Here is a 57671-nt window from a genome sequence, read left to right on the forward strand (position 1 = left end):
ATGACGGCCACCGTGTCACCACATCGCGCGGAGGCGAGCAACACCTCCCCCCGGCCGGACCGTCGCCTTGCCTGAGCACATGTCAATGAAGGCGGTCAAGGCGCCGGCCCGCTCCCGCCGCAGCGTCTGGCCGGCAGCATCCTGGTCGCCGGTGGAAACCCGCGCATAGCCCAAGATGTCGCCCATGCCCGTCCTCCAACCGGCCGTTCCGTGGATGATCACGCCGAACGTGACCAAGCAGTCGCGCCGCCGTCCACAAAGATACGTCCCGTCATTCTCGGCTGTCCACACTCCCCACCGACCTATTCTGGACAGGGAAAGTCCACGTGGCGCGATTCCGACACCCGAAGCAGAGCCTGAGGTTCAGCTCAGTTGGTGAGCCGGGATAACTGGCAGCGGGCCTATCGCCTTGAAAGGTTGGCACGAATCCTCAAAACGAACCACGAACGCAGCCGCTCTGACGCTCCGCGCTTTCCATGACCTGTTCGCCAATGAGGACACCGCGCAAGCGTGGTTTGAGCGCGTCCGCTGGTCGGACGGTCCGGCCTGCCCAGCCTGCGGACTGCGTGGATCACGCCTGCTGGCTCACGTGCGGCGTTGAGACTGGACCGCCTCTCACCGTCAGGTCTCGGTCACGGCGGGCACCCCAATGCACCGCCCCCACCTGCCGCTGCTCACCTGGGCGCAAGCCATCCCCTGATCGTTGCGTCGATCAGGCCATCTCCGCCGTGAAACTGTCGGAGATGGTGGGCGTCTCCTATAAGATGACGTGGCACCTCATGCGCGGGGTCGGTGAGCGACGGGTGCGGGCCTTCGACCCGTACCAATCCGGGAGCCGGGGTGCCCCCGCCGACCCACGTCTGACGATCCCCTATTTCAAGGGCAAGATGTTGGCCGTGGTGAGGTCAGCCGACCGCCGGAAAGCGTCCGTGAAGCCGCCTGATACTCAAGCCCTTCTGGCTGCCTGAGTTCAGGCGATCGTACCCACTGGCAGGGCGGTCTCCTCAAGACGCGGTGTCACAGCTCATGTTGCGCGAGCGGCCGCGTTTAAAACCTGCTACCAGCGCCCCTATCCTGCCCCCCCTCTCCTCCTTTCCTCCACTCCTGTGTCTTGCCCGCTTGCCACCTCACGCCCAACAGGCATCACCCAACAGCCAAGATGCGCAGCGTGGTGACATCGACTTCTCGCACTCCATCGGCATAGGCCACCAACGCCGCACCAGAGCGCCCAGCCCGTTGGTCGACCACCAGACGGCCGGACACGCCATCATCCGCCACCACGAGAAAGACGGGAGCGGTCGCGGTATCGGCCGGAGCGGAACAGGACTGCCGCGGGGCAGCAGGCTCCCGCACCATTGGCTTTGCCCGCTGTCGGCTGGCATCGGCCGCGAGCCCCCGGCTGTCCGGGTTGCCACGCAGGGCTGCAGCCCCGTGGCCGTCATCTCCTGTGGCAAGCGCTGGTGGCTTTGATGGCATGGGCGGCGGTTGATCGGGTCTTGGGCTGTTGGTCGACCGACCGGTGATCCTTGCAATGATCCGGCGGGCCTCTGTCACGGTCAGCGGGCTGTCCTCATCCGGGAGGGCGGCAAGCAGGGGTTCGGGGGTCTTGCACCATTGGCGATAGAGCTCATAGAGCGCGCGGATGTCGGCCTCATCCAGACGCTGGCGCAGCGCCGGTGGAAAATGCTCGACCTGTCGAAAGGCGGCGACCTGATACTCCTTTAGAGCACAAATGATGCCAATGTCGGCGCTGCGCTTTCCCTCCCCAGCCAGCCGGGAGACGGCAGCGGCCAGGTCGGAATTGGACAGGCGGATGCGCTGCTGGTTCTCGATCAGTTGGACGGCGAATCCGTCATCGCTGACCGGCCGCAACAGCGCTGGAATGTCGATCATGTCGGCCAGTTTGCTGGCACGCAGCCGCCGCGCGCCAACGACCAACCGGTAGCGCCCCGCCACCGACGGGCGCACGATGATCGGCTGCACCACGCCATAGGCTTTGATCGAGGCAGCGAGGCTGGCCAGCTCCTCGCTGTCGAAATGGCTGCGCGGCTGGTCGGGGTCTTCATCGATGTCGGCGATGAGCAGGCGCAAGGCCTCACCCTGCCCCTCGCCGGCCGCAGCCCGCAGATTGCTGAAGGCGGCCGCGGCGAAGGCGGCACGCACGGTGGTGGACGGGGTGGATTTGCTCATGGGTCGATCTCCATACGCCGGGCCACCTCATCGAAGACGTGGCGGATTTCCTGTCCGGCCTCACGGGCTGCACTGCTGGGAAGTGCCCACACCGGCTGGCCTTCACTGACGGCCCGGGCATAGAGATCCCGCTTGGCAACGATGCCAGGGAACAGCAGCTTGCCAGCCTGGGCGGCCAAACTTTCAAACAACGCACGCTCGCGCCGGCTCTTGCGATCAAACACGGAGGGCAGCAGACCGAGAAATGTCGGTTCAGGGCGGCGGTAGTGGTGTGCCACCCCCTTGATGGCGCGCAGCAGCTCCGCCACCCCTTGGATGGAATAGTCGTTGATGCCGATGGGGGCCAGCACAGCGTCGGCGGCCAACAGCGCGCCAAAGCTGCGGACAGTCAGCGCAGGCGGGGTGTCGATCACACAGATGGCATAGTCACCGGCCATGGCAGCGAGGCTGTCACGGAAGGTCTCAATGCAGGCATGATTGACCCCCTCAACCCCAAGCAAGGCTCGGGTGGAACGGGCAACGGTGAGCCGGCCGACGGCGGGTACGCGGGTGGGGGCGGCGAACAGCGCCACACTGTCCACAGAACTGACATGGCTCCCCAATGTGGTGGTAAGATTGCCCTGCTGATCGAGGTCGATGACCAGGGTGGCCACGCGCTCGGCGAAGTACCAGCCGGCATGGGCAACAATGGTGGTTTTCCCCACGCCCCCCTTCTCGTTCATCACAACGAGCGTTTTCACGCGCACCGCCTCCCAAGGTCCGAGAAAGACCCGCCGAACCTCTCCACCACTGGGAGGACTGGCGCCCGATCTTTCCACTGTGACCGCGGATTGCACGCCTCGTCAACCGATCCTAGCAACTTTTAATTTTAGATTGTTTGGCGGCTTTGCACTGTGCAAAGCTCGCCCCCTTGCCAGCGAGAGCAAGGCTGCCGCTTGTCCCTCTCTATCCTATCCAATCGCACCAAAGGATGTTCGCAGATATGAACCACCGCCCCCATTCTGCGCATGGAGGTGATTTCGCGGTCATGACTCCGCATCGGGCCGTTCCGACCCGTTCGCCTTGAGGACGCCAACATGATTTCGTGGCGGGGACTGCCGGCTTAAGCCGGCAGCGGAAGCCGCGCCTCCTTTGCTGTTGCGTTAGGTTTCTGGCGGAAGCAGACTCTCTTGCAGGACGATGCGCTCTGCGAAGAACGCCGGGGCGGTATTTTCGCTGACGTACCACATCGTATGGTGCCCGAAACACCGGCGCCCCGTCCTGACGCCTCCGATTGACCGCCGGCTTAGGCAAGTTCTTGGCGAAGTGGCGTCCGCGTACGATATGACGGTCCACGCGCTGGACGTCATGCCCGATCATGGTCACGTCTTTGTTGAAGCCGATCCTACGCTCGGCGTTGCTGAAATCGTCAATCGCCTGAAGGGAAAGTCCAGCCGGGGTCTTCGTGACGAGTTCCCGGCGCTGCGCTCCAGGCTTCCGACGCTCTGGTCCCGCAGCTATTTTGCCGCAACGGTCGGCAGCGTCTCGGAAGAGACGATCCACCGCTCCATCGAAAACCAGAAGGGCAAGTGACCGATGCCGGTCCTGAGCACCAAGGATCGCACGGGCCGTGATGCTCCTGCCGAGTCGCACCGCGTTGCCGGACGCGTCCGCACTGCACATCGAAAAGCGGTCGCGCGGCTGTTACTGGGACAGTCGCTGCGACCGAACGTTGACCGGTGGCGGCGATGTGTCGCTCAGGTCAACGCACAAAGGATTTCAGAGGCTACGGAGCGCATTCGGGTCGCATTGGCACAGCACCAACCCCCAACACCAACGGTGGGCTTTCTGGTCGCCGCTTGCTTGACCTCGGCGGGCAGCTGTAGACTTTTAGCAATGCAATAGGACAAATTTATTGTCTATTACTTTCGCTTGGGGGGAGGTTATCTGTGGTGAAAACAACTGTTGCCGCATTTGTCTTGGGCGCGGTAGCGCCCGCGCTGTTGACCCTTAGCCCATCGGCTGAGGCTGTGGCCCAGGCCCTTCCCGGCCCTGCCGACCCCGGGCGGGTGGAGCAGCGGTTCCAGCCCGTGCCCACACCACAGTCCGCTCCCGAGATCGTCGTACCCATGCCGGAGCAGCTGCCGCCGCCAGACCGGGCCAAGTCCATCCGGCTCACGCTGTCCTCGGTCGGCTTTGACGGCAACACGGTCTACAGCGATGCCGATCTGAGACCGCTGTACGAGCCCCTGATCGGTCGCGAGATCACGCTGCTCGACCTCTACGGACTGCGTGACGCCGTCACGGCAAAGCTTCGTGCTGATGGCTACATCCTGTCCCAGGCGGTGCTGCCACCCCAGCGCATCCAGGGCGGCGCGGTGCGCCTCCAGGTCGTAGAAGGCTACATCAACGATGTTCGGTTTGAGGGCGCGCCCTTTGCCGACCGGCTCGGTCTGCTGGCCGGCTATGGCGACAAGATCAAGGCGTCGCGCCCGCTGCGCCTGAAGGACCTAGAGCGCTACGTGCTGCTCGTCGACGACCTCTCGGGGGTAACGGCGCGCACCGTGCTCCAACCGGCACCGGGGACGAACGGCGGCTCCGACCTGATTTTCGTCTTAGAGCGCCGGCCGATCGGCGCCTCCATCACGCTCGACAACCGCGGCTCGCGCGCCATCGGGCCACTCCAACTCGACGGTACCGTCGAGATCACCGACCAGACCGGTCTTTTCGAGCGCACCATCGTGCGCGGCGTCGTTACGCCGGCGAATATAAACGAACTGCGCTATATCGACGTAACTGAGGAGTTGCCGGTTGGAAACGAGGGCGCGACCGTTTACCTCGGTGCCCGCCGCACCTGGTCCGAGCCGGGTGGCTCGGTCAGCGCATTCCAACTCGACAGCCGGAACAGCGGCCTTCGCCTCGGTGGCAGCTATCCGGTGATCCGCAGCCGTTCGGAGACCTTGCGGCTTAACGCCGAATTCTCAATCCGCAATTACACCACCAGGGCGCAAAGCAACCCGCTGTCGGAGGACCGGCTGCGCGTGTTCACCCTCGGCTCGACGTACGATTTTGCTGACGCGTTCGGTGGCGCCAACCTGCTGCACGCGGAGATCTCGAAAGGGTTGGATGTGCTCAACGCCAGCCGCACTGGCTCCGCCAATCTGAGCCGGGCCGGCGGGCGCAGCGACTTCTTCAAAGTGACAGCGGGGGTCACGCACGACCACCCGCTGACTGACGAAATCCGGCTAATGGCGGCGGTAGAGGCGCAATGGACGCCGCATCAGCTGCTGTCTTCGGAGGAGTTCGGCTTCGGCGGTGGCGTCTGGGGGCGCGGCTACGACCCGTCCGAGGTGTCCGGCGACAAGGGCGTCGCCGGCCGCCTGGAGCTCCAATACGCGCCGCCGCTGGAGATCGATGCACTGCGTCGGTCGCACCTTTACCTGTTCGTTGATCACGGCTCCGTCTGGAATTACGAGGACGGGCCGCGCCACGGCCAGCAGTCGCTGTCCTCCGCCGGCGCCGGCGTGCGCCTAGCCATCAACGAGACCCTCGGCGCGACTTTCGAACTTGCCAAGCCCCTGCAGCGCCCGATCAGCAGTGATCGCGGTCGGGGCTTGCGAGGATTCTTCACCATCAGCGCGAGCTATTAACCCGGATCATTCATAAAGGTGGTGACGGGGCCGTGTGGAGGCGTGCCAACGGGTGGCGTCGTGGGCGCGCTCTGCGGGGTTTGCCGGGATGGGGTCATTCGGGGGGATGTCGCTCCGACGGTCAAGGCGGCAGCTTGACGGTGCGGGGCACCCAGCACTGTGAGGCTTTTCTGGTGGAGACGCTGGTCGGCAGCGACACCTTGATGCGCGTCACCATCTCGGTGACCTACGCCGCCATTTTGATGAGGCCGAGACGCAGCTTGTCAAACTGCGTCTTGCGCCAGAACGATGTCTTGGGCGCCAAGCCGCGCAAGGTGTGCATCAGCCAATAGGCGATGGTGTGGATGAGCAGCCGGAACTGATTGGCGGTTACCTTGCTGCACGAATAACCTTGTCGCAGGACTATGGAGCTGACCGTCATTTTTCCGCTTGAGGTCAAACCTGATACGAGTCCGGCATAGAGGCTGTGGTGACAGGTGATGAGATCAAAGACGAGCTCGATTACGCCACGTTCATCTTGAATATTGCCTGCTCCACGATATGGTTGATCCGCGTTTCATTGAGCATTATTTCGCGATTGAGCTTAGAAACCTGCCATCTGAGTTGGCGCTGGGCCTCGATAGTCTGGTTGCGGGTGTCCTGCGCATTGCGCTGGAACTCGATAATTGACATTGTATCATAATACATGCCGACGAAGACATTCACCGCTGGAATGAATTCTGACTTGTTTGAGGACTTGAGAGCGTCGATGGCGGCATTCTTGGCGATCTCAATGGCCGTCTTCTCGCTACCGGAATAGTGCGTGCCACTTTTGGCAAGCTTGTCGTATACCTGCTTGACCAAGAAGGCGAAGGATCCTGTCGCCAGCTTGAGGCCCGGCGTGATCGCGTTCATGATGATGTTTGCTGGCAGCAGGCAGGCGAGCGCGAAGACGCCACGCACTTCCAGCAACCGCTCCTCGGACAGATCGCCCTCAAGATCAGCCGCAATGTGCTCAAGGAGCGCTTTGTGTTCCACACAGTATCTTCTTCTGATCAATGAGTCGACTGTAGTTTGTGATTAGGTATTCGTGCGACGGCATGCTTTCTCCTATTTTGTGTGTTTGTGCAGATACGCTCAGAGGACGTTTATCACACCCACCCACACTCGTCGGCCTGCCCCTGGTGCGAGGCTGCGTGCCAGTCGTCAGCATCCGGCGCGGGGAAGGCGGACAACGTGCTCTCCCCAGGCACGCGGACGTTCATCGACGCGTTCAACGACGGCTGAGCTCGAAAATTGGTGAACGAGCGCGTGACCACGCGCGGGAGTGCCGGCCCAGGCCTTCTGCCGGTTCAAGGCCTCTGGGGTCTGACGACTGACCGATTTGTTGAGGCTTCCCGATTGGTTCCGCATCATGCCCGTAGCGGCCGCCCCCTGGCTGAGGGTGGCGGTGGGAACCACAAGGGTGACAGGCAACGACAGGACAGCGACGATGGGGTTTCTCATGATCGGTGCCACTCCTCGATAGTCCCTGCGACGCGGCAGACGGTGCCGAAAAGCGTCACCGGACACCGATGCTCAGGGCAGACAAGGCTCAAGGGATCTGTGTGGTCATCTGCCCAGGATTGACGATGGAAAGCACCCCGCCCCAGTTGCACATGCATTTCGAGCTGTTGTTCAACGCCGGTTGAGTGCCGAGGATCACCGTCGGACTGCCGGGAACCCAAGGCGCCATGGTCGCCGGGATGCAAGGCATCGGCGTCAACGCCCCCATCGCCGCGGCAGTGGCCGAGGCGACGGTAGGGTTGGCAAGGCTGGTGCACATGCCGAATGAACCAATGTTCACCAGCGGTTTGTGGTCCATGATGTTGGCCGCTGGCTGGTTACCGCACAGCTCACGCCACTGCGCAAGCACGGTGAGGACGGCCGGTGCCAGCCCGAAGCTGCACTGAAGCGTGGCCGTGTTGACGACCTGGAACGGCATGATCAGCCACCAAGATTGATGATCTCGACGCGGCGGTTGATCTGACTGGTCGGGTCGGACGGGTCGGCGAGCTGCTGCGAGCCACGCCCGGCGGTCTTCAGGCGGTCCCGGCGGATGCCGAACTCCTTGGCCAGATAGTCACGGACCGCCTGGGCGCGGCGCTGCGACAGGGCGAGGTTGTACTCCGCCTTGCCCACCGCGTCGGTGTGGCCGGTGAGCTGAAAGCGATAACCGGACAGCTCCGAGGAAGTGAGCGCTTGGCCCAACTCGTTCAGCTGCGCAGTCGCCTTCGGCGACAGGGTGGCCGAGTTGAAGTTGAATTCCACCTGAAGACTGATCTTTGGCAGTACAGCGCGCGCCGGCGCCGGAGCGGCAACGCCGGTGCCGAGCGCGAGGCCGCGCATCTTGCCACTGCTCCGCGGCTTTGGCGTCAGGCTCCGGATGATGTCGCTGTACAGCATGGTGTCGCCGTCGGCAGCACGCGCCGGCCGTTCCGCCGCGAACACCAGCGCACCGACCGCAAGAACCGTGATCAAGACCCTTTTCATGGTGTTCGTCCTCCCTCTCATGTCGATGCACTCATCAGGCGCCCAGTGGAAGGTGCGCCACCAAGACGCCGGCAGGCCCCTGGACCATGCGCAGCAGCGACGTGGCCTCCTCAGCCTCGGCCAGAATGGTCTGCACGGGTCCAAAAAACTGCCGAGCCTCCTCGGGCGTGCAGGTCGGCAGGTGGGTGCGCAGGACGCGCGGGTCGTAGAAGCGGAAATAGACCACCTGGTGGTCCGGCAGACGCACCAAGATCAGACGGCGCAGGTGGCGCCGGATCTCGCTCAGTGTGGCGTCCGCCAGCAGGAAGATGCCCCAATGCCTGCCCCAGCCCTCGCTGAGAAACCATTGGGTGAATGGAGAATCAGGATCAAGCCTCGCCAGATGGGGGGCCGCCTCCATCAGCTCCGGTTCCAGCTCGCCGCGGTAAAGGCAGGCGAACTCAAGGCCATGGCGCTCCAGCATCGGCAGCAGCGCTGGGCAGCCGGCGCCGTCGATCACGGCGAACACCGGCAGCGCCTGACCATACAGAGCCGCTTTGAGCGCGCGGGATGCGGTTTCGGCGATCATGCCCCCTCCCCGTTCCCGTCGGCGCTTGTGGCCTTGGGCGCCGCCTCGCGCTGGGCACAGAACGGCGCAGCGTCCTTGTAGGCCTCCTTCAGCTGCCTGGCGGCAGGATGTGAGCTGAGGGGCTGAACCGGCGTCGTGTATTTCGGCTTCTCGTCAATTGTGGTGGCGCTGCCGGGTGTGGCGCCGGCAGCCTCCTTCGGCGGCTTCGGCGCGTCGGGATTGGCGCCGCTGCCCGATCCGGCGGAGCCGCCGCTGTTGATCAACACCATAGGACCGCTGATGGTGACGCCGCTCGGTCCGATGGTGATGAAGCTGCCGGCGACCTTGAGGGTGACCATCACCCCGGCTTCCAGCACAAGGTTCATGCCGGCCTTCAGGTGGATGTCCATACCGGCCTGGAGGGCGGCGTTCTGCCCAACCCTCTCATGCAGTTCCTCGCCAACGGTGAGCGACGCCGTGCCGCCGATCTTCTCATTGTGGTCGCCGTCCACGGTCTGGTGTTTGTCGGCCTTGACCTTCTCAAGTTGGTCCTTGACCACGACGAGATGCCGCTCGTTGCCAATCCACTCCAGCAGATCGTTCTTAACCCGGTTATCCTGGTTGCGTTGGGCGTGGATGAAGATCTGTTCCTTGCCGCTCTTGTCCTCGAAGCGCAGCTCATTGGCACCGGCCCCCTTGACCGTATTGGTCCGCAATCCGGACTGGGTGGCGTTCTCCGGCAGGTCGAAGGCCGGCATGGCGTCGCCGTTGTACAGGCTGCCCGTCACGACCGGGCGGTTGGGGTCGCCGTCGAGGAAATCGACGATCACCTCTTGGCCTATGCGAGGCAGGAACTGAGCGCCCCAGCGCTTTCCGGCCCAGGACTGGGCGACGCGGATCCAGCACGAACTGGTTTCGTCCGCCTTGCCATTGCGGTCCCAGTGGAAGCGCACCTTGATGCGACCGTACTTGTCGGTCCAGATCTCCTCGCCGGGCTTGCCGCTGACGATGGCGGTCTGCGGACCACGCATCACGGGCAGCGGCGTCAGCCGCGGCGGTCGGTACTGCTCCTGACTGCTCAGCACGGTGAAGTGACACGCATAGGGTTCGCCGCCGCTGCCGCTATTCGCCTCGAATTCGTCAGACACCACCTCGGTCACGGCCGAGAGCACAAGATATTCCCGGTTCTGCTCGGCGTTGGGATGATGGGTGAGCGAGAAGAGCTGACCGCAGGCCAGCTCGCGCACGGTGGTCGCTGCCTCGATGTGCTCGTGTCGGCTCTTGAGTTCCTCCATGCGGTGGCGGACCGTGGCCTGGCCGATGCTGCTGCGCGACCCCGCCTTCATGTAGGCCATATCGCCGGGATACTCGAACACCTCCATGCCGGACAGCGCGTGCGGGCGCGGCGCCGACAGGGTGGTGCGAAGCTGCGCCTTCGGCCGCTCGAAGTCGAAGTCGTCCAACGTGTAGGCGCCGCCCGTCACTTCGCGGCTGACCGTCCAGGCCTCAACCCCGCCAAGCTTGCCGCGTTGCCCCTGCTCAGGGTTGAAGCGCAGTCTGTGGCTCGGCTTCAGATGGTCGTGAGCCCCGACACCGTCGCCCAGCACCAGCGCGTGCGCGCCGTTGCGGTGGGTGAAATAATAATAGATGCCTTCATGCTCCAACAGGCGGCTGAGGAACGCAAAATCGCTCTCTTGATACTGGACGCAATATTCCCAAGGCTCGTAGCTGCCGGACAGGCGGTCGACGATGTCGGTGAAGCCATGTTCGCGCAGCAGCGCCTTGACGATGTCAGGCACCGTCATGTCCTGGAAAATGCGGCAGTCACGGTTGCGGGTGAGGAACCACAGCCACGGCCTCAAAGTGGCCTTGTACAGACCGTAGCGCCCTTGCGAGCCGGCATGGCCGAATGACGCGACAAAGCCGTTGAAGTGCCGCTCGCCGGAATCAGTGGCAACACGGACGGTCATGTCCTGGCCGAGCACGGCGTAGAAATCGACTTTCGGACGTGCGGTCAGGAGCTCGACCTCGAAGGAGAAGAGCTGGCTGACCTGCTCCACCGCCACCATGCGCCGGAACACGAGGGCATCCTCGCCGAGCGGCGAGGACACGGCAACGTCACGCTGGGCCTGTTTCAGCATACTGCCTCACACTCTGGATGCAGCATCAGACTGGGGTGTTGCCCTGGCTTGGCCTCAATCGAAATCATACCAGAAGTCCTTGTCACGGACACTGACGTGAACGCGCGCCACACTGCTCCCTTCGAGCAGTCGGCCGAGCATGGCGTTGGAGATGGCCGGCAGCATGGTGTTGGTCAGAATAGCATCGATCATGCGGCCGCCGCTTTCCAGCTCACGGCACCGGCTGGCGATAAGCGTCACCACCTCATCATCGTAGGTAAAGGGTATACGGTGGGTCTGCCGGACGCGCTTCTGGATGCGGTCAAGCTGCAGGCGGATGATGTTGCCGATCATCTCGTCGGTCAGCGGATGGTAGGGGATGGTGACGATGCGGCCGAGCAGTGCGGCCGGGAACACCGTCAGGAGCGGCTGCCGCAACGCCTTGGCGATTGCATCCGGGTCCGGCATCAGCTCGGGGTCGCGGCACAGGTTCATGATGAGGTCGCTGCCGACGTTGGAGGTCAGCAGGATCAGCGTGTTCTTAAAATCGATCAGCCGGCCCTCGCCGTCCTCCATGACGCCCTTGTCAAACACTTGGAAGAAGATTTCGTGGACGTCGGAGTGGGCCTTCTCCACCTCGTCCAACAGCACGACCGAATAGGGTTTGCGGCGCACTGCCTCGGTCAGAATGCCGCCCTCGCCATAGCCGACATAGCCCGGAGGCGCCCCCTTGAGCGTGGAGACGGTGTGCGCCTCCTGGAACTCGCTCATGTTGATGGTGATGACGTTGTGCTCGCCACCGTATAAGGTCTCGGCCAGCGCCAGCGCGGTCTCGGTCTTGCCGACGCCGCTGGGGCCGCATAGCAGGAAGACGCCGACCGGCTTGTTCGGGTTGTCGAGTTTGGCGCGCGACGTCTGGATACGCTTGGCAATCATCTCCAGCCCATGGCTTTGGCCGATGACGCGCTGGTTCAGCGTGTCGGCCAGCTTCAGCACGGTCTCGATTTCATTCTTCACCATGCGACCGACCGGAATGCCGGTCCAATCGCCGACGACCGAGGCGATGGCCTGCTCGTCCACCGTCGGCAGGATCAGCGGCGTCTCGCCCTGCAGCGCGGCCAACTCAGCCTGACGCTGCTTCAGCTCGGCCAGCAAGGCGTCACGCTCCTGTTCGGTCTGTCCCGCCGGCTGGGTGGCGTCCACGCGGGCCTCCAGCTCGGATCCGGTTCCCTCCACCGCGCCACCACCGCTGCGCAGCCGGGTGCGCAGCCCCAGGATATGGTCCACCAGCGCCTTTTCCGCCTGCCAGCGGGCCTCCAGCTCGGCCAGCCGGTCAGTTTCGGCGGTGAGCTTCTCCTCGGCCTCGGCGCCGCGGTGGCTGGTGTCGATGCCCACGGCAGCCTCGCGGGCGATGATTTCCAGCTCGGTGCGCAGTGCCTCGATGTGACGGCGGCTGTCATCGACCTCGGCCGGCACGGCATGCTGGCTGATGGCGACACGCGCTGCGGCCGTATCGAGGAGGCTGACCGCCTTGTCAGGAAGCTGGCGGGCCGGAATGTAGCGGTGCGACAAGCGGACCGCCGCCTCCAGGGCCTCGTCGAGAATTTGCACCTTGTGATGCGTCTCCAGGGCGGAGGTCAGGCCCCGCATCATTAAGATGGCCTTTTCCTCACCCGGCTCCTCGACCTGGATGGCCTGGAAGCGGCGGACCAGCGCCGGATCCTTTTCAAAATACTTCTTGTACTCCGCCCAGGTGGTGGCGGCGATGGTGCGCAGGGTGCCGCGGGCCAGCGCCGGCTTCAGCAGGTTGGCGGCGTCGCCGGTGCCGACGGCGCCGCCGGCGCCGATCAGGGTGTGCGCCTCATCGATGAACAGGATGATCGGCTTGGGCGATGCCTGAACCTCCTCGATGACCTGGCGCAAGCGGTTCTCGAACTCGCCCTTCATGCTGGCGCCGGCTTGAAGGAGGCCGACGTCCAGCGTGCGCAGCATCACGTTTTTCAGCGGTGGTGGCACGTCGCCGGCAACGATGCGCCGCGCGAAGCCCTCGACCACCGCGGTTTTGCCGACGCCGGCCTCGCCGGTCAGAATCGGGTTGTTTTGGCGGCGGCGCATCAGGATGTCGACGATCTGGCGGATCTCGTCGTCGCGCCCGACGATGGGGTCGATCTCGCCCTTGCGCGCCTTGTCGGTAAGATCGACTGAGAATTTGGCCAGCGCCTCCTGCTTGCCCATAGCGGCCGGCGCCATGGCGCCGCTGGCTTGACCAGGCGCGGCACCGCCGCAGTCCACACTGTCGGCTGGCATCGCCTCCGGTGAGCCATCGACAAGCGTGACGAACTCGTCCGTCAGCGTATCGAGCGTGATCTTGGCAAACTCGCGCGACAGCGCTGGCAGCGCATTGCGCAGGCCCGGGGATTGGAGGATGCCGATGATCAGGTGCCCGGTGGAGACCCGCGGCGCCTTGTACATCAGCGAGGCGACGATCCAGCCGCGCTCCGTCGCGTCCTCGATCTGCGGCGAGAAGTCGCTGATCGAGGACGCGCCCCGCGGGAGTCTGTCGAGGTTCTCCAAGAAATCGTGGGCCAGCCGGCCCGGGTCGAGGTCGAAGCGCCGAACGATGCGGTGCAGGTCACTGTCTTGCAACTGCAAGACCTGATGGAGCCAGTGCACCAGCTCGACGTACGGGTTGCCCCGCAACTTGCAGAAGACGGTCGCGCTTTCAATGGCGCGGTACGCCGGCGGGGTGAGCTTGCCAAACAGAGAAACGCGGCTAATCCCGGCCATGGTCAGTCTCCTGCGATCATCGGAAGCGGTCCGTGCCAATCATGGTCAGACGCAGTGTCATCGGTTGGAAAAGCGTCCTATCCGGATGCGGCGGCGCGCGGCGCGACAGGGGCGAGGACGAGATCGTCGGCGTCGGGCACGACCGGGCTGCGGTTCAGCCAGGACGTCCAGCCCAACCGGTTCGATCCGTCGAGCCGCAGGGGCGGCACCGCGCGGGCCGTCAGAACGAGCTGGACGTCCCAGGCGAACTCATCACCGACATAGCCGCGCACCATGGCCACCAGCCGCTCCAGGCTGCGCCCGCCGGGCAGCATGCGCTGGTAATCCGCCATGCCCATCGGCCCGAGCTGGATGCGGAAACGGTGCTGCGCGTCGCGCACCCGACTTCCGACGGGCATGCCGTCGCCCAGCCGCCCCAGCCGCGGGTCACCGAGCCGCCAACGGATGTCCGCAGGCAAGGCCATCCAGGCGCAGACGAACTCCTGGACCGCGGCGGTCATGCCGAAATAGGCGGAAATCATCGCCTGCAGCCCTTCCGGGTTGCGCGACTGGGGGGTAAGGCGACCGGCGAAGTGCAGCCGCACGGCGTCGGGAAGCGCATCACGGTCGCGCAGCGACGGCATGCCGAACCCGATCAACGAGGCGATGTACGTGCCGAAAAGGTCCGCGTCCGGCCGGTCATGGCTGACCGTCGGCTCTGCATTGGCCCAGGCTCGGTAGAACAGCGAGATCAGGCGGTGATGGAACATATCGGCGAAGCGGGCGACGGTGTCGTCGCCGTGGAAGCGGCGCCGCTCCAGCACGTGCTCGGTCAGGTGCAGCGGCAATGGGCCGTTCGGGCCAAACACGCCAAAGCCATACACCAGCAGCCAGGACCGCAGGGCGCCCTCGTCATGTTTGATGCGGGCCAATGTCGATGGGGCGAAGTCAAGCGACGGCTCCTGCCCCAGCCGTACCGGCTCGTCCACCACGCGCGTTTCCGGCCGGCCAAGCCGGGGCCGGTCACGGTTGGCGCACTCCAGCAGCCGCAGCGCGTGGAAGAGGCCGAACCGATGAGGCTCGGCCGCCACCGCGGCCAGCAGGCTCACAACAGATTGCGGCGGCCGATCCGCGCTGGCCATCGCATCACCTCCCCACGTTCGGTGCTGTGGATCACTGTCTCGGTAAAGCTGTTCAGCGAGACATGCTTGGCGAAGAACTCCTCCAGGACGGCGCCGAGCAGGAAGATGCCGCTGCCATCGAAGGCGTGCTCGTCAAACGAAACCGTCATCTCCAGGCCGCGCGCGTGGAGCAGCGCGCCGGGATGTGGGACGCGACGCACGATGGCGCGGGAGGCAACACGGCGTACGCCCTCGATCTGCTTGCGCCACACCGCGTCACCCATGTCGGCGTACAGCGACAGCAGCTCCCGCAGGGCGCCTGCACCGCGCTGCTCATCGGTATTGATCAGCGAGAGATAATTGAGCGACAGGTGACTTATCAGCCGCCAGGCCGTCTCTCCCTCGGCGGTGGAGGGACGCGGCTTGGTCGGTCCAGCAAGGCAGCGGATGGTGTCGACAGGCGCGCCCTGGTCCATGGAGAAATCGGTGTTGAGCTTGCCCACCGGCATGTGCAGGGGCAGGTCGCGGTTGGTGCACAGCGTCGTCACGCCGAGTTGGCGCAGGCTGTGGCTATACGGCGCCTGCTCGGCATCCACCAGGGAAACGAACACCTCCGAGCCGATATAGCTGGACCGCGGGCCAACACGCCGCTGCCGGGCCGACAGCACGCGCGGCTGGCGCGACAGCGCGTAGAAGGCGTGCCCGACGGAATCGGCGTGGCGGTCATGCGTGGCGTAGAATGACCGGAATTCCTGCTCGCCCTCCGCCCCGACACCATAGCCCATCACCGACAGCACAGAATGCACCTCGAAATCGAGCGGACGCGTGCGGTCAGGGACGATGTGGTGCTCAGTGTCGCGGGTGTTCAGATGGATGCGATCGGCGCGGCGCGGGAACAGGTTGATCGCCGGCGCGCAGAACGGGGCGACGTTCTGCTTGTCGACCACGCCCTCCAGCCGCCGGTTCGCGCGGTCGAAGAGGATGATGATCTCCAGTTCATCCACTGTGCAGCGCCGCACCGACCGGGCCAGGTCGAGCAGCTCGACGAACAGGAAGCGCTCGGGAAAGGCGAAATATTCGTGAAGCAGTCGGTACCCGTCGAACGATTGCGGCACTCTCGGCAGCAGCGCCTGCTCCCCCGCAAAGCCAACGCGGGCCAGCGCCGAGGGGCGCAGAACGTCCTGCCATGGTGCCGGACGCTTGGCCGGACGGACCACCATGGCGACGGCGTTGCCGAGAAGCTGTTCGTACATCGCCACCGCCACCGCACCGCCACCGGACAAAAACAGCGGCAGCCGGTCAAGCGCCATCTGGTCGAACGTCAGTCCGGCAGTCGCCTTCAGCCGCAGCCGAAGGCCGGCGCGCACGCCGCGGCTGTCCGGCACATCGAGCGCGGTCACCGCTCCGGCGGTTGGCAGATACTCGGCGTGGGTCACCTCCAGTGGCCACAGCGTCACATCATGCGCTGTGCGGTACTCGCATGCGGTGCCCTGACCCTTGCCGATGACGCTGCGCAGCACCGTCTCGCGGGCCGGAATGGTGAAGCCGGTGGCCAGTGCCCCTTCGGACAGGTCGGGGCGGAATTGCACCACCGTCATGGACGGCGTCGGCGTCAGATAGTGGGGATAGACCGCTTCCAACAGATGATTGGTGAAGCGAGGGAACTGCGCGTCAAGCTTGAGCTGAACCCGGGCGGTGAGGAAGGCGAAGGCCTCCATCAGCCGCTCGACGTAAGGGTCCGCGCATTCAAACGTCTCCAGGGACAGACGGCCGGCGACCTTGGGATATTCCTCAGCGAATTCCGCTCCCATCTCGCGCAGGTGACGGAGTTCATCCTCGTAATAACGCAACAGGCGGGGGTGCATCAGCGCAATCCCGCATTGTCAGAAACCCGCACGACCCTCACCTCCAAATCCACCTCAGTGCGCAGGAAGATGCGAATGGGGACCGGCTGTGCCCACATCTCACCTTCAATGTCGAAGACCAGGGCGCGGCTGTTGTGCGCCTCGCTCTGCAGCGTCAGCCGGACGGTCAGAGACTGCGCCAGGATGCGCGGTTCGAATGCCAGGATGGCGTCGTGCAAGATCGCTTCCAGCCGGGCAACATCAGTCCCCACGCCCGAGGTTCCGGCGAGCGGCGGCATGCCGAAGTTGAGGACGGACGCGGCAATGTTGGGATAGAGGTCGGTGTCCAGCGCGCAACCGAGGTTGCTGGCGTTGAGCAGCCAAGCCAGGTCGCGCACCACGCAGTCGCGCAGCCGCTGCAACGAAAGGACACGCCGGTCGCGCGATTCCCGTTTTTCCCCCGGTTCGTCGTCACGAAGGCGGTCGAGCAGGGAGGGCTGGAGCCGTTCTTGGACAGTCAGCTCAGCCATGGCCGGGTTCAGCAGGCTCGGTGACGGGGTGGGCACGGGTCTCCGCGACATCCAGCTCGATGCGGCGGACATCCATCAGCGCATAGTCACCGGCATCGGTCACGAGCATGCGCTGTCCCAACCCAACCACCAAATTGCCGGGCCGCTCCACCCACTCCGTCTTGCGGGCGAGTTTGAGCAGAGGGTCGGCTGCGTCGGTGGTGCTGGGATAACGGGTCGGGATCAGCGCAGCGGCCTCGCCGCCATTGACGAAGGTGACGGTGGCGCCGGTCCACACGCAGTCGCGCAGATCGGTCGGCGGCTCGACGTCGATGGCGCGAACGCGGTGGAGCGGGATCCAGAGATATCGACCGTTGACCACCGCCTCCAGAATCGGGCCGAGGCGCTGGTCGCCGTCGGCGATCCAGGCAAAGGGAGAGCCGTCGATGGTGCCGGCGGTGGCCGGGGCGTCGTCGAAGGCCTGGGCGCGCAAGCGCGCCGCATCATCGGCATGGCCCTGGGCGTCGAGCCGCAGTGCCATCATCAAAAGTGCGATCCAGCCCTCGGGCTTGCCGAACACCACAGGTGTTTGGTGGCCGGTGAAGACACGGGCACGCACCGCCTCGCTGGGCAGCACCTCGCGGTAGGTGCAGAGCATCGGCAGCGCGTCGGCGGTGAGATCGCCGACCATTTTGAGTTGGGTCAGCGCGCGGTCCCAATCACCGAGAACGCAAAAAAGCTGGAACAGCAGGATGCGGGGCTTGGCGCAGGCCGGGTCTTTGCGCACCAGATCCTTGGCGTGCTCGAACGCAGCGGTGAGATCGCCCTCCTTCAGGCTCTGCTGGATGTTGGCGCCGATGTCCATGCTGCAACTCCCGCTTGGGGCCAGGCCCGCTTGCCGGCGCCGGGTTATGGTCGAAGGGTCGGGCTGGCGCGGCCCCGGCGTCGGAACGGGGGCCGCGCCGCTTGGGCTCAGAGTTTCTTGTTTTCCTTGAGGCTCCAGCCGGCGTCCTTGAACGCCTCCATGCTGCCGTCCTGCTTCTGCTTGGCGTAGGAAATCTTGATTGATGAGTAGTTGAAGGTGACTTCCTCCAGCGGCTGGCTCTCGGGGCCCTGAGGATCGCCGACCGCGTTGAAGCTCTGGACCAGCAAGTCGCTCAGCAGGATCTTGAAGAAGTCGCGCTGCTCGCCGCCCGCCTTGCGGACGATGACGGTGGCCTGCTTGATGTGCGTGCCGCTCGCGCAATGCAAGAACAGCAGGTGCGAAGCGCTGTCGGTGTGCTTCAGGATCTTCAGGGCCGAGAAGTCGGCCTTGCCGGCACCGCCGCCGCTGTTGTGCGAAAAGGTGCCCGCCTGCGCCACCCCGAAGGAGAAGCTGCGCACGGCGATCTTGTCCTTGTATTTCGAGTCCATGGACTCGCCCTGAATGCCATCAATATCAATAAATACGTCGTAAGCCATGGGTGCGATCTCCGTTTCGTCAGCGATTGCGGCGCAGGATTGGGGAATGCGCACGGCGCGCCGCCCGCCAAGGGCGGAGCGCCGTCAGAGCGTCAGGCGCCTTTGCCGGACGGCAGCTTGGAGACGAGCCGCAGCGACACGGTCAGGCCTTCGAGCTGATAGTGCGGGCGCAAGAAGAACTTGGACGTGTAGTAGCCGGGGTTGCCCTCGACCTCCTCCACGACGACCTCGGCCGCAGCGAGCGGCTTCTGCGCCTTGGTGGTTTCGCTGGAGTTGGCGGGATCGCCATCCACATATTGGAGGATCCAGTCGCCCAGCCAGCGCTCCATCTCCGCGCGCTCCTTGAAGGAACCGACCTTGTCGCGGACGATGCACTTCAGGTAATGAGCAAAGCGGCAGGTTGCAAAGAGATACGGCAGCCGCGCTGCCAGATTGGCGTTGGCTGTCGCGTCCGGGTCCTCGTACTCGGTCGGCTTTTGCAACGACTGCGCGCCGATGAAGGCTGCGAAGTCAGTGTTCTTCTTGTGGATCAGCGGCATGAAGCCGCACTTGGCCAACTCGGCCTCGCGACGGTCGCTGATGGCGATCTCGGTTGGGCACTTCATGTCCACGCCGCCGTCGTCGGTCGGGAAGCTGTGGACCGGCAGGCCCTCCACCGCGCCACCGGATTCGATGCCGCGGATGCGCGACACCCAACCATACTCCTTGAAGGAGCGGTTGATGTTGGTTGCCATCGCATAGGCCGAGTTCGACCACACATAATTGCGGTGATCGGCGCCCTCGACCTCCTCTTCGAAGTCGAACGCCTCGACCGGGTTGGTCTTCGCGCCATAGGGCAGGCGAGACAGGAAGCGCGGCATCGCGAGGCCGATGTAACGCGAATCCTCGCTTTCGCGCAGTGAGCGCCAGGACGCGTATTCCGGCGTCTGGAAGATTTTGGTCAGGTCGCGCGGATTGCTCAGCTCCTGCCAGCTGTCCATCTGCAACGTGGTGGGTGACACGCCGGCGATGAATGGCGAGTGCGACGCCGCCGCGACCTGCGCGATCTGGCCCAGCATCTCGACATCGGGCGGGCTGTGGTCGAAGTGATAGTCACCGACCAGGCAGCCGTAAGGCTGACCGCCGAGCTGGCCGAACTCCTCCTCGTACAGCTTCTTGAAGACCGGGCTCTGGTCCCAGGCCGTGCCCTTAAAGCGTTTCAGCGTCTTGCCCAGCTCCTTTTTGGAGATGTTCATGACGCGAATCTTCAGCATCTCGTCGGTTTCGGTGTTGTTGACGAGATGGTGCAGGCCACGCCAGGAGCCTTCCAGGGTCTGGAACGCCTCATGGTGCAGGATGTGGTTGATCTGTTCGCTCAGCGTCCTGTCGATCTCGGCGATGATCGACTGGATCGTCTTGACCGCTTCACCAGATACCACGCTGGCGGAACGCAGGGCCTCCTCGGCGAGAGTCCGCACCGCTTTTTCGACCTCCGAACGGGCGTGGTCGCTGCGGGGCTTGAACTCCTTCTGGAGCAGTGCGGAGAACTCGTCGCGTTCGCCGATGGCGGCGACAGTGCCTTGGGCGGCGATGCTGGTCTCGGTCATGGCGGTCAGCCCTCGGCCGGGGTTTCGGAGGAGCCGGCGTCGCCGGGCTTCGGCGCGGACGCCAGCGATTTCAGCAGCGCCGGGTCGCCCAGCGCCTTCTGGATCAGCTCCTCGGCGCCGGACTTGCCGTCCATGTAGGTCAGCAGGTTGGCGAGCTGGCTGCGTGCCTCCAGAAGCTTGCGCAGCGGCTCGACCTTGCGGGCGACCGCGTCCGGGGAGAAGTCGTCCATGCTCTCGAACGTGATGTCGACGCTGAGATTGCCCTCGCCCGACAGGGTGTTCGGCACCTGGAAGGCGACACGCGGCTTCATCGCCTTCAGGCGGTCGTTGAAGTTATCGATGTCGATGTCGAGGAACTTGCGGTCGTTCACCCCAGGCAGCGGTTCGGCCGGGTTCCCGCTCAGATCGGCCATCACCCCCATGACAAACGGGAGCTGCACCTTCTTGTGTGCGCCATAAAGCTCGACGTCGTACTCGATCTGCACGCGCGGAGCCCGATTCCGGGCGATGAACTTCTGACTGCTTTGTGTCGCCATAGCTCTGTTCCTCTTCCCAGTCTGCTGGCCGTCGTGCGGGGACGCGGCGCGTCGGGCCCCGCGGGGCGTCAATCATCCCGGCGGCGCCCACTGATGGTTTCGAACTGGCTCACCCCGTCGGGAGTGAGGTCCAGGAGAAGGTCCATGAAGGTCATGCCGATCAGGCGCTTGGCGCGCTGCAGCAGCAGCGGAACCGGACTGGACGGCTCATTCTTGCTGAAGTACTCGGCAATCCTGTCGAGCGCCTGCACACAGTCCGCACGCGAGCCCAGCGTCCCGAAGCCGACCATCTGAACAGTGTGCGCCTGCCGCGCCATGGTGACTGCCGTTGCCATCGGGACGGCGCCGGTGACGCCCGCTGCTCCAGCGCGGCCATCTGCATCGGCACCAGCACCAGACTCCCGCGCTGCCAAACGCGGCTCCAGCACCGTGTTTGCATCGCTCAGCACAGCAACCAGGGCGGACAGGTCCGGTGCGTTGGAGACGCCGACCTGGTCGCTCACCGCCGCTTCGATGCGGCGGGCGAGATCCAACGCCCGCTTTGCCGCCTCTGCCGTGGTGCGCAGCTCGTCCACATCGCACTCCAGGAAGGCGGCATTGATGAGAGCAAGATCAGGAGCGCCCTCGGGCGGGTTCGCCGCGCCGGCTGCAACAATTTGCCGCAATGTGAAACGGCCGACGGCGCGGGCCGATACCAGGTGGGTGTCCCGGAGCGGCCGGAGCATGGTGTCGGTGTCGGCCAGCCCCGCCACGATGTTCACGCGCTCGATGGGGTCGTCGTCGTCAGGGTCGAGCTGCGGGTAAAGCGTCGGCCAATGACGCTCTACGAGCCCGAGGAACACCTCGAGGCCGGACGCAAGCCCCGGCAGGCCATGCAGACCGAGCAGTGCACGGCACAGGTACAAGGCGATGCGGATGTCCCTGGTGCGTTCGAAGAGATCGAGGCAAAGCCGCAGGACTTCACGCCAATCCGGCGGCGTGGCCGGCTGGATCACCGCGCCGATCTGGCGTTCCGGCTGTCCGTCTGCCTTCCGCTCAAGATCAATGAATGTCGCATCGTAGCCGCAATCCTCACCGGATGGGTGCTCGGCGCTGATTTGCTGCAACAGTTTGCCTAAATCGACGATATCTCCGGTCAACGCACCCCTCCCAAAACATTTGATTTCGACATCAATGCTATGGTTACTCAGCGCGCTCGTCCTTATGGCGATGCTTTACATGCAGCTCATCTTCATTTTGACAGACAACCTATTCAAGCAAACAATGCCCAACATGTCTTACTGTTCTTCCGCAGATATGGCTTTGGTTTTCTGCGTATATTTGGGCTACCCCTTATGTATAGAAACAACTCCACCTGATTTGGGTGTAGCAGCATGATCTCATGCTCCAACACATTCACCTTTTACCGGAATAATCCCTCTGGCGCTCCGGTGTCAATATAGACTATACAATCTGTTGATTGATAAGTCAGCGGTGCCAAAGAAAAATAAGCGATGCCTTGACTTTGCAGCGTCAGCAGAGAGCGGGTCGGCATGAAATGTTAACTCTACGGATAACAAAAGGGCGGCTGCTCGGAGTGTCGCGCACGCTCTATCATACCGGACTGCTGGTGGGACGGGGAAATTCCTGCGACTGGGTATTGCCGGATACAGAATGCATTCTGTCGAAACAGCATTTCCGCATCGCATGGGCGGACAGTCTCTATCTCCTGACCGACACCAGCTCGAATGGGGTTTTCCATAACCATGACAGTCAGCCGATCGGGCGGGACCGCTCGGTTGTGCTTGCGGACGGAGACGTGATCGTCCTTGGGGATTACGAGATGTCGGTCGAGCTGCAACAGGCGGCTCGATCTCCGGGTGTGGAGCCGTGGGATGACGGCGGATTTCAAGACGCCGGCTCCTCTCCCTTCGACGCCAATGAAGCCGTCTTTCCTGCCCTTTCCGGCGCGCGCGCGCCCTCCCCTGCACCGGCGACCGAACCGGACCACGTTCCACTGGAGACTGCGTATTTCCGCCCGCCGGACCCGATCGACGCGCTGCCGGATGACTGGTTCTTGAGGCTGAACGAGTCGACACCGGAGCCGACCCCAGCGGCTGTGCAGGGTCAGGCCGCACAAGCGGCCGTCAGAGCGTCGGACCCACCGCCGCCACCGGACCCGCGGTCTGCCGGGCCGGCTGCGCCCGGCGAGAGCGGCGACGCGGTCCTGCTCGCAGCGTTTTTGGCGGGGGCAGGGCTCAATCCCTCCATGCTGTCAGGCGAGGACCCCGCTGCGGTGTTGCGCGCGACCGGAGCGACCTATCGCCTGATGGTCGAGGGATTGCGCAATCTGCTGGCCGTGCGTGCCAGTCTGAAGAACGAGTTCCGGATCGACCGCACGGTCATCGCCGCCACGAACAACAATCCTTTGAAATTCTCGGTGGACGCCGACCAGGCAATGCAACAGCTCCTCCGCGCGGTCCGGCCTGGCTATCTCTCGGCCGAAGCAGCGGTGCGGCAGGCATTTGAGGACATTCAGCGGCACGAGCTGGCGGCGTCCATTGGAATGCGGGCCGCGTTGGGCACCCTGCTGCGCCGCTTCGACCCTCAGATGCTTAAGGAGCGTCTGGAGAGGCAGTCGCTCCTGGCAACCATCCTGCCGACGGCGCGCCGTTCGCGCTATTGGGAGCTCTATGAGGAGCTGTACGGCCAGATCGCCGCCGAGGCGGAGGACGACTTCCAGTCGCTGTTCGGGCGCGGGTTCTCCCAGGCTTACGAGCAGCAAATCCACCTCCTGTCCGACTCCCCGCCCGCTCCTGCGCCCGGCGGGGCGCCGTCCGCGCGGCCGGGCGACGGGAACAGATAAACCGCCGCCGTCAGTCGCTCCGGCCGGCCGTAGCAGCATCCGTTGAGGGGAGCGTTTGTGAATGTCCGGGGATAACAAGGTGGTCTGGTCTGAGGGCATGTTCATTCTGCCCCAGCATTTTCAGCAGGCCGATCGCTATGTGGAGCATCTGGTCCGCGCCCGCGTCGGCAATCTGCGGCCTTTCCCATGGGGGGTCAGCCGCCTGGAGATCAACCGCGATTTGCTGACCACCGGACGCTTCGCGCTGATCCGGTGCAGCGGCGTGCTGGAGGATGGCACTCCCTTCTCCATTCCCGAGGACGCGCCGCCGCCGCCGGCCATCGAACTGCCGGAGAACATCCGCGACTGCATGGTCTTCCTGACGCTGCCGGTCGCGCACCCCGGCGCCGCCGAGGTGGAGATGGGGGAGACCGCAGAGAGCGTCACCCGCTACTGCGCCAGCGAGGTGGAGGTGGCGGACGGGGTGGCTGGAACCGGCGGACGGGCTCGCCTGCATGTCGGGCGCCTGCGCCTGCGCTTGGCGCTGGAAACCGACCCGCGCGACGACATGATCTGCATCGGGTTGGCCCGCATCGTCGAGGTGCGGCCCGACCGCTCGGTCGTGCTCGACGACCGCTACATTCCGCCCTGCCTGAACACCGCAGCGTCGTCCATCCTCATCGGTTTCCTCGACGAGCTGCAGGGGCTGATGCACCAGCGTGCCGACATGCTGGCCGGCCGCGTCTCGGAAGCTGGCGTCAAAGGTGTGGCGGAGTTCGGCGACTACCTTTTGCTGCTGGCGTTGAACCGCTATGAGCCGCTGATGGCGCACCTCGCCCGCCTTGCTGCGTTGCACCCGGTGGACTTCTACGCCGCCGCCGTGCAGATCGCCGGGGAATTGGCGACCTTTACCGCACGCAGCCGGCGCCCGCTGGCCTTCGGCGTCTACCGGCACGACGATCTGCAAGCGACCTTCGCACCGGTGATGACCGAGCTGCGGCACGCGCTGACCACCATGATCGAATCCTCGGCCATTCCGCTCGTGCTCCAGCAGACCAAGTTCGGTCTTTGGTACGCGGCCATGACAGACCGCACGCTGCTGTCCACTTGCAATTTCGTGCTGGCCGTGCGCGCCGACGTGCCGGCGGAGACGCTGCGCCGCACCTTCCCCGGACAGGTCAAGATCGGTCCGGGCGAGCAGATCCGGGATCTCATCACCTCGGCATCGCGCGGCATCCAGCTTCGGCCGCTCCAGGTGGCGCCGCGCCAGATCCCCTATCATGCCGGCAAGGTCTATTTCGAGTTCGAGCGACACGGCCCGCAGTGGGAGGCCATGCGGTCCTCCAGCGGCTTTGCCGTACACGTCGCCGGCGACTTCCCGCACATCGAGATGGACCTCTGGGCAATCCGCGAGGTGACATCGTGACTGAGGACGATCCCTTCCGCACGTCCGACCGCACCGTCATCCGCCCCATCCCCGGCGGGCGGCGGGTGCCCCCGGGCGGCGGCGGATTTCCCGGCGCCGACTGGCAGGCGCCGCCGCAGCCGGCGGAGGCCCCCACGCCGACCGGTGTGCAGGGTGAGCGGCCGGCGCTGCAGACCGGCGAGACCGGCGGCCCGGTGGTCGCCGCCGCCGCCGGCATTTTGTTGCTGGCGGCGCGGGTGCGCACGCTGGCTATGCCGCCCGACACGGCGCGGCTGCGCGACGTGATGATCGACGAGATCCGCAGCTTCGACACCCGGTTGCGCCGCCTCGGCCTGCCGGGTGATCAGGTGCGCTTTGCGCATTACGCGCTGTGCGCGACGGTCGATGACCTTGTTCTCAACACGCCTTGGGGCGGCAACAGCCTGTGGGCAAAACAGGGCATGGTCGGCACCTTCCACCGCGAGACGGTGGGCGGCGAACGCTTCTTCGACAATCTGACGCAGCTCAAGACCGACCCCGGCCGCAACGGCCATGTCCTGGAATTGCTGTACCTGTGCCTCACCTTGGGGTTTCAGGGACATATGCGGATCACGCCGCGCGGCGGGGCGGAGATCGCCCGCCTGCGCCAGGACTTGTACAAGCTGCTGCGCCGCGGCGCACCGGCAGACGACCTGTCGCCGCACTGGCGTGGCCTGCGCGAGCCGCCACGGCGGCTCACGTCGACCGTGCCGCTGTGGGTCATCGCTGCGGTGACAGCGGCGCTGCTGGCACTGGCCTACCTCGGCTTCAGCGTCGGGCTGAACAGCCATTCGGACGCGCTGTTCGGCCGGCTGGCGGCGCTGCCGCAGCGGGGAGCGCTGCTGATTGCTCGGCCGGCCCTGCCCCCTCCGCCGCCACTGCCGGTCGCGCTGCAGCGGGGGCCGCGGATCAAGAAGATCCTGGAACCGGAGATCGCCGAGGGGCTGGTCACCGTAACCGAAACGATGGACAGCACCCTCATCCGCATCCGCAACCGAGGGCTGTTCGCATCGGGCAGCGCCACCGTTGCAACGCCGTTTCTCCCAACCCTGCAGCGCATCGCCCAGGCGTTGGAGGCTGAGAAGGGGCGCGTGACCATTGTCGGCCACACCGACAACCAGCCAATCCGCTCCTTGCGCTTCCCGTCGAATTGGCACCTGTCGGTGGCCCGTGCGGAGTCGGTCGGCATGGTGATTGGAAAGGAGCTGTCGGACCGCACCCGCATCAAGACCGTCGGCAAGGCCGACACCGATCCGGTGGCCGGCAACGACACGCGGGACGGGCGCGAGCAGAACCGCCGCATCGACGTCATACTCGCCAAAGGCGACGGCTCATGATTTCCGCAACGTCCCGGTAATGCCACCCCCTCCCATCCCCCTCGGTAGCAAGCGGCCATGACGTTCATCCTCTCCTTATTGACCGCCCGCTGGGTCGTGACGCTGATCGGTGCTCTGGTCCTCAGCCTGCTGGTGTGGCTGGTCGGACCGCTGATCGCCGTTGCCGACACGCGGCCACTGGAAAGCGACACCGTACGCGTCATCGTCATCCTGGTCATCCTGGTGGTCTGGGGCATTGCCAACCGGCTGGCGCTGAGCCGCGCGAAGACGGTTGAGCAGGCGCTGGTCGAGGGCGTCACCGGCGCGGCTGTCGACGATGCCAGCGCGGCGACGGCCGGCGAAATCGCCGCGCTGAAGGCGCGCTTGCAGGAGACGGTGGACATCCTGCGCAAGTCGTCGGATGCCAAGAGCAAGCGTTTCCTCTACCAGCTTCCCTGGTACATGATGATCGGCCCACCGGGCTCGGGAAAGAGCACGGCACTGGAGAATTCCGGCCTGGTGCGGCACGCTGCCGGCCGAACCGGGCGGTGCGCGGTGCGCGGCGTCGGCGGCACCCGCAACTGTGAATGGCTTTTCACCGAGGATGCGGTCCTCATCGACACTGCCGGCCGCTACACCACACAGGACAGCCACCAGGCCGTGGATGCCGCCAGCTGGCAGGGGTTCCTCAGCCTGCTGAAGAAGACCCGCCCGCGCCAGCCGATCAACGGCGCCATCGTCGCCATCAGCCTGGCCGACATCGCCACCGCCAGCGAGGCGGAGCGTGCCGCACACGCACACGCCGTGCGCCAACGCTTGAACGAGCTGTACGCCAGCTTCGGCGTGCGCTTCCCGACCTATCTGCTGCTCACCAAGGCCGACCTGATCGCCGGCTTCTCGGAATTCTTCGACGACCTGTCCAAAGCGCAGCGCGAGCAGGTCTGGGGCATGACCTTTCCGTTGGGGCCGGAGGAGACCGACCCGGCCGCAGCCTTCGGGGCGGAGTTCGACCTGCTGCTTGCCCAGTTGAACCAGCGCCTGCTCGACCGGCTCCAACAGGAGACGGACCTGGAGCGGCGCGGCATCATCTTCGGTTTCCCGGCGCAAGTCGCTTTGCTGAAGGAGCCCGTCAAGGAGTTCCTGGCCGACGCCTTTGAGGGAAGCCGGTATGACCAGCGCCCCCTGCTGCGCGGCGTCTATCTGAGCAGCGGCACCCAGCAAGGCTCGCCCATTGACCGCCTGACCGCCAGCATCGCCCGCATGATCGGCGCCGAGCAGCGCACCGTGCCGAGCCCATCGGGCGGTCGCGCGTACTTCATCACCAGGCTGCTGCGCGAGGTGATGGTGCCCGAGGCCAGCCTCGTCAGTTCCAACCCGGCCGTCGAACGGCGCCTGCACTGGATGCAGCGCGGCGGCATCGCCGCCGCCGCGGCTGTTCTCCTGGCTGCAGTCGGCGTTTGGGCGCTGAGCTACAGGCAGAACCACGCGCTGGTGGACACTGCCGACGCGACCGTCGACCGTTTCGTCCAGCAGGTCGAGGCGGTGCCGAAGACCGCTGACGCGCTGCGTCCCGACACGGTGCTGCCGCCGCTCGACACACTGCGGACGCTGGCGATCCGTGAAGACGAGCCGCCTCCGCTCACCGCCTCCTTCGGCTTGTATCAGGGCGACAAGGTCTACGCGCAGGCCGCCGCCAGCTACAACCGCGCCCTCAACGCGCTGCTGCTGCCGCCGATGGTCTACCGGCTGGAAGCGCAGATTCGGCAAAACCAGCAGAACACCGACTACCTGTACGAAGCCTTCAAGATTTACCTGATGCTCGGTGGCCAAGGACCGATGGAGGCCGGGCTGGTGCGCCAATGGATGGCGCTGGACTGGGCTTCGCTCTACCCCGACCCCGCCGGCACTGGCGCGCGCACCGCGCTGCTGGAGCATCTCGACGCTCTGTTGTCGGCGCCGTTGACCGCGGTCCCGCTTGATCCGCAGGTGATCGAGCAGAGCCGCCGCAGCCTCGCCCGCTACCCGCTGGCCGAGCGCGCCTACGCCCATCTGAAGCAGTTGCCTGCGGCACGCACGCTGCCGGAATGGCGGGTTGTCGAGGTCGGCGGCCCCGCCAGCGCGCGGGTGTTCGTGCGCCGCTCTGGCAAGATGCTGTCGCAGGGCGTTCCTGGCCTCTATTCGCGGGATGGCTTTCACACCGTCCTGCTGCCCAGCCTGCCGGGCATGGCGACGGAGGTCGCGAACGAGAGCTGGGTTCTGGGCCAGAGCGCCGGCGAAACGCCGGCCGAGGGCGGCGATCAGGCGTCGCGGCTGGAGCGCGACGTGCTCCAACTCTATCTCAACGACTACATCGTCCGCTGGGACCAGATGCTGGCTGATCTGTCGCTGGTGCCGATGCAGACGGCTGCGGTTGTCGCACAGGTGGCGAGCGAGCTGTCCGGCCCGGCCTCGCCGCTGCGCAATGTGCTGGTCTCGGTGGCCGAACAGACCAAACTGGCCACCGCCAAGGCCAGCGCAGTGGGTGACACCGGCGCTGCGGCCAAGACTGCCGTCGCCGGAGTGCCTGGCGCCGGCCGGCTTCAGACCCTGCTGGCCAACAGCGGCACGCTGGCCGCCGGCCTGCCTGAACCAGGCAAAGCCGTGGACGATCATTTCGCGCCGCTGCACGCTTTCGTGGAGAGCCGCGGCGGGGTTGCCGGCAGTTCGCTCGACGATCTGATGCGCCAACTCAACGAGCTGTATCTCCAGCTCAACCATATGCAGTCTGGCGCACCGGCCGCCGGCGCCGGCGCGCAGGTCGGCCCATCACCATCGCAGCAGCTTGTCGCCGCCACGGCGCGCATGCCGCCCGCCGTAGCGGCGCTGGCGCAGCAGATGGGCAAGGCCGCGTCGTCGGCCACCGTCGGCAGCACGCGCACCGAGTTGAATGGGCTGTGGACGGCGCAGGTTCTGCCCTTCTGCCGGCAGGCGACCGAGAACCGCTACCCGGTCTACCGCCAGGGCTCCTCCGACGTCCTGTTGGCCGACTTTGCCCGCCTGTTTGGACCCAATGGGCTGATCGACACCTTCTTCAACCAGAATCTGCGGCCATATGTCGATATGACCCGACTGCCCTGGCGGTGGCAAAAGGTCGAGGGCGTCGATCTCGGCATCGCCCCGGCAGCGCTGGCGCAGTTCCAACGCGCCGCGGCGATCCGGGAGAGCTTCTTCGCCGCGGGTGTTGGCCCGCAGGTGACGTTCGACCTCGTGCAGACCACGCTGCCGGCCGGTGTCACCCAAGCGGTTTTGGAGGTGGACGGTCAGGCGGTCACCTTTGTTCCGGGGCAGAGCCGCCCGATGCCGTTGCACTGGCCGGGTGCCGCCGGGCAGACCCGCGTGACCTTCAACGGCGCACCAAGTCCGGATCTGGTGGTGGACGGTCCATGGTCGTGGTTCCGTCTTCTCGACCGCTCCAGGGTCGGGTCAGCAGGCGGCGACCGTCTGGCGGTGATGGTCACGGCCGGGGGACAGAGCGTCGGCTTCGAACTGCGGGCCAACAGCGTGCGCAACCCGTTCTCCTTAAAGGAATTGAGCGAGTTCCGCTGCCCGGGAGGTCTGTGATGGCGGCGGGCTGGGCAGAGGCCGGTTTCCACGGCAAGCTGCCGCTGCGCGGCGACTTCGTGACCCGTCGGGTTCCGCGGGCGCTGGTCGAAGCGCTGGATACCTGGCTGCAAGACGGCATCGCCGCCAGCCGCCAGGTGCTGGGCGCCGGCTGGCTCGACCTTTACCTGACCAGCCCGGTCTGGCGCTTCACGATCGACGCGGGATTGGTCAGTGCGATGTCCGTGGCCGGGGTGATGATCCCCAGCGTCGATCAGGTCGGCCGCTATTTCCCGCTGCTGATTCTGGCGCCGCTCGGCGGGGCGCCGGGCCTGTGCGCCGCCGCCCTGGCGCAGCGCGGCTGGTACGCCCGCGCCCAGGCGGCGGCGTTGCTGGCGCTTCAGGACGACGCCGACTTTGAGCGCTTCGATGCGGCGGTGGCCGCGTTGGGTGCCGCGGACGGCCTGCAGGACCAAGACGCGCTCACCCTCGCCGTCGGCGGGCTGGTGGAGGGCCCGGTGGGGCTGGGACGCGGCTACCGCTGCTTGTGGTGGACAGAAGGGTCGGACCAGGTGGCGCCGGTGATGCTTGCCGGCGCCACCTTGCCGCCGGCTGCGGGCTTCGCCAGCCTGCTCGACGGCCACTGGGCACGGTTGGCCGACGCCGTGTCGGTACATCCTGCAGGTGGACAGCCATGATCGAAGGAAGCCAAACCGTGGCGCGCGGCGGACCGGAGGTCCGGTCGTCGTCTGCCACGCACCAGGGCTGCGTGCGCAGCCTGAACGAAGATTCCCTGCTCGAGCGCCCCGACCTTGGTCTGTGGGTCGTCGCCGACGGAATGGGCGGGCACCAGCGCGGCGAATACGCCAGCGACGCCATCGTCCGGACGCTCGGCGCAATGCCGACGCAGGTCGCTGCCCCCGCCTTCATGACCGAGGTCAAGAGCCGGCTGGAGGGGGCAAATGCCCTGCTGCGCGCCCAGGGTCTGCGGGACGGCGGCACCATCGCCAGCACCGTGGTGTGCCTTCTGATCTCGGGCTGGAATTTTGCCTGCGTCTGGGCCGGCGACAGCCGGCTGTACCTGCTGCGCGACGGGCGCCTGCACCGGGTCAGCACCGACCACAGTGTGGTGCAGGACCTGGTCGACGCCGGCGCGTTGACGCCCGAGCAGGCTGCCACCCACCCGCGCGGCAACGAGGTGACGCGCGCCGTCGGCGCCTTCGACAGGCTGACACCGGAGGTGCGCCAGGGGACCGTTCAGTCCAACGACGTCTTTTTGCTGTGCAGCGATGGGCTGACCAGGATGATCGCGGACGACGAGATCGCCGCCTTGGCTTGCGATGGCGAGGGTGAGCCGGCCCCCCTTGTCGACGCCCTGATCGCCGAGACGTTGCGCCGCGGTGCGTCCGACAATGTCACCGTGATCGTGGTGCGCTGCCTGCGCCCGACGCTGGCCGCGGAGGAAATCGACACTCTCGTCCTCAGCAAACGCCCGACCGCGCTCGCCGCGGATCAGGCCGCCGCCCCCACCCTGTGCGAGCCCGGCCCCGATGACGCCGCCCACTGACGACCGGCACACCGACCGCGATCCCGTTGGCGACCCTCCTGATGGGGACCGTCCCGACGGCGACCACACGCGGCTCCCGGGCGCCAGTGCCACGCCGGGTGCGGCGAGCGCGACCAGGACCGCGGCATCGGCGCAGCCGGCCCCCCGGCCAGCCGCCGATCCCGAGCCCCGGCCGGAGTTGCCCGTCGACGCGCCGACGGTCATCACCCCACGGGTGCCGACGCAAAGCGGTGTTGCGCCGCAGCCAGCAGCCGGCTCCGCCGCGGCACCGGCCATGAGACCGGATGGGACGGCCAACCCGTGGACGGGGGAAGATGGCCTGTCGCTCCTGCCCGGGATGCTGCTCAACCACACCTACCGCATCGAGGCGCTGCTGGCCCGGGGCGGCATGGGCGAAGTGTACCGTGCCCGCAATGTGGAACTGGACACGCTGCATGCGGTCAAGGTGATCCTGCCCGCCTTGTCGCAGCACGCCACGTTGGTCGACCTGTTCCGACGCGAGGCGTCTGTGCTGCGGCAGGTGCGGCACGACGCCATCGTGGCCTATGACGGCATCAATCGGGACGAAGTGGGCCGCCTCTATCTGGTTATGGAGTTCGTGGACGGCCCGTCTCTGACCTCTTTGCTCGGCCAAGGGCCACTGCCGGAGAGCGATGTCTGGCGTCTGCTCGACCGCCTCGCCTCCGGTTTGGCGGTGGCGCATGACAAGGGCGTGGTTCATCGCGACATCTCGCCGGACAACATCATCCTGCCCGGCGGGAAGGTCGATGCGGCAAAGATCATCGATTTCGGTATTTCCAAGCAGACCTCCTCGGCGGCCGCGACCATCATCGGCGATGGCTTCGCCGGCAAATACGCCTACGCTTCGCCCGAGCAGATTGGCATGTTCGGCGGTACGGTCGATGCCCGGTCGGACATCTACAGCCTCGGCCTTCTCCTCGCCGCCGCCGCATTCGGCAAGCCGCTGGACATGGGCAACGCGCCGCAGAGCGTCCTGCAACGCCGCAGGGAGGTGCCGGACCTCAGCGCTCTTTCGCCGGCTCTGCGCACCGTGCTGTCCGCCATGCTGGCGCCCGATCCCGACGACCGCCCGCAGTCGATCGCCAGCCTGATCGGAGCGGCAGCCCGTGACGGCATCCCGGCCGGCGCCGGCGTCACGACCTCCCCGCCTGCGCCAGCCCCCACGACCTCACGGGTTGGACAGCAGAAAAAAGCCGGCTTCGGGCCGGTCGCCGCCAGCATCGCCGCTCTGAGCGTGCTAGGCGGCGGTGCCTATGTGGCGACAACGATGCTGTCCGCCCCCCCGCAGTCCCCCGCACCGCCCGAGCAACCGCCTGCACCGGCGCCAGACCCCACCCCGACGCCCGATCCGCCCGACCGGGCGCTGGAGAACAACGCGCCTGAGGTGCCGGCTCCAAACCCGGCCCGCAAACCACCGGAGGAGCCGCTGCCACCCGGCCCGGTGCGCGGCTTGGGCTTTCCGCAGCAACCGCCGCCTGCGCCACTCCCACTGGAGAGCCTGCGCGAGAAGGCGGCGCAGGCCAGCCGGGGGCTGTCATGCGCCGGCGTGCATGTCGCATCGTCGGGTGGGGAGCGCCGCACTGTCTCCGCCTTCGCTGGCAGCGAGCCCGAGGTGGCGCTGCTCGGTCAACGGCTGAGGGAGCTGGCGCCGACCAGCGAGGTCGATCTCTCCTTGACTGTGCAACCGCAGCCGTTCTGCGATGCGTTGCGCATCGCCGGTCCCGGCTATGCCCTGCCGACCGGGCCCTTGCATGTTTCGCTGAACACTGCGTCCAAGGTCTACAAGGATGGGGAGACGCTGATCGTGACGGTCACGTCTTTCGGCAAGGGCGGCCACCTGACGGTGGACCACCTGGATTTGAGCGGCAACGTGGTGCATATGGTGCCCATGCCGCTCCGGCCCAACGGACAGGTCCGGAGCGGGCAGTCGATCACGCTCGGTGCGCACGCCGCCAATGCCGACCGGAACGCCCGCGTTTACACCATCTCGCCGCCGTTCGGGCCAGGGATGATCCTGGCTGTGCTGACGCCCAAGCCGCTGTTTCCCGCCAACCGTCCGGAGGTTGAACCCGCAGCTGATTACCTGTCGCGGCTGCGCACCGCTCTGGCTGCCGCCCTGGAGATCGCCCCGGGTGCGGCCCCGGGCTCTGCCCCTGCCAGCGAGCCCGCCGTGGTCAGCGATGCGGTCTTCTTCACGACGGTTCCTCGCTGACCATGGCCGGCCGGAACCAGGCCCTGCGCGGGCGGCGGCTGGTCACGGCGGCCCTGGCGGTGGCGGCCGCGTTGGCGGCCGGGACTGGAGCCGCGTTGTTCATCCGCCACACCGCCGAGCCGGTGTCGCCGCCCCCGTCGACGACCGCCATGGCGGTCGCGCCGGTGGCAGCCACTCCCCCGCCCCCCCCTCCCCCAGCCCCTTGCACCCGGTTGACTGCCCGGCCACTGCGGCGGGCGCGCGGTGTGCCTACCTGACGGCGCCGCAGGACTGGCAGCGGCCGGGCGGACCGACTGTGCGCCTGTTCGCCATGGTCTTACCGAGCCTCGTCCAGCCGCCACAGCGCGACCCCCTCCTGGTGCTGAGCGGCGGCCCTGGGCAGGCGGGCAGCGACTCTGTGGCGTTCGCTGCGACAATGCCCGCCCGCTTGCGCGAGCGGCACGACCTCATCCTTTTCGATCAACGCGGGACCGGGCTGTCGCAGCCGTCGCTCCGCTGCCCGGCCATTGATCCGATGCGCTTTTGGTATGGCGGCCTGACCGCTCAGGACGTGCGTGGCTGTCTCGATCCGCTGCGCACCGCCGGGTATCGGCTGGAGGCATTCGACACACGGCAGAGTGCGTTCGATCTGATCGCCTTGCGGCGCGCGCTTGGGCTGGAGCGCTGGAGCGTGCTCGCCACCTCCTATGGTGCGGTCCTCGCCCACACGTTGGCACAACTGGATGGTGATGCGGTGCAAAGCCAGGTGCTGAACTCGCCGTCGACGCCGACCGCCAGCTGGCTGGACCCCGAGCGCTTTTCGGCGATTGAGCGGGTGTTCCGGCTGGTGGCGGACGACTGCGCCGCCCAGCCGGACTGCGCCCGGGCCTTTCCCAGGTTGCGCGGCGCCGTGCCACACATCGCCAAAGCGTTGGACGAGACGCCGTTGCTGGTGCACGCACGCGACCGGAGCGGCGGCCCCGACCAAGTCCGCCGCTTTGCGTGGCCCGAAGTGGCCGGCGCCTTGACCTTCCGCCTGGGCGCCGGCGACCGGGCGGCGGTGCCCGCGATCATCGACTATCTTGACCGCGTCTCCAGCGGGCGCCAGAAAGCGGACGAGCGCGTGCTCGCCGACATTCTGATGCCGCCGCAATACTGGCAGATGTTCGACACATTGGCCTACGGGCTCAATCTTGTGATCGGCTGCCGGGAAACGCGATCGCACATCGACCCCGCGTCGGCGCGTGCCGCCGCCGCCGGGCACTATCCCTACGTTGTGCCCGACGCCGTCGAAGTCGATTATGACGTTGCGTGCCCGACGCTGGAGCTGGAGCCGGTGGACAAAGCGTTTTACCAGCCCGCCAGGCCCGACATTCCAACTCTGATCCTAACCGGCAGCTATGACACCCTGGTGCCGACCGACAGCGCCGACGTGATGGCCGGACGGTTGCGTGCAGCGCGGGTGGTGAGGTTCCGTGGCCTGGGGCACGACGTGCTGGCATCCAGCCCCTGTGCCGCTGCCCTCGCCGCCCACTTTATCGACGATCCGACTGGAGAGGTGCCGCAGACCTGCGCCGAACGCTTCCTGCCGCCGAGCTTCACCGTGACGCAGATCGGCCGCTGATCGACTGTCGGCCCATCGTCGGTGTGCCAACCAGTCTCGGTGGACAGCCATGGTGCGGGCTCGGAGTTCCAAGAGTGGCGTCAGGGACGCTTCCGTTGACGATGCAAAGTGATCTTGCGTAGGCATCCGGTGAGGCTTTCAATAGCCCACAAGCAGGCCTCGGCTTTTCCCAGTATGAAGTGAGCATAGAGCATAGGAAGCCTTGAGGACCAACAGTGTAGGTGGGTTTTCTCACCATGCCGCCAGGTCTGCGACAGATCGAAGTTGATCGACAACCTCAACGCTGACGTACACTCGAATGCACTTCAGCATGATTTCCGTCAATTGGCAGTATCTCGCACCGTCAGCATCACCCCAACCCTCAAGATGACTGGCTCAGATACAGCCACATCCATGCCGTCTCTGAGACCAACTCTTACAGGAACAAAAGAACTGCCAAAATGGTATCAGAGATAGCTTAAACCAGAATTCTAAGCATTTTTAGATTTTCTAACTTAGCAGCAAACATATCAAGCTGCTTCTTGGCATCATTCGCAGCAGACGGCGAGTTATTTGCGAATAGGACAAACCTATGAATCAATACATATAAAGTAAAATTGCCAAGCCGCGGCAGGATCATCTTGGCGCTCACTGCGTGAACCGTGCAGCCCGTTGCATGGCCTCACGGGCAAAGCGGCCGGCTGCAAGTGGCCTGTCTTCCAGAAGCTGAAGGCAATCGGCAACAGACTGCTTCATACCGGTGTGAATAACAACCTGTCTCAGTGTGCCGGTAAACGGCACCCAACCCGTTTCAAAGAATGGCACAAGGACCTTCCTGCCATCTTTTTCCAATTCTTCTTCGCCGCGATAACTCTGGGCTATGGGGCCAATCTCATATTTTGTTCCGGCCATGATCCGAAACTTTGCAATATATTGAAAGTTGTTCCCCCAGAGCGCAGCATTCAACTCCATCTCTAGCCGATCCGCGGTCAAGTCGGTAATTTGAATCCCAGCAATGGTGGAGGCAAAATAGCAGCTGCCATATAGCCTATGACCGCCACCATAAACACGATACACAATTTCCAGACCTGTCGCCTGTCGTACGATTTCCGGCCTTTGGCCAAATCCACGCTTCTCCCAATCCTTCATCACCATTGGTTTGTCTCCTCTTACAGTCAAAGCAAGAGTGGTTGAAGGGACAGCACAGTTAACCCAATTCTTATGGAAACAAACGATGACATCCTCACCAACACTTGGATAGGCTCCCCTGGCGGCGCGGCACGACTGACGAGGGCGGCCTGAGCCGCCCTCGCTCATCCTCGGCTTTGCCGCAGCAGAACCTCGGTCAACGTGCAGTCACGGTGCCGCGTTCGAACAGATAGTCCGCGCCGGGGTCGTAGCCGGCGAAACTGACCACGCCGTAATGCGGGGTCTGCGGCGTGGTCTTGGTGACGTCCTTTCGGACCTCCAGGAACAGGTCGAAGCCGCCCTCCTCCTTGGCGATCCGGCGCACCTGGCTGATGAAGGCGCTGGCGAACGGTGAATTGACGTCGCCGTCCATGACGGGCTCATCGCCGCCAGACGACATCGCCATCACGGCGCGCCGATCGCGGAGCTGATCACGCTGGATGTCAGCCGCCGAGATGCTCCCATCTTTGGTGAAGGATCCCGAGTAGCAGCTGTCGGCCACCAGCATGATGTGCTTGGCCGGCATGCGGCTCAGCAGGCGCGACACGTCCTTGTTGGACAACCAGTTGTTCGGGCTGTGGGCGCCGGCGTCGACCGGCAGCCAATAGCCGAGCCCTGAGTCCGGGAAGGCGTAGCCGTGTCCGGCATAGTAGACCACCACCTGATCCGCGTCGGTGAGCTCACGGCCGAGAGCGCTCAGCGTCTCGACGATCTTCTTCTTGTCAGCGTTGGTGACAATCCGCGTTTCGTAGCCGAGCAGCCGGCTGAGCGACGTGGCAACCACCTGAACGTCTGCCTTCGGCGTGTCGAGTTCGGGAAGCTCCTGGTCCTGGTACTGCGCGTTGGCGATCAGCACCGCGATCTTGCGCCCCGCGCGCGGCTGGCTGTCGGCCGTCGTGCCGCGCGGCGCATCGACCGTGATCGTCCTCTCGGACTTCTTACCATCCTCGTCCAGCGCGGACAGCAAGATGTTGTTGCGTCCCTCGCTGACGGGAATGTCTGCTTGGAACTGGCCCTTCTCATCGACGAAGGTCCAGTACTGACCGACGCGCAGATGAACGAAGCGCGACTGGTTGATGATCCGCCCCTCGATGACGGCCGCCCCACTCGGTGTGAAGCGCACGAAGCGGAGATCGGCGAACTGCGGCCCGTCCGGGCCGTCCGAGGTGAAAAGGTCAGCGGCTCCGGGATCCCGGCGGAGCTGCTCCAGCGCCTGAGCGAACAGATCGGTACGCGCGTCCTTCTGAACCCGCTGGTACAGGCTGAGGTAGGCGCGCTCGACGTCGGGATTGGTGTTTGCGCGCTCGAGAACCTGCTTGATCTGCACGTACTTGACGTTTTCGCCGCCAGTGGTTTTCTCGAGAAGATCGCCGACCTGCCCGACGGTCGGATCCTGGCTGTTCTTCAGACCGGCGACGAGGGCATCGACCGGCACGTTGTCGAACACGGCGCGCAACTCGGCGTTTGACAATTGGCCGGAGGTTGCCAGAGCGATCACGGCCTCATTCAAGGAGCCGTTGCGCAGCGCGTCGTTGACGAGCTGGATGCCGTCACGCACGGCACCGGTCAAGGAGAGCTCGGCCGAGGTGACGAATGCGGGCCGGGTCATCCCGGCGAACGGATCGATGCCGCCGCTCCCGCTGCCGAAGGACGAGCCGCTGCCGAGGGAGCTGCCCGTGGTGCTGCCCGACAGATCATTGAACCGCGAGGGCAAGGCGTTGAGGTTGAGCCCAGACAGCGGATCGTTGCTGGCGACGGTGATTGCCGGCACGCCGCGCGTTCTGCCAACGGCATCGACTTCGCGTTGCGCTGCTTCGACGACCGGGCTCACGGCGGCCTTGGGTGGCACGACCGGCGATGGCGGCGTCGGCGGCGGCAAGAGAGGGGTCTCCACAACCGGTGTCGGCGGCGGCGAGGGAGGGGTCTCCACAACCGGCGTCGTCGGCGGCGAGGGAGGGGTCTCCACAACCGGCGTCGTCGGCGGCGAGGGAGGGGTCTCCACAACCGGCGTCGGCGTGCTTGTGTCCGGCTCCGACGGCTTCAACTGCGCGAAAGTTCCCTTGTATGGAAACGGGACTGTGACGCCATTGAAGGTGTGTTGCCCGCTCCGGCTGTTGTTCTCAAGCGAGACGCTTTCATTCCCAGTTACGGTGGTTCCGCGCGTGTTGAAGGTCAGAGTACCGGTCTGATATTTGCCAAACAGGTTGTCCGTAGCAACCTGCACGGAACCCGAGGCCCCGGTGATGAGCTCTTCCTCGAAGTTGGTCGTGCCGGTACCGGCGACTTGCGTGAAGGAGTTGGCCCAGACCTGTTTCTTTCCGGTCACATCGTGTGCGCTTTCAACAACAATGGCCCCCAGCGGACCGGCGGCGGAACCAACGGTCTCGTTAAACGCGATGTCGCTTGTCCCGGCGTCCAGGGTCATGTTCCTTCCGGTCCCGGTCACGGCGCCGTTGAATGTGATATCCGCCCCTCTGATGGTCGTGTTGAAGGGTAGCTCCAGGGCGCCAACCCGCACACTGCCACCGGAATGCCCACCAACGATGAGGGCACTGTAGCCCGAAAATCGGTTCAGGTCGCCTTGGGTTAGGGTGAGCTCGGTCGCAACGCAGTCACAATCGTCCGCCCCCGCCCCGAGATTGATCGGTATATCCGAGTTGAGCGGGCGGATCGTGACGGTGCCGGTGCCGGTGATCGATCCGGTTTGGCTGGTCATCCTGAGGCGGTCGACTGTCAGATCGACCGAATCGGCATTTATGCGGAGTGAGTCGTCGGTGCTGAGTTCGAAAGCAGTGATATGCAGCGCGCCGCGTCCTGCGTCCACTGATGAGGAATCCATCTCGACAGCGGCGACGGTGTCGGCACCGGCGAAACCGGTTAGTGAGATGGCGCCACCAGCCGAGGTCAGCGATGAGCCGGAGAGGGAGACCCGTTGCCCACTCAGCGCGATCGCGCCGGCTCCTGCGTCCACCGATGAGTCATACAGATGGACGGAGGCGTCAGTGCCAGTCAGCGAGATGGGACCACCAGCCGAGGTCAGCGATGCGCCGGAGAGCGAGACGTCTTGTCCACTCAGCGAGATGGGGCCACCAGCCGAAGTCAGCTTTGTGCCGTCGTACAGGGAGACCCGTTGCCCACTCAGCGTGATCGCGCCGCTTTCTGCGTCCACCGATGAGTTATCCAGATAGACGGAGGCACCAGTGCCGGTCAGCGAGATGGGGCCACCAGCCGAGGTCAGCTTTGTGCCGTCGCGCAGGGAGACATCTTGCCCACTCAGCGTGATCGCGCCGCCTCCTGCGTCCACCGATGAGTTATACAGGTCCACCGATGAGTTATCCCCATAGACGAAGGCGCTAGTGCCGGTCAGCGAGATGGGGCCACCAGCCGAGGTTAGCTTTGTGCCATTGCGCAGGGAGACCCATTGCCCACTTAGCGTGATCGCGCCGCCTCCTGCGTCCACCGATGAACCACCCAGCACCACGGTGGCGTCAGAGCCGATGCCGGTCAGCGAGATGGCGCCACCAGCCGAGGTCAGCGATGCGTCGGACAGCTCAATACCGGCATATGTCGAATATCTGGCCCCGCTGCTTACGGTGATGTCGCCGCCGTTGCTGATCAACCCGCCCCCCCGCACGATCACCCCACCACGGCCGGAGGCGTCCTGGTCGCCTGTCAGGACCATGTTGAGCTTGCCGGAAGTCGAGGAGATGTTGGCGTTGACTGTGATATCGTTGTGGGCCTGCAAGCTTAGCGTTGCATCACCACCGTCGGTCTTCCGGATCGCGCTGTTGACGGTGATGTTCCCCGGTTCATTGCCCATCGCGTCTGTGACAACCGTCACGTCCGTGCCGCTGTTGAGCGAGCTCTCGATCACACGCGGGTCGATCCGCGATTGGGATAGGGTGGTGGAGGTCAACACGGCTGCGGGGTCGTCCTCCGTCTGCGTTTCAATGGTGATGTCCGTCGGGTCGAGAAGCCACAGTCCGGCTTGACCCTTGGGCGCGGAAGCGTCGGCTGCGCGGGTTACGTCGAGGAACCGCAGGCCGGACGTTTCGATGAAGCCGCCATCTCCCCCCTGTGGACCGCCGCGGGCGCTCAACGCGCCATGGCTGCGCGTCGCGTCGTCCGCCCACACCACGATCTTGCCGCCCTTGCCGGAGTCCGTGGCATCGGCCACCACGGTGGCGTCCTTGTCGACCGTCGTGACCATGGCCGGCGGCACCGGCTTGCGCGCCGGGCGGACGTTCAGGCCGGCCAAGCGACGGGCCTCTGCCCGCCCGCCGAGATAATCCCCGCCAATCAGCGCCTCGCCGCCGCCTTTGCGGCCCGAGACGTCGACCTTCGCCCCGGCGGCGAGCGCAACCGCCTTTCCGGTTACAGTCACCGTACCGCCCTTGGTGCCCGTCGCGCGCCCCGATGCGTCAAGTGTGCCGGAGACCTGCACGGTCCCCTCATCGCCCAGCAGCACGATTTCGCCGTCGCGCTCTTCGACCGAACGGGCTTGGACGATGCCCGACATGTCGATGACCTTGTCGACGACTCCTTTCGCGGCAGCGGCGCTCATGTAGACGCGACCACCGTCGGCGTAGATGGCGCCCTTGTTCTCGACCAGCGCCTGGACCGGTTTGCCATCGCGCCCACGGACCTGCTCGGCCACCTTCCGGTCGAGCGCGAGATTGATCTTCTGGTCGCCGAACAGATCGACCGTGAAGGCCATGCCCGACGCCAGCGATACCTCGCCCAGCCGCGCGGTGATGACGCCGCGGTTGGCGACGGCTGGCGCCACGAGCCCCGCGAGCCCCGCCTCGGCGACCGTAATCTTGCCTTCATTGACCACGGTGGCCGGAGGAGCGCCCGTCGCCTCGAACCGGTAGCGGCCGGCCATGAAGTCGTCGTTCCGGATGTCGTGCGTGGTGGCGACAAGCCCGGAGACGTCGATGGTCGCGGTGTGACCAAAGAAGATGCCGTTGGGGTTGACCAGCCAGACCTGCCCATTTGCTGTCAGCCGCCCGAGGATGTCCGAGGGGTTTGCCCCAACAACGCGGTTGAGCGCGACAGCGTTGCGGTCTGGCTGCTGGAAGTGGGTGTGCTCGCTGGCCCCGATGCCGAAGCTTTGCCACTCAATGATGGCCTTGTTGCTGGTCTGCGTGATGTCGACCCGGTTGGGCGCCGTCTGGGCGATGCTCGCCTGCCCCTGCACCACACTGCCGCCCTGCGGGTTGGCACGCGCTTTGTCCGGTGCGGCCATGGTCACGACAGCCAGGAACAGCGCCAGTGAGCCGTTCAGCGCTGTGGTCGACGCCAGCCCGGCCCGTCCTCGCAGGCGGAGACGCAACGCATTGACGTATATCGGAGCCGCAGGGCGGCAGGCACGGCGTCTGGCCATGGCGAGCACCTTGGATCGGTTTCAAAAAAGGGCGGGCGCCGCCGCTGGAGCTGCGTCGGTCGTGGACGTGGCCGCTGATGGTGCGGACTACTTCGCAGTCACGCTCAAGCTGAAAAAAGATATGCGACAGGACAATCGACCGTCGCCCGAACACAGAGGACTATGAGTACCAAACCCAAAGTTTACGGGCGTCATGGTCTTCCTCCTTAGGAGGGGTACATGATTCCCCCACCACGCTAGCTGGGCAAGATTTCTAAATGGTGGAAACCTTTTGATTTTCTTGTGCAGGCATTAAATCGTAATTTCTTTTTACTGGTAGAATGAGTAGAGGATGGTCTGCAAAGGGGGATTAGAAAAGGTGATATCAAGGATTTTTGAGTAGCTGTTTCGGCTTGGACACAGCACCAATAATGGCACCATCAATGTATCGGCATCGGACCGCGCGACGGGCACGGTGTGAGGCGACTGTGGCCGGTGGCCTGAAGATCACGCGGCGAAGGACGCTCCAACGACCTCAGCCCCGCAACTGTCTGCCCCATGCTCGCCTCTCTATGCCAAAGCCATAGAAAACCGACGGCAGGTCAGCGGGCTTCCGCAAGGGGGATCATCAATTGTGAGTTCTGGCAGCCACCGCCAGGATGATTACTTAAGATGGTTTCTTGCAGCCGGCATCCGCGTTGGTACCATTGCCACTGGTCAAGCCGCACCTCAAACCTGCCGGCGGTCACGACCTGACAACTGTGGGAGACCACTTATGGCACAGGTGATGGTATGGCTCCCATCTGTCAGCAAGAACACGCGCGGCAACAAAGGGCTCAACGTGGGGCACGCAGCTTTGCTTGCCGACCGAGCAGCAAAACCATCCTACGTAAGCTGGTGGCCGAAAGGCGGTGCTGACCTAAATTCCCCGATGACGAACGGCCATTCAACTCCGAGCTATGCGCATGATGTCCAGCAAGAGGGCGGAATGCCGACCATTGTCGACCTTCCGTGCCTGAACGACACAGCCATTAGCCAATGGTGGGCGCGGATCAAGGATTCTGGATTCGCGGCGCCTTATAGCTTGGAATGTCTACCGCAGAGTAGAAACTATCACCTATTTGAAAATAATTGTTCGACCGTGGTGTTCAGAGCAATGCTTATCGGTGGAGCGCGCGAAGTGGCGGATTTCCCGGCATTCGCTACTATGACGCCGCCACACATTCTGGCTTGGGCGCGAAGGCTGCAACTTGCGCAGATGCAGCGATAGGCGATTCTCATGGCTCTATAGCGGGTTCCGTCAGCCTTCGCGCCATCTTGCCAGCGGTGCGGCAGCTGACGTAGAGGACCTCCTGCAATCCTGCTCCATGGCTCGTCTCCTATGTCTGAGAGACCGTGTTGGTGGTCAAGCCGTCTTGAAAGGTTTGCGCGTCTTCATGACGCCGTAGGCGATGACAAGACGTTTGCGGGCAATGGCGACGAGAACCACCTTGGGCTTTTTCCCAGCCTCGGAGAGGCTCGGCGCCGGCCCATCGGCCGCAATTCTTGTGTGTGACATACCGTGAGACGAGCCACCTGCAACTCACAAGGACATGGGGTGTAGCAGCTCGAAAGTAAGCGCTACGAGCGCACCCCTCTTCCCAAAGTGGCTTCTGTTTCCTTTCATATGGTGGTCCTGGCCCGCGACGGGGATTGCGCTTGCCATCGGCTGTTCTGCGCCGTCCACCCGACCTCTGCTTGGTTGCGCCCGATAGGCCTGGCCGAGGTCGTCGATCCCCACGAACCATCATCCCACCTCGATTGGTCGCCAGTCACGGCAGCCTACCCCGATCGGGCTGCCCAACCATGACGCACAGAATGAAAAAGCAAAATAGCCGCTCGTCCATTCATGGCAATCGCCACACGAAATTGGAAATTTTCCAGTTAACGATGCGGTGTATTTATAGATACAACCTATTGTTGGAGAGAAGAAGGTTTCCGTATGGGTGAGCCCGCGCCAGAATTTTCAATAGCTTCTGAAATAGCCAAGGACACGCAACGTGTTTCCGCGAACATGGCCAGTGTCGCAAGTGCAGTGCGCCTTCGACCACCTTGCTGGATCGGCTCGTCGACGAAGCGCGGGCACGATGGCAATGTCTCGACGCAACCGATGGATGGCCGAGCATGAGCATGCAACCAGCCATTCGGTCCCTTAGCACAAGCATCCACGGTGCTGGTTGGGTTCAGCGCCGCCTCATCCTGGCGTCGATGTTCATCGTGCTGACAACGGCGCTGCTCGGGCTGGCGCTGCATCGCGGCGGCCATCCCAGCAACCTGACCGACATCCACAACCTGTTCATGCTGGAGAACCCGGATGTGATCCAGGTCGACAGCTGGTACCCGATGATCACGGCGCTCAACTGGCTGCACGAGCGGCCCGGCGAGAACGTCTATGATGGGGTGTTCTTCCAGCAGCACGTCAAGTTCCAGTACCCGGTGACCTCGCTGCTGCCGCTGGAGGCGATGAAGGCGCTGGGGGTGCTGACCTTCGTGGCCTTCGAGCGCGTCAACCTGCTGTTCGTGCTGGCGACCGCGGCCGGCATGGCGATCCTGGTGCTGGAGATGGCGTGCCGGCTGCGCCTGCCGGGTGCGCGCGACGACCGGATGACCCAGCTGCTGCTGGGCGGCCTTGGCTTCGTGACCACCTTGTGTTTTTACCCGGTGCTGAAAGCCTTCTCACTGGGGCAGGTCCAAGTTTGGCTGGATGCCGCCTTCGTTTTCGCCTGCATCGCCCTGCTGCGGGACAGGCGCGCGCTATGCGGAGCACTGCTCGGTGCGTCGACCCTGATGAAGCCGCAGATGTCGCTGTTCCTGGTCTGGGCGGTCTTGCGCGGCGACCGGCGGATGGCGGCGGGCTGGGCGGCGGTGGTGGCGCCGGGCGTGGCGCTGGCGACCCTGTTCTACGGCTTCGCGCCGATGGTCGATTATCTGGACGTGTTGCTGTTCATCGGCCGCCATGGCGAGAGCTATTACGCCAACCAGACCGTCAACGGGCTGGTCAACCGCCTGCTGCACAATGGGAACAACCTGGACTGGTCGGCGGAGGCCTTTGCCCCCTACCACCCGGCAGTCCACATCGCGACGCAGCTCTCCGGCTTCGCCTTCGTCAGCTTCGGTCTGCTGTGGCGCCGGCGTGATCGGGGGGGCCAGCGGCTCCTGCCCTTCGTCGTCGCCGGCATCTGCTTCACCGTCGGCTCGCCGGTCGCCTGGGTGCATCATTTCGGCATCCTGCTGCCGGCCTTCGCGCTGGCCTTCCTGATGCTGCTGGAACCCGGCCTGCGGCGTCCGGCCGGAGCGGCGCCGCTGCTGGCGGCGGCCTATTTCCTGGCCGGCAACTACTTGTTCTGGCCGGTCAACGCCCTGGCCGACACGCCGCTGAACGTTCTGCAATCTTACCTGTTCTTCGCCACCCTGATGCTGCTGGGCCTGATCGTCGTGCTGGCCGACCGGTATGACCCGGAGTGCAACGCCGCAAGCTCCGGCGTTCAGGCCTTGCCGTTCCCCCCATCGCAAGGGAGCATTCCCGCCGGTGTTGGCATCGATCACGACTGGAGGGGGTGATGACCAATACGCGGCAGTGGGCAGACCGCCAGTGGCGGACAGTCGAACGGGGCGATGGGCGGCGGACATGACGGGCGGCGGTGATCGGCGCAGCCTTGGCGCAGCGGCCGGCCGCCGGTTTGCCAACACAGCTGAAGCGCTGGGGCGATGCCCAAGCGGCCTATCCGGTCAGGACGCGGGCCGCACGCCGGAGGCCGCGGTCGCCGAAGGTCCGCAGACGGGAGCGCTGGTGGCTCGGGGTCTGTGTGTGCCCACCCGTGACGCTGGCGACGAACCGTGGTGCCTATCGCGGCATCGCCCATCTCGGCGGAGGCCTCGCCCGCACAGGAAAGGGCGAGCCCGGGTGGCAAGGCCTCTGGCTCGACGTCGAGTGCTTCTGCTCGATGTTGCTCAGAGCTCAATGCGCCTTATCTCCATCCGTCCCCAGCACGACGTGGGTAACGGCAAGCCCTTCAAGGCGGAGAGGATGCCAGACTCCCCAATCACTCCGGCGCATGCATGATTTCCACATCAGGCAAAGCGACTGCGCGATATCCAGCCTCACGGGCGATCATCGCAAACCCTTCCGTTTCCAAATAGCCTCGATGGGGAATGACCGGAAACAAGAATCCCTCCCGATGAAGCTGCGCCTTGACCAGAAGCATGGTCCCGCCGACACTGCTGACCTCAACTGGCCCCTGTCCACGCAAGCCATCAAGATAAACACGTGTAACGCCACGCGGCGGCTGAACAATGCCATCATGGACATACTCCCGCTCAGCAGCCTCCGCCCCCGGCTTGAACTGAAACGTGTTGAGATCAAAGCTCTGTCCGTGCGCTTTCAAGACGCAATGCGGAACAATGATGTCACCATCTGCCAGCAAGAGCGTCTTCAAGATGTCATCAGGGAATGCGACAACATCCGCGTCGATCCACAGCACCCACTCCTCGTCCGTCAAAGCCTCTTGAACCAGCCTGTTGCGCACGCGGGCAATGATGGAGCGGCGCCGACGCTGGACGGAGGGAGCCCAGCGCGGCCCGTCAATGCTCAGCCCATGATCCTGGCGGATGAGGATAGCGCGGCGATAGCGGCGGCGCAGGTCCGGCAGACAGGACTCCAGGAACTCATAGGAGCCATCCGTGCTGTCGCCCTCGAGGAAGCCGATGGAGAGATGGCTGGCCGGATGCTCCAGACGTGAGAGGGCATTCAGCAAAGCTGGAAGATGTTTTCTGGCATTTTTGACCGGGATGAGGATCAGCACGGTCGAGATGTGTGGCTCGGCAGCGGCCTTGCCGGCCGGCTCCGTTGCTTGGTGCGATGGCTGCGCTGCAGGGGCCCGCGGTGCTGGGCTATGCGCGTGACCGGCTGCGCGCTGTGCCTCAATCTCCGAAAGCCGCTTGGACATCAGCGTGCCGACCACAGCCGGACTGAGCGTCCGGCGAACGTCCATGGCCGCGCGTTGGCCGATCTGCGGACCCAACGCGGGATTGTCGACGAGCTGTCGCATCAAGCTCGCCGCATGGTCGAGATCGGGATCCGCCCAGACCGTGCCAGCTGGATAGACGCCGTCTTTTTCCGCCAACACCATCGGCTTGTGGCGGACCAGCAGGCTGTTGTCCGGCGTCGTGAAGTCCATGGTGCCGGACCAGTTTGTGCTCAAAACCGGCTTGCCCAAATACATGGCCTCGGCCACAGTGAGGCCGAAGCCCTCACTGCGGTGCAAGGAGACCACGGCATCACAGGCGGCGATAAGCCCCATTGCCACACCCGGGGCATCCTCGCCGACCCGCAGGATGATCGCGGGATCCCCCGCAATTGCCCTGTCCAGCCGGCGTCGGCTTTCGGGGGACAGGCTTCGCGCCTTGACGACGAGCTGCACCGGCCGTCCGTCCGCCTGGAACGCCCGGCGGAACGCCGCGATGGCGCCAAGTGGATTCTTGCGCTCAAAGCCGCTGAGGTCATCGAACTGGCACAAGAACAAGATGCTGTCGCGCGGCAAACCAAGGCTGTCCCGGTCTCCTTCCGGCCGGGGCGGCTGGACCGCATGCGGAATGGCTATCACCTTGGCCGAGGTCAGCGTCGACAGGCAGTCTGCGGTAAAGCGGCTCGGCACCCACAGCTCCTGGAACAACGGCAAGGCGGAGGTCCAGGAGGCAGGAAGGGCTTTCTGACTTTCCCAGGCCCAATAGCCGATGGTGTAGCGCTGTGCGAACAGAGTGTTCGTCCAGCCGGCGCGCTGGCGACGGCCAAGCCAGTGAAGCAGCAGGTCCGGGTTGGTGTGGATGAGGGTGATGGCGTGGGGGCTGTCGACGTGCGCCGCAATGGGGGCGGTGGCAGCGTCGATGGTGATCCGATGGTAGGGCCGCTTGGCGGCGTCCAGGGCAGCGGCGGTCGCTCGAGCCGCGGTGCCGAGGCCAACCATCGCTGTGAAGGCACCGAGGAGATTGACCCCTTGCAGGCCGGAAGCTCCCGCCGCCCCGAGGCCGCTCGTGCCGTGTTCTAAGCTTGGCAAGCCTGGCAGAGGCAGGAAACGTTGCGTGAAAATCAGGCTGCGGGTCGTGTAGCCGCACCAAAAGTCTGCGATGCTGCCGATGTCGATGGCGATGCCGCCCCGCTCCTTGATCCAGTTGCAATAGAGCTTGCCAAGGAAGCCGGCGGCCACGAGGAAGATCTCGCCTGGTTCCTTGACCGTCAGGCTGAGGCGGAGCTCCTCGAAAGCCTCCGGGTAATGGCGGCGCTCGCCGCCATAGCCGAACAGGTCGGCGTATTTTTGTTCAGGCGGGATCAGATAGGTCTGGCCTGTGGCAACGCCGAACCGCTCAGCCAAGCGCTGCGACAGCGTCTCATGGCAGGTGACGAGGGACACGGTTCGGACGGTCTGGAACAGACGATCATACAGCGACCAGCTCGCCAGATCGGCATGGATGTGGCAGCTCGTCAGCAGCTGGTCAGGCCGGAAGGGAGACTCTGTCCGCTCAAGCAGGTCCAGGATCGACAGAATGCCGCGGAAATCATGCCAGGAATGGTAGATCTCGGGCGGTGTCGGGACCGGCAGGCCAAAGCACAAACGCGAGAGGTCGGGAATGCCGACGACGTCGGCGTTGCCGACGGCGCACCGCAAGCTCTCGCTCATCTGCGCGATGTCGTCTTCGGACAGCCTTGGCATCCCCCACCAAATCCGCTGCGTGGCGTCCTGGTCGCTTCGGGCGAGATGCGCGGCGTGGTCCGGATAGGGCAGGAAGTTGCCCTCGCCATCGCCAAGCCGGATCACCGACAACGGCTGGCGCTCGCGATGGGCGTTCAGGATTTGCGCGAGGACCGCCTCGCCGTCCGCCGGCTCCCAGGCGGAGTCCACATGAAAGCGGGGATAGCGCTGGCGCAGCCGCTGGAAGCGATCGACCATGTCCTCGATGGCAGAGCGGGCATGACCGAGCGGTGCCTCGGGCGGGATGGCATCGACGATGGCGCAGAGGGCCGCATCGGCCCGAGGCGATCGGATGTCCGGCAACGGCCTGTCGGCGGTCGCCTGCAGGGTCTCCAGGCGCAAGCGCTCGAACAGGCCGGCAAGACGCAGCTTCAAGGCCGACGCGTTGGTCAGAGGGCTGTGGTCGAGCCTGTCGAGAAGGTCAAAAGCCTCTCCAGGGGAGCCTTGCTCGGTCAGCGCATAGAGGGTGGCGGGAAGGACCTGGTGGGTCAGGATCGCCAAGCCGTGCTGGCGCCACAGCTCGGCAAGCTGCTTGCGGGCCGCCACGGCATCGCCGGGGTGGGAGGCCAGCAGATAGGCTTCGGCCTGCACCGGAACGATGCCCTTGTTGGCCGCGGCATAGGCCGCACGCACGCGATCGAACCGACCAACGCTCAAAAGCGCCTGCACCAGCATGTTGGTCAGGTCCATGTTTCCAGCGACGATGCGGGGGTGCGCGTCGAGGAAGGCAATCATGGCGGCGGGCTGTTGACGGCGCTGCAGGATGAGCGCCGTCATCATCACCTGTTCCAGCTCCCGGCCACGTGGCACCGGACGGTCGGCAATGGTTTGGGCCTCGTCCAGACGGCCAAGTTCGATGAGGGCGGAGACGACCGCCACGCCAGCATGGGAATTCTCCGGAAACCGGCGCCTCACCACGGACCAGCGCTGGAGCGACAGCTGCGGCTCGCGAACGCGCGATGCCACGTCGCCCAGGCCAACCCATCCAGCCGAATGGGCGGGGGTGAGGCAGCAGGCGGTTTTGTAGGCCTTGTCGGCGTCGTCAAAGCGGCTGAGTTCCAGAAGCGCCTTGCCGCGGCCAACCTGGGCCGGCCAGAAGTCCGGGAAGGATGCGGCGATGCGGGTCCATTGGACCAGAGCCTCATTCCACAAACCACGGCGCGCAGCGATGCGGGCGAGCCCGACAAGGCCGTCGGGACGGTGTGGAAACGACCGCTGCAACCCGCCGAACAGAGCGCCGGCTTCCGACAGACGACCGGCATTGAACAGGGTCATGGCTGTGGCCAGCGCAGTCGCTCGGCTTTCCGGCTGCGGCTGCTCGACCGGCGGCGGCACCCGCTCAGCTTCCGGCGGCTTGGAGGTCTCAATCGGGTAGGTCGCCAAATCAAGGCGCTTGCCGAGCTCAACCAGAACCTCCCGGCCACGCTCGCCCTCGAAGCGCCGGCTGGCGGCCGACCAATGCTCATCGAAATGAGAGGAGCCGAAGGTGTTGGCCCCATGGGCGACATAGACGTAAAGCCGCGGCTGGTCGAGATAGACGGTCCGAACCCGGCGACAGAGCTCCTCCACCGCCGGCGTGTCCTCTCCGGACCGCAGCTCCGGATAAGGGGGAAGGGCTGATTTTTCGCACAGCAGGGAGCCTTCCCAGACGCGCTGGCGCGACACGGCAACCTGGTCCGTGCCTGGCCACCAGATCATCCAGCGGCTCAGGAGGCAGGCCTTGGCCCGGGCGCCCTGCAGCGCCGACATCTGCATTTCGAGCCGCAAGGGATCATAGAGATCGTCATCATCCCACTGGCAGACATAGCGGCCGCTGGCGGCGCCCACGGCGATATTGCGCAACGCCCCCAGCGTCTCCCGACGGTCAGGACGGCGCAGTATGCGGATGCGCGGGTCGGACAGGCGCCCGACCTCATTGGCGAGCCGCGCGTCCGCACCATCATCGACAATGACCAGCTCCCGATAGGGATAGGTCTGGCGGCGAAAGGCGTGGAGGGCCTGAATGGCGTGCGCGTAGCGGTCGCGCGTGACCATGAGACAGGAGATCATCCGGTCCTGGTCCGGCAGGACGGCCGGGACCGGAGGTGCAGACGACAGCGGCTCGGCTTGGTCCCTCGTCCGCGCTGGGCCTTTTTCTGGCTCCCTCTCCTCCCCCTGGGTCAGGTGAACGGCAAGGCGACGGGGCGGCGGCGGAAGGTCCATGGCCTGGCCGATGAACCAGCTGCCGGCCCACCAATGCAGGGCATAAGCGCCGCGGGTCTTCTGCTCCCAGACCTCGATGTTGAAAAGCTCACCATTCCAACAGCTTTCCTTATCGGCCGGATAGATGGTCTCCGGCGGCAGGATGGTGAGGCTTGCCTTGTCCGGAAAATCCTCATAGGCCCGGGTCAGCAAATAGGGCCCGGTGGCGTCGAGGGGGTCGGGCAGATGCCCGGACCGCATCAAATGCTCCTGGACATGCGCCCAGAAGGGATGGCCCGGCACAGACGCGATCAGCGACGGGCACAAGAGCTTGTCAAAACCGCGTGCGGCCGTCTTCTCCAAAGCGAGATGCTCGGCCGGCTCAACTCCGATCGCAAGGCTACTCTCTCCCAGCAGAGGATGAAGGGGCCGGAAGGCCTCCATGTCGAGATCGACATAGAGGCCCCCGAAGCGCTGAAGAATGAGGTAACGGGCGGTGTCGGCGCGACAGATCGGCTGGCGGTAGCCGTCAAACAACGGCTTGAGCTCCGGATGGTGCCGAGCGACGAACTCGTCGATCGCCGCATCGGACCACAGGCGCCATTCCCAATCCGGATGATGGCGCTTCCACGACAGCGCCATCGCCCGGTAACGCTCTGGAAGGGTGTCTTCCTTCCAGAGCTGGTGGATGATTTTTGGAACTTGCATCAGCCGGTGACAAACCATCCAGTCTGAACGTCCTCGCGGCGGATGCCGCGCAAGACCACCTCATCGTCGCTGGAGAAGACGATCACCGCATTGCCGGCTCCATCACTGCGCAGGTTGTAGGCCTGGCCGGCCGCGAGCTGGATGCGGTCACCCTCGCCGGCGCTGAAGTCGGCGATCTCGTCGCGGCCGCTGCCGGGCGAGAAGCGGAACAGGTCAGCCCCGGCCCCGCCGCTCAGCGTGTCGTTGCCCAAATCGCCGATCAGCACATCGTCACCGAGATCGCCGAACAGCCGGTCATCGTCCCGCCCGCCATAGAGCGTGTCGGCCTCCTGGCCACCATGCAGCGTGTCGGCCCCGGCATTGCCGAACAGCACGTCCGCCCCGGCGTTGCCGAACAGCTGATCGCCGCTGGCGTCGGCCAGGCTGCCGTCGGACAGCCCACCGGTGAGCACATCGTTGCCCTGGTCGCCGTTCAGCGTATCCGCCCCAAGGTCGCCCGACAGCCGGTCGTCGTCGCGCCCGCCATGGAGCAGGTCCTCGCCCTGGCCGCCGAACAGCGTGTCGGCGCCGGTGTTGCCGAAAAGAACGTCAGTGCCGGTGTTGCCATAGAGCTGGTCATGCTCCTCGCCGCCTTGCACGGTGTCGTTGCCGTCGTCGCCATAGAGCACGTCGTTGCCGGTCTTGGAGCCGACGAAGTCATCGCCGCCGCCGCCATGCAAGGTGTCGTCATCGGCACCGAGGATGATGGTCTGGTTGGCGCTGTCGCCCCACACCATCTGCGAGCCGTCACCGCCGGTGACGGTGACCGCACCGATCACCGCGGCGAAATTGACGTTCTGCAGCTGGATGGCACTGCCTGACGGCAGGCCGCGGGTGTCGATCACCAGGGCGGTCTGCGGCCCGCCGGCGGCAGCCGGGGTGCCGGTGATGACCAGCGGTGAGGTGGGGGCACTGGTGCTGCCGGGGGCGACGCTTGGCACGAGGGTCTGCACCAGCAACGGCGTGCTGGCCGACAGCCCGCCGAGGAAGCCGGAGCCGCCGCCGGTGAGCTGGTTCTGGTCGCTCGAGCCGGCGGTGGTGTGGGCCTTGATCTCGCGGATCAGGTCGGTCAGCGAGCTGCCGGCCGCCTTGGGTGTGGCGGTGCCGGAGGCCTGCAGGCCATAGCCGGTCGGCAGTTGGGCGCTCAGCAGGCTGGCGCCGCCGCTGCTCACCAGCGGAATGTCGGCCACAGCGTTGTTGCCGACCTGCTCAGCGCGCGTGTTGGTGACCACCGGGATGCTGACGGTGGTCGAGCTGGTGCCGTCGCCGTTGTTGGTCGTGCCGGTGGTGACCGTCACGCCATCCACCGTGCTGCTGCTGCCGCTGTTGGGGCTGTCGGTGCTCGGCGGGGGAGCAACCCCAGCGGTGCTGAAGCTCAGATTGTAGCTGTTTGGCCCACTCTTGCCCGCGATGTACGAAGTCTGCCCGCCGTTGTCGATAAAGTCTTCCGTGATCTTCAGGTAGTAGGTTTTCCCCGCCTCAAGATCATGCACAGGGTTGATGGTGACCCTGCTGCCGTCGAAAGTCACCAAAGGATTGTTGGTGTTCTGCGGGTCCAGGTCTGCGGTCGTGATGGTTTCGACAACAAAGTCGTCGGACGCCCGAATGATCTCAATGATGCCGCCGCTGCCATGATGAACAGTTTCATTGAACTGGATCACCACGTCCGAACCGACACTGAAATTGGTGATGCCATTGGGCAAATCCACCAGTGTCGGCGCCTCATGGAAAATCCGGATGGTCGTATTATCAGTAAGAAAATCGTATTTAGCGTCGTAAATTCCGTCACCGAAATCACCAGCCAGAGTCACGCTCCCACCGCTGTTCAGCAGAATGCTGAGGTGCGTGCTGATCTCCGAGCCGTTCAGGTCAGAACGATCACCATCAATGATGATCTTATCGCCGAGAGCGAAGTCAGTGATCGTATCGATAACGGAATCGGCTGCCGTTTCGATGAAGGTGTCCTTGCCTGCGCCGCCCGTCAGGGTGTCAGCACCCAGACCACCTTCGAGGGTATCCTTGCCAGCGCCACCATACAGACGGTCGGCACCGCCAAAGCCCCCCAGGATGTCATTGCCCTGACCACCGTACAGCCAATCACCACCCTCGCCAAAGTTGTTGATGTTGCCCGCGGTGAGGGTATCGTTTCCGAAGCCGCCATAAATGGTGTCGGAACCGCTGGCGCCGGTGAAGGAGAGAGAGCCAGAGTTTTGACTCCAGTCGAGATAAAATTTGGGAGCGGCGTTTGGAATAGGATTGGTGCTCTGGGTCAACAAATCATATGTGGTATCCGCCTGCTCAACCACGTAGACGTTGTTTGGACTGGGAGCAATGGTGACGCTGCTTCCACCGAACAGATACCCCATTGCCTCAACAGGGTCTGCCGAAGGGTTGGGCCTTAGTTGAACAGAATTCCCGTTGGTGCCAGACCAAAAATTAGAACTAATGCCCGTCATTCCTGACATCCTGTCGTATGGACGCAACCATCCATGGCGGAAGGTTTTCTGATCAAGATGCTGGATTTGGCTGGAGTCATATTACCCAATGGTAAAAAAATGAAGGATGTCACAATCCGTTGAAATTTGGCAAATCTTCACACCCTGCCCCATCACAGATATCAGCTGATCTATAAAGCTTCCTGCACATCGTCTCGGAAGGGCGGTGATCTGGAGAAGAATCTCATCATTATATTTCAGTCTTTACGGACAGATGCAGCGCATACTCAACCGCAAAGCGCGCCCTCTCGAATTCATGGTAGCGGGATTGTGGGTGGGTGTTCACCTCAATGATCCAGGGGTGACGATCGGGAGAGACAAGGAAATCGATTCCGAGTTCATCAAGGCCACGCTCATAGTGGCGATCGAGGGTTTCGGCTGTCGCAAGGCCAATCAGGCCAAGGCGGCGCGCAAGCTCCGCCCCCTCTTCGCCCAGGCTGGCGAAGAAATGCTGACTGTCTCCTTGATAGCCACCACGGCTGGTGTTGGAGACCATGAGACCGGCCTCGGAAAGGCGGACATAAGAGCGAACCAGAGCCCAGGCGCCCGTCCGATCCTTGTGCACGTGGACACGGATGTCGAAGACACGACCGTCCCGAGCCCTGGAGTCAATGAACTTCTGGATGGTCCATGGCGAGTCTGCGAGCATTGGTGACAGTTTGGTGCAGAGATCCTCAACCGTGGTGTTCTCTGTGGTGGCGTGCCAGCGCACACGCAGCCCCTCGCCGCTTTGGGTCAGAAAACCGACGTCACGCCCACGGCGTCCTTTGGCGGGTTTGATGACGGCCGCCGGATGGTCGGTCAGAAAGCCTTGGAGGCGATCGGCGAGATTGTCCGCGGCGAGATCGAGGGAGGGAGGAATATAGGCACCAACGGGGGAGCGGCTGAGCAGGGCGGCGACGCCGATCTTGTCGGCAATTGGGCGGGTGGTGAAGGGCGCAAGACGGCAAAGGTGGGCAAAAATTGCCGCTGATTCCGCGTCATGCGGCGCGGTTGGATTCATGATGACATGCGGAATGGGAAGAATGCGCTCCTCCCAACCGGTCGGGCCCAGACAGAAGCCCTTTACCAGCGGCTCTCCGATCGTAACGCCTGCTTGCGCGAAGACGATGAAGTCTGCGTCCTGCAGCTTGGCTTCCGCAGCAAGCGCGCGCAAGCGAAGCGGCGCAATGGCCACAAGTGGATTATGGTGTGCCGTGAAAAGGCCGATCAAGGGGCGAGGTGACGGCATGGGGAAAAACCGCTTGAGAGGGACAGGATGTGACGTGGCGTTTTGAAAGCCACGCGTCAAAGGGGCTGAGCGCGGCTCTTGGCTGCCCGGCGGGGCCCCCGAAGAGGGCCGAACGGGATCAAGGCCCGTCAGATGATCGAGGATCATGCCGAAAAGGTCCTGAGACTTGCCCTCCCATGGGTATGTGAAGTTCGACAGGCCTGGAGAGCTGTTGAACTCCAAGAACCAATGGTTGCCGTGCTTGGCCGGTGCTTGGCGCTGAGCAAGCACCATGTCCACGGCAACGATCCGCAAGCCAGGCACAGATCGGCAGGCCTCTTTAACGATGTCGACGTAGGAGGGATCAATGGTCGCCAGACATTCGATGCTGTCACCGCCGGTCGAAACGTTGGAGGTCGGCCGCAAAGTGACCCTGCGGGATGGGGCCGGGACATCGGCTAGGGTCAGCCCTTGCTTTGCAAGGCACGCCGTTACCTCTTCGTCGATTGCGATGGCCTCATAGACCGGCGCTGTGAGGACCTCCCGACGTCGATTCTTCGTTTGGATGAGTTGATCGACTGAGTGCACGCCGTCTCCCAAGACATTGGCAGGGAGATTTACGATCGATCCGAGAACCTTGCCGTCGAAATAGACAAAGCGCACCACCTCCCCGGCGACGCTCTCCTCGACCAGAAGCTCTGGATAGGCCAAAGCAACCGCGCTGAGGGCGCTGACGATTTGCTCCGGGGTGAAGAGGTCAGGATGGACGAGGATACCTTTCCGCCCCGTGTTCGGCTTCACGCAAACAGGTCCATTGAGCGTCAGGGCGAACGCCAAGGCCTTGGCGATTTCCGTCTTATGAAAGGCAGCCCCTTTCGGCACAGAAAAGCCGTGATCGCTCAGATGCTTCTTAAGGCCGGCTTTATCAACCGTGAGCTCAACCGCCTTGCCATTGATGTGGTTTCCAAGACTGTCCTGCACCGGTTCCGTGTCAACCAGCAAAATGCCACGGCTGTAGAAGTAGATCTGCCCCTTGATCTTCATCTGCAACCAGAAGCGCTCCGGCTGGCGAGCGCCGTTACGGCGTCCTTTTGCCAGAAAACACGGGATACTCCGCTGGCGAGCAGCTTCCACCATGCATTGCGCACTTGCATCATGCGGAAACGGTTTTGATACTGACAGCATATTAGACATTCTGGCGTACGTGATAGCTCTCTTCAGGGCAATTCATGCTTGAATAGCTGGATTGTAAGTTGCGACCTTAAATTTGGAAAGCAGGCTGGATTAGGGGACGACGACGGCTACAGACCATGAACATACGTGCATCGCCCTTGAATAGGTAATGAAAATTCCTTACCTTGATCGCTGCGAGCGCATGGAGGGATGACATGACTCCGTCAATGATCGAGAAGACCTGCACGGTTACCGTCAAGGGGCAGACCACACTGCCGTTGGCGATCCGGCAGCTGCTCGGCGTAGCTGATGGTGGTCGGATCCTTGTCCGAGCTGAGGGGCATCGTATCACCATCGAGCCCGCCGACGAGGAGCACCGCGATCCCGCCATCGGCGCCTTCCTACGCTTGATCGCGGCCGACATCGCCGCTGGCGGTCATGTCAATGCGATGCCCGACGATCTGGTTGCGACGATGAGGCAGGTCCTTGAGGACAGTGACATCGACCTTGACGAGCCGATCGAAGGTGACGTGTGCCTCTGACGGTCAACGGTTGGACGCTGCTGTTCCACGACATGATGATCAGCCAGGTGAGGAACTTGGCCGACGCGTGTTTCCGCGCACGCGCAGCAGACCCTGACGGGTATCGGTCGAACGCCAACGTCCGCGTGCTAGCCGCCATTGCCAAGCTCGCCTTGCACAACATCCCCGACGATCCCGGCCGATCCGAGTACCGCCTCGGCAACACCATGGGTGAGGACTACAGGCACTGGTCGCGCGCCAAGTTCGGCAGTCGATTCCGACTTTTTTTCCGGTACGATAGCACCGCCAAGATCATCGTCTTCACCTGGGTGAACGATGAGAAAACACTTCAGGCTCGCGGCAGCCGAAGCGATCCGTATGCCGTTTTCAAAGCCATGCTCGGGCGCGACAACCCACCTGACAACTGGAAGGCTTTGCTCGCCGCAGCCAAGGATCTTCCAGACGACATACTGGGCTCAATGCAAGATATCACAAAGTAGATGCTCACGGTCAGTGCGCGGTCACCTCGAACACCGCATCGAGATCGGGGGCATCGAGCACCGCGTCCAGCCAAGCATCGAGCTGCTCAACGGTGGCTGCCTGCACCTGCGCCCGCCGGGTCTCCGGCACTGGCGGGAAGC

40 protein-coding genes (1 of these 40 only partly in view) are annotated in these 57671 nt (G+C 64.5%); 15 read left to right on the top strand and 25 right to left on the bottom strand.

Translation table 11 applies throughout. The features are described from left to right. Positions 1-15 precede the first annotated feature (15 nt). A complete protein-coding gene (locus tag M5E06_RS32775) occupies positions 16-186 on the bottom strand; it encodes a hypothetical protein (protein ID WP_252141823.1) in 171 nt (56 codons plus the stop codon). Between the two features lie 223 nt (positions 187-409). Between M5E06_RS32775 and M5E06_RS35990 the strand changes: the two genes are divergently transcribed. Continuing rightward, positions 410-601 carry a transposase gene (locus M5E06_RS35990; protein ID WP_353654385.1) on the top strand — a complete coding sequence of 64 codons (192 nt, stop codon included), beginning with the start codon at positions 410-412 and terminating at the stop codon, positions 599-601. A gap of 542 nt (positions 602-1143) precedes the next feature. On the opposite strand, the gene M5E06_RS32780 is transcribed toward M5E06_RS35990, so the two are convergent. After that, positions 1144-2190 (bottom strand): ParB/RepB/Spo0J family partition protein, encoded by a 1047-nt coding sequence (locus M5E06_RS32780; RefSeq protein ID WP_252141824.1) that lies wholly within the window; start codon positions 2188-2190, stop codon positions 1144-1146. After that, a complete protein-coding gene (locus tag M5E06_RS32785; protein ID WP_252141825.1) occupies positions 2187-2930 on the bottom strand; it encodes a ParA family protein in 744 nt (247 codons plus the stop codon). Before M5E06_RS32785 ends, M5E06_RS32780 begins: the two co-directional genes overlap by 4 nt. 439 nt (positions 2931-3369) lie before the next feature. Here M5E06_RS32785 and tnpA point away from each other — a divergent pair, with 439 nt between their 5' ends. Both tnpA and M5E06_RS32795 read left to right on the top strand, forming a co-directional pair. Then, positions 3370-3762, top strand: a complete 393-nt coding sequence (tnpA, locus tag M5E06_RS32790; protein WP_252141826.1) for an IS200/IS605 family transposase — start codon at positions 3370-3372, stop codon at positions 3760-3762. Positions 3763-4298: 536 nt separating this feature from the next. Next, positions 4299-5819, top strand: coding sequence for a ShlB/FhaC/HecB family hemolysin secretion/activation protein (locus M5E06_RS32795; protein WP_252141827.1), 1521 nt, complete (start codon positions 4299-4301; stop codon positions 5817-5819). A gap of 226 nt (positions 5820-6045) precedes the next feature. Here M5E06_RS32795 and M5E06_RS32800 read toward each other — a convergent pair whose 3' ends face one another. The 15 genes from M5E06_RS32800 to tssA all read right to left on the bottom strand — a co-directional run bounded on the left by M5E06_RS32800 (position 6046) and on the right by tssA (position 21959). Next, a complete protein-coding gene (locus M5E06_RS32800) occupies positions 6046-6240 on the bottom strand; it encodes a transposase (protein ID WP_502802028.1) in 195 nt (64 codons plus the stop codon). A gap of 80 nt (positions 6241-6320) precedes the next feature. Continuing rightward, positions 6321-6836, bottom strand: coding sequence for a hypothetical protein (locus tag M5E06_RS32805; protein ID WP_252141828.1), 516 nt, complete (start codon positions 6834-6836; stop codon positions 6321-6323). 556 nt (positions 6837-7392) lie between these two features. Further along, positions 7393-7782 carry a DUF4280 domain-containing protein gene (locus tag M5E06_RS32810; protein ID WP_252141829.1) on the bottom strand — a complete coding sequence of 130 codons (390 nt, stop codon included), beginning with the start codon at positions 7780-7782 and terminating at the stop codon, positions 7393-7395. A 2-nt stretch (positions 7783-7784) separates the two neighbouring features. Continuing rightward, a complete protein-coding gene (locus M5E06_RS32815; RefSeq protein WP_252141830.1) occupies positions 7785-8330 on the bottom strand; it encodes an OmpA family protein in 546 nt (181 codons plus the stop codon). A 34-nt stretch (positions 8331-8364) separates the two neighbouring features. Then, on the bottom strand, positions 8365-8898 hold the full coding sequence (locus M5E06_RS32820) for a DUF4123 domain-containing protein (protein WP_252141831.1): 534 nt from the start codon (positions 8896-8898) through the stop codon (positions 8365-8367). After that, positions 8895-11018: a type VI secretion system Vgr family protein gene (locus M5E06_RS32825; protein WP_252141832.1), complete on the bottom strand. Its 2124-nt coding sequence runs from the start codon at positions 11016-11018 to the stop codon at positions 8895-8897. Before M5E06_RS32825 ends, M5E06_RS32820 begins: the two co-directional genes overlap by 4 nt. 54 nt (positions 11019-11072) lie before the next feature. Beyond that, positions 11073-13784 (bottom strand): type VI secretion system ATPase TssH, encoded by a 2712-nt coding sequence (gene tssH / locus M5E06_RS32830; RefSeq protein WP_252141833.1) that lies wholly within the window; start codon positions 13782-13784, stop codon positions 11073-11075. A gap of 77 nt (positions 13785-13861) precedes the next feature. After that, the gene (gene tssG / locus M5E06_RS32835; protein ID WP_252141834.1) at positions 13862-14905 is read right to left on the bottom strand and encodes a type VI secretion system baseplate subunit TssG; all 1044 of its coding nucleotides are present in this window, start codon (positions 14903-14905) and stop codon (positions 13862-13864) included. After that, positions 14869-16749: a type VI secretion system baseplate subunit TssF gene (tssF, locus tag M5E06_RS32840; RefSeq protein ID WP_252141835.1), complete on the bottom strand. Its 1881-nt coding sequence runs from the start codon at positions 16747-16749 to the stop codon at positions 14869-14871. Before tssF ends, tssG begins: the two co-directional genes overlap by 37 nt. Beyond that, positions 16749-17258 carry a type VI secretion system baseplate subunit TssE gene (tssE, locus tag M5E06_RS32845; RefSeq protein WP_252141836.1) on the bottom strand — a complete coding sequence of 170 codons (510 nt, stop codon included), beginning with the start codon at positions 17256-17258 and terminating at the stop codon, positions 16749-16751. The genes tssF and tssE overlap by 1 nt, the downstream gene beginning before the upstream one ends. After that, positions 17251-18102, bottom strand: a complete 852-nt coding sequence (locus tag M5E06_RS32850; RefSeq protein ID WP_252141837.1) for a type VI secretion system accessory protein TagJ — start codon at positions 18100-18102, stop codon at positions 17251-17253. Before M5E06_RS32850 ends, tssE begins: the two co-directional genes overlap by 8 nt. Before the next feature lie 107 nt (positions 18103-18209). Continuing rightward, positions 18210-18698: an Hcp family type VI secretion system effector gene (locus M5E06_RS32855; protein WP_252141838.1), complete on the bottom strand. Its 489-nt coding sequence runs from the start codon at positions 18696-18698 to the stop codon at positions 18210-18212. Between the two features lie 92 nt (positions 18699-18790). After that, positions 18791-20284: a type VI secretion system contractile sheath large subunit gene (gene tssC, locus M5E06_RS32860; protein WP_252141839.1), complete on the bottom strand. Its 1494-nt coding sequence runs from the start codon at positions 20282-20284 to the stop codon at positions 18791-18793. Positions 20285-20289: 5 nt separating this feature from the next. After that, a complete protein-coding gene (tssB, locus tag M5E06_RS32865) occupies positions 20290-20820 on the bottom strand; it encodes a type VI secretion system contractile sheath small subunit (RefSeq protein ID WP_252141840.1) in 531 nt (176 codons plus the stop codon). A 68-nt stretch (positions 20821-20888) separates the two neighbouring features. Continuing rightward, the gene (tssA, locus tag M5E06_RS32870) at positions 20889-21959 is read right to left on the bottom strand and encodes a type VI secretion system protein TssA (protein WP_252141841.1); all 1071 of its coding nucleotides are present in this window, start codon (positions 21957-21959) and stop codon (positions 20889-20891) included. A 437-nt stretch (positions 21960-22396) separates the two neighbouring features. On the opposite strand from tssA, the gene tagH reads away from it, so the two are divergent. From tagH to M5E06_RS32905, 7 genes are all read left to right on the top strand, one after another. After that, positions 22397-23665 carry a type VI secretion system-associated FHA domain protein TagH gene (tagH, locus tag M5E06_RS32875; protein ID WP_252141842.1) on the top strand — a complete coding sequence of 423 codons (1269 nt, stop codon included), beginning with the start codon at positions 22397-22399 and terminating at the stop codon, positions 23663-23665. A 61-nt stretch (positions 23666-23726) separates the two neighbouring features. Beyond that, positions 23727-25070 (top strand): type VI secretion system baseplate subunit TssK, encoded by a 1344-nt coding sequence (tssK, locus tag M5E06_RS32880; protein WP_252141843.1) that lies wholly within the window; start codon positions 23727-23729, stop codon positions 25068-25070. Further along, on the top strand, positions 25067-26425 hold the full coding sequence (tssL, locus tag M5E06_RS32885) for a type VI secretion system protein TssL, long form (protein ID WP_252141844.1): 1359 nt from the start codon (positions 25067-25069) through the stop codon (positions 26423-26425). The genes tssK and tssL overlap by 4 nt, the downstream gene beginning before the upstream one ends. Positions 26426-26482: 57 nt before the next feature. After that, entirely contained in the window at positions 26483-30004 is a 3522-nt protein-coding gene (tssM, locus tag M5E06_RS32890; RefSeq protein WP_252141845.1) for a type VI secretion system membrane subunit TssM, read from the top strand. Next, positions 30004-30681, top strand: a complete 678-nt coding sequence (tagF, locus tag M5E06_RS32895) for a type VI secretion system-associated protein TagF (protein WP_252141846.1) — start codon at positions 30004-30006, stop codon at positions 30679-30681. The genes tssM and tagF overlap by 1 nt, the downstream gene beginning before the upstream one ends. After that, positions 30678-31550, top strand: a complete 873-nt coding sequence (locus M5E06_RS32900) for a PP2C family protein-serine/threonine phosphatase (RefSeq protein WP_252141847.1) — start codon at positions 30678-30680, stop codon at positions 31548-31550. The genes tagF and M5E06_RS32900 overlap by 4 nt, the downstream gene beginning before the upstream one ends. Further along, positions 31534-33783, top strand: coding sequence for a serine/threonine-protein kinase (locus M5E06_RS32905; RefSeq protein ID WP_252141848.1), 2250 nt, complete (start codon positions 31534-31536; stop codon positions 33781-33783). Before M5E06_RS32900 ends, M5E06_RS32905 begins: the two co-directional genes overlap by 17 nt. Here the strand turns inward: M5E06_RS32905 and M5E06_RS32910 are convergent. Further along, complete coding sequence (locus M5E06_RS32910) at positions 33764-33958, bottom strand: hypothetical protein (RefSeq protein WP_252141849.1); 195 nt, start codon at positions 33956-33958, stop codon at positions 33764-33766. The two genes, M5E06_RS32905 and M5E06_RS32910, sit on opposite strands and share 20 nt — an antisense overlap. Positions 33959-34078: 120 nt before the next feature. Between M5E06_RS32910 and M5E06_RS32915 the strand changes: the two genes are divergently transcribed. Then, positions 34079-35386, top strand: a complete 1308-nt coding sequence (locus tag M5E06_RS32915; protein WP_252141850.1) for an alpha/beta fold hydrolase — start codon at positions 34079-34081, stop codon at positions 35384-35386. Positions 35387-36013: 627 nt separating this feature from the next. On the opposite strand, the gene M5E06_RS32920 is transcribed toward M5E06_RS32915, so the two are convergent. After that, entirely contained in the window at positions 36014-36520 is a 507-nt protein-coding gene (locus M5E06_RS32920; RefSeq protein WP_252141851.1) for a hypothetical protein, read from the bottom strand. A gap of 190 nt (positions 36521-36710) precedes the next feature. Then, positions 36711-41939, bottom strand: a complete 5229-nt coding sequence (locus M5E06_RS32925) for a two-partner secretion domain-containing protein (protein ID WP_252141852.1) — start codon at positions 41937-41939, stop codon at positions 36711-36713. 754 nt (positions 41940-42693) lie between these two features. Between M5E06_RS32925 and M5E06_RS32930 the strand changes: the two genes are divergently transcribed. Together M5E06_RS32930 and M5E06_RS32935 are read left to right on the top strand one after the other, a co-directional pair. After that, positions 42694-43188, top strand: a complete 495-nt coding sequence (locus M5E06_RS32930; protein WP_252141853.1) for a hypothetical protein — start codon at positions 42694-42696, stop codon at positions 43186-43188. A gap of 893 nt (positions 43189-44081) precedes the next feature. After that, positions 44082-45518, top strand: a complete 1437-nt coding sequence (locus M5E06_RS32935) for a glycosyltransferase family 87 protein (protein WP_252141854.1) — start codon at positions 44082-44084, stop codon at positions 45516-45518. 482 nt (positions 45519-46000) lie between these two features. Here M5E06_RS32935 and M5E06_RS32940 read toward each other — a convergent pair whose 3' ends face one another. From M5E06_RS32940 to M5E06_RS32955, 3 genes are all read right to left on the bottom strand, one after another. Beyond that, a complete protein-coding gene (locus M5E06_RS32940; protein ID WP_252141855.1) occupies positions 46001-51610 on the bottom strand; it encodes a glycosyltransferase in 5610 nt (1869 codons plus the stop codon). Next, positions 51592-53997 (bottom strand): Ig-like domain-containing protein, encoded by a 2406-nt coding sequence (locus M5E06_RS32945; RefSeq protein WP_286209085.1) that lies wholly within the window; start codon positions 53995-53997, stop codon positions 51592-51594. Before M5E06_RS32945 ends, M5E06_RS32940 begins: the two co-directional genes overlap by 19 nt. Before the next feature lie 319 nt (positions 53998-54316). Further along, on the bottom strand, positions 54317-56521 hold the full coding sequence (locus tag M5E06_RS32955; RefSeq protein ID WP_252141856.1) for a YheC/YheD family protein: 2205 nt from the start codon (positions 56519-56521) through the stop codon (positions 54317-54319). Between the two features lie 215 nt (positions 56522-56736). Between M5E06_RS32955 and M5E06_RS32960 the strand changes: the two genes are divergently transcribed. Continuing rightward, positions 56737-57051, top strand: a complete 315-nt coding sequence (locus M5E06_RS32960; protein ID WP_252141857.1) for a type II toxin-antitoxin system PrlF family antitoxin — start codon at positions 56737-56739, stop codon at positions 57049-57051. After that, on the top strand, positions 57042-57530 hold the full coding sequence (locus tag M5E06_RS32965) for a type II toxin-antitoxin system YhaV family toxin (RefSeq protein WP_502802029.1): 489 nt from the start codon (positions 57042-57044) through the stop codon (positions 57528-57530). Before M5E06_RS32960 ends, M5E06_RS32965 begins: the two co-directional genes overlap by 10 nt. Before the next feature lie 10 nt (positions 57531-57540). Here the strand turns inward: M5E06_RS32965 and M5E06_RS35755 are convergent, their stop codons facing one another. Beyond that, positions 57541-57671, bottom strand: partial view of a DUF4351 domain-containing protein gene (locus M5E06_RS35755; protein WP_286209124.1) — the 3' portion only. 85 nt of this gene lie beyond the right edge of the window; only the last 131 of its 216 coding nucleotides appear in the window; its start codon lies beyond the right edge, outside the window; it ends in the stop codon at positions 57541-57543.

It is taken from the genome of Azospirillum sp. A1-3 (genome assembly GCF_023806445.1).
Taxonomy (GTDB): Bacteria; Pseudomonadota; Alphaproteobacteria; order Azospirillales; family Azospirillaceae; genus Azospirillum.

Bases quoted from the DNA above. Each gene is read 5' to 3' on its own strand.
- M5E06_RS32775 (WP_252141823.1), bottom strand. From the start codon at position 186: ATGGGCGACATCTTGGGCTATGCGCGGGTTTCCACCGGCGACCAGGAT.
- M5E06_RS32780 (WP_252141824.1), bottom strand. From the start codon at position 2,190: ATGAGCAAATCCACCCCGTCCACCACCGTGCGTGCCGCCTTCGCCGCG.
- tnpA (WP_252141826.1), top strand. From the start codon at position 3,370: ATGCGCTCTGCGAAGAACGCCGGGGCGGTATTTTCGCTGACGTACCAC.
- M5E06_RS32795 (WP_252141827.1), top strand. From the start codon at position 4,299: ATGCCGGAGCAGCTGCCGCCGCCAGACCGGGCCAAGTCCATCCGGCTC.
- M5E06_RS32800 (WP_502802028.1), bottom strand. From the start codon at position 6,240: ATGACGGTCAGCTCCATAGTCCTGCGACAAGGTTATTCGTGCAGCAAG.
- M5E06_RS32810 (WP_252141829.1), bottom strand. From the start codon at position 7,782: ATGCCGTTCCAGGTCGTCAACACGGCCACGCTTCAGTGCAGCTTCGGG.
- M5E06_RS32815 (WP_252141830.1), bottom strand. From the start codon at position 8,330: ATGAAAAGGGTCTTGATCACGGTTCTTGCGGTCGGTGCGCTGGTGTTC.
- M5E06_RS32820 (WP_252141831.1), bottom strand. From the start codon at position 8,898: ATGATCGCCGAAACCGCATCCCGCGCGCTCAAAGCGGCTCTGTATGGT.
- M5E06_RS32825 (WP_252141832.1), bottom strand. From the start codon at position 11,018: ATGCTGAAACAGGCCCAGCGTGACGTTGCCGTGTCCTCGCCGCTCGGC.
- tssH (WP_252141833.1), bottom strand. From the start codon at position 13,784: ATGGCCGGGATTAGCCGCGTTTCTCTGTTTGGCAAGCTCACCCCGCCG.
- tssG (WP_252141834.1), bottom strand. From the start codon at position 14,905: ATGGCCAGCGCGGATCGGCCGCCGCAATCTGTTGTGAGCCTGCTGGCC.
- tssF (WP_252141835.1), bottom strand. From the start codon at position 16,749: ATGCACCCCCGCCTGTTGCGTTATTACGAGGATGAACTCCGTCACCTG.
- tssE (WP_252141836.1), bottom strand. From the start codon at position 17,258: ATGGCTGAGCTGACTGTCCAAGAACGGCTCCAGCCCTCCCTGCTCGAC.
- M5E06_RS32850 (WP_252141837.1), bottom strand. From the start codon at position 18,102: ATGGACATCGGCGCCAACATCCAGCAGAGCCTGAAGGAGGGCGATCTC.
- M5E06_RS32855 (WP_252141838.1), bottom strand. From the start codon at position 18,698: ATGGCTTACGACGTATTTATTGATATTGATGGCATTCAGGGCGAGTCC.
- tssC (WP_252141839.1), bottom strand. From the start codon at position 20,284: ATGACCGAGACCAGCATCGCCGCCCAAGGCACTGTCGCCGCCATCGGC.
- tssB (WP_252141840.1), bottom strand. From the start codon at position 20,820: ATGGCGACACAAAGCAGTCAGAAGTTCATCGCCCGGAATCGGGCTCCG.
- tssK (WP_252141843.1), top strand. From the start codon at position 23,727: ATGTCCGGGGATAACAAGGTGGTCTGGTCTGAGGGCATGTTCATTCTG.
- tssM (WP_252141845.1), top strand. From the start codon at position 26,483: ATGACGTTCATCCTCTCCTTATTGACCGCCCGCTGGGTCGTGACGCTG.
- tagF (WP_252141846.1), top strand. From the start codon at position 30,004: ATGGCGGCGGGCTGGGCAGAGGCCGGTTTCCACGGCAAGCTGCCGCTG.
- M5E06_RS32900 (WP_252141847.1), top strand. From the start codon at position 30,678: ATGATCGAAGGAAGCCAAACCGTGGCGCGCGGCGGACCGGAGGTCCGG.
- M5E06_RS32905 (WP_252141848.1), top strand. From the start codon at position 31,534: ATGACGCCGCCCACTGACGACCGGCACACCGACCGCGATCCCGTTGGC.
- M5E06_RS32920 (WP_252141851.1), bottom strand. From the start codon at position 36,520: ATGGTGATGAAGGATTGGGAGAAGCGTGGATTTGGCCAAAGGCCGGAA.
- M5E06_RS32925 (WP_252141852.1), bottom strand. From the start codon at position 41,939: ATGGCCAGACGCCGTGCCTGCCGCCCTGCGGCTCCGATATACGTCAAT.
- M5E06_RS32930 (WP_252141853.1), top strand. From the start codon at position 42,694: ATGGCACAGGTGATGGTATGGCTCCCATCTGTCAGCAAGAACACGCGC.
- M5E06_RS32935 (WP_252141854.1), top strand. From the start codon at position 44,082: ATGAGCATGCAACCAGCCATTCGGTCCCTTAGCACAAGCATCCACGGT.
- M5E06_RS32940 (WP_252141855.1), bottom strand. From the start codon at position 51,610: ATGGTTTGTCACCGGCTGATGCAAGTTCCAAAAATCATCCACCAGCTC.
- M5E06_RS32945 (WP_286209085.1), bottom strand. From the start codon at position 53,997: ATGGGGTATCTGTTCGGTGGAAGCAGCGTCACCATTGCTCCCAGTCCA.
- M5E06_RS32955 (WP_252141856.1), bottom strand. From the start codon at position 56,521: ATGCTGTCAGTATCAAAACCGTTTCCGCATGATGCAAGTGCGCAATGC.
- M5E06_RS32960 (WP_252141857.1), top strand. From the start codon at position 56,737: ATGATCGAGAAGACCTGCACGGTTACCGTCAAGGGGCAGACCACACTG.